Source organism: Planobispora rosea, assembly GCF_014648175.1.
In the GTDB taxonomy this organism is placed as follows: Bacteria; Actinomycetota; Actinomycetes; order Streptosporangiales; family Streptosporangiaceae; genus Planobispora; species Planobispora rosea.
The window spans coordinates 226956-284325 of record NZ_BMQP01000003.1; the positions used below are offsets into that span (position 1 = coordinate 226956).

49 protein-coding genes (2 of these 49 only partly in view) are annotated in these 57370 nt (G+C 73.1%); 32 read left to right on the top strand and 17 right to left on the bottom strand.

What is annotated here, in order from left to right:
• Positions 1-646: the final stretch of an FAD-binding oxidoreductase gene (locus IEZ08_RS04375; protein ID WP_068928969.1), read on the top strand. The gene continues 932 nt to the left of window position 1, outside the view; the window shows 646 of its 1578 coding nt (coding positions 933-1578); its start codon lies off the left edge, out of view; it ends in the stop codon at positions 644-646.
• Between the two features lie 21 nt (positions 647-667).
• Here IEZ08_RS04375 and IEZ08_RS04380 read toward each other — a convergent pair whose 3' ends face one another.
• From IEZ08_RS04380 to IEZ08_RS04390, 3 genes are all read right to left on the bottom strand, one after another.
• Positions 668-1147, bottom strand: a complete 480-nt coding sequence (locus tag IEZ08_RS04380; RefSeq protein ID WP_068924799.1) for an MSMEG_6728 family protein — start codon at positions 1145-1147, stop codon at positions 668-670.
• 215 nt (positions 1148-1362) lie between these two features.
• Complete coding sequence (locus IEZ08_RS04385) at positions 1363-2490, bottom strand: zinc-binding dehydrogenase (RefSeq protein WP_189241709.1); 1128 nt, start codon at positions 2488-2490, stop codon at positions 1363-1365.
• Entirely contained in the window at positions 2487-2897 is a 411-nt protein-coding gene (locus IEZ08_RS04390) for an acyl-CoA thioesterase (RefSeq protein WP_084780397.1), read from the bottom strand. Before IEZ08_RS04390 ends, IEZ08_RS04385 begins: the two co-directional genes overlap by 4 nt.
• A gap of 84 nt (positions 2898-2981) precedes the next feature.
• Here IEZ08_RS04390 and IEZ08_RS04395 point away from each other — a divergent pair, with 84 nt between their 5' ends.
• The 4 genes from IEZ08_RS04395 to IEZ08_RS04410 all read left to right on the top strand — a co-directional run bounded on the left by IEZ08_RS04395 (position 2982) and on the right by IEZ08_RS04410 (position 9325).
• The gene (locus IEZ08_RS04395; RefSeq protein ID WP_189241710.1) at positions 2982-4658 is read left to right on the top strand and encodes a serine/threonine-protein kinase; all 1677 of its coding nucleotides are present in this window, start codon (positions 2982-2984) and stop codon (positions 4656-4658) included.
• A 15-nt stretch (positions 4659-4673) separates the two neighbouring features.
• On the top strand, positions 4674-6059 hold the full coding sequence (locus IEZ08_RS04400; protein WP_189241744.1) for a protein kinase domain-containing protein: 1386 nt from the start codon (positions 4674-4676) through the stop codon (positions 6057-6059).
• A 117-nt stretch (positions 6060-6176) separates the two neighbouring features.
• Positions 6177-7685, top strand: a complete 1509-nt coding sequence (locus tag IEZ08_RS04405; RefSeq protein ID WP_068924790.1) for a metallophosphoesterase family protein — start codon at positions 6177-6179, stop codon at positions 7683-7685.
• A 35-nt stretch (positions 7686-7720) separates the two neighbouring features.
• Complete coding sequence (locus IEZ08_RS04410) at positions 7721-9325, top strand: bifunctional 3'-5' exonuclease/DNA polymerase (protein ID WP_068924788.1); 1605 nt, start codon at positions 7721-7723, stop codon at positions 9323-9325.
• On the opposite strand, the gene IEZ08_RS04415 is transcribed toward IEZ08_RS04410, so the two are convergent.
• From IEZ08_RS04415 to IEZ08_RS04435, 5 genes are all read right to left on the bottom strand, one after another.
• Complete coding sequence (locus IEZ08_RS04415; protein ID WP_068924786.1) at positions 9307-10632, bottom strand: MFS transporter; 1326 nt, start codon at positions 10630-10632, stop codon at positions 9307-9309. The two genes, IEZ08_RS04410 and IEZ08_RS04415, sit on opposite strands and share 19 nt — an antisense overlap.
• Positions 10633-10709: 77 nt before the next feature.
• Positions 10710-12860, bottom strand: coding sequence for a serine/threonine-protein kinase (locus IEZ08_RS40180; RefSeq protein ID WP_203863250.1), 2151 nt, complete (start codon positions 12858-12860; stop codon positions 10710-10712).
• A gap of 238 nt (positions 12861-13098) precedes the next feature.
• On the bottom strand, positions 13099-14493 hold the full coding sequence (locus IEZ08_RS04425) for a YlbE family protein (RefSeq protein ID WP_068924783.1): 1395 nt from the start codon (positions 14491-14493) through the stop codon (positions 13099-13101).
• Between the two features lie 100 nt (positions 14494-14593).
• Positions 14594-16150 (bottom strand): AllF/FdrA family protein, encoded by a 1557-nt coding sequence (locus IEZ08_RS04430; RefSeq protein ID WP_229802907.1) that lies wholly within the window; start codon positions 16148-16150, stop codon positions 14594-14596.
• Positions 16140-17006 carry an oxamate carbamoyltransferase subunit AllH family protein gene (locus IEZ08_RS04435; protein ID WP_229802908.1) on the bottom strand — a complete coding sequence of 289 codons (867 nt, stop codon included), beginning with the start codon at positions 17004-17006 and terminating at the stop codon, positions 16140-16142. Before IEZ08_RS04435 ends, IEZ08_RS04430 begins: the two co-directional genes overlap by 11 nt.
• A 166-nt stretch (positions 17007-17172) precedes the next feature.
• On the opposite strand from IEZ08_RS04435, the gene IEZ08_RS04440 reads away from it, so the two are divergent.
• Together IEZ08_RS04440 and IEZ08_RS04445 are read left to right on the top strand one after the other, a co-directional pair.
• On the top strand, positions 17173-18735 hold the full coding sequence (locus IEZ08_RS04440) for a PucR family transcriptional regulator (RefSeq protein ID WP_068924779.1): 1563 nt from the start codon (positions 17173-17175) through the stop codon (positions 18733-18735).
• A gap of 19 nt (positions 18736-18754) precedes the next feature.
• Entirely contained in the window at positions 18755-18979 is a 225-nt protein-coding gene (locus IEZ08_RS04445) for an RNA-binding S4 domain-containing protein (RefSeq protein ID WP_068924776.1), read from the top strand.
• A 63-nt stretch (positions 18980-19042) separates the two neighbouring features.
• Here IEZ08_RS04445 and IEZ08_RS04450 read toward each other — a convergent pair whose 3' ends face one another.
• Entirely contained in the window at positions 19043-22186 is a 3144-nt protein-coding gene (locus IEZ08_RS04450; protein WP_189241712.1) for an AfsR/SARP family transcriptional regulator, read from the bottom strand.
• Positions 22187-22309: 123 nt separating this feature from the next.
• Between IEZ08_RS04450 and IEZ08_RS04455 the strand changes: the two genes are divergently transcribed.
• The 6 genes from IEZ08_RS04455 (at position 22310) to IEZ08_RS04480 (ending at position 29524) form a co-directional block, all read left to right on the top strand.
• Entirely contained in the window at positions 22310-22924 is a 615-nt protein-coding gene (locus IEZ08_RS04455; protein WP_189241713.1) for a hypothetical protein, read from the top strand.
• A gap of 322 nt (positions 22925-23246) precedes the next feature.
• Entirely contained in the window at positions 23247-24668 is a 1422-nt protein-coding gene (locus IEZ08_RS04460) for a uracil-xanthine permease family protein (RefSeq protein WP_189241714.1), read from the top strand.
• A complete protein-coding gene (locus IEZ08_RS04465; RefSeq protein ID WP_068924768.1) occupies positions 24665-25534 on the top strand; it encodes an FAD binding domain-containing protein in 870 nt (289 codons plus the stop codon). Before IEZ08_RS04460 ends, IEZ08_RS04465 begins: the two co-directional genes overlap by 4 nt.
• A complete protein-coding gene (locus IEZ08_RS04470; protein ID WP_068924766.1) occupies positions 25527-26012 on the top strand; it encodes a (2Fe-2S)-binding protein in 486 nt (161 codons plus the stop codon). Before IEZ08_RS04465 ends, IEZ08_RS04470 begins: the two co-directional genes overlap by 8 nt.
• A 55-nt stretch (positions 26013-26067) precedes the next feature.
• Positions 26068-28455, top strand: a complete 2388-nt coding sequence (cutA, locus tag IEZ08_RS04475; RefSeq protein ID WP_189241715.1) for an aerobic carbon-monoxide dehydrogenase large subunit — start codon at positions 26068-26070, stop codon at positions 28453-28455.
• Between the two features lie 181 nt (positions 28456-28636).
• Positions 28637-29524 carry a hypothetical protein gene (locus IEZ08_RS04480; protein ID WP_068924762.1) on the top strand — a complete coding sequence of 296 codons (888 nt, stop codon included), beginning with the start codon at positions 28637-28639 and terminating at the stop codon, positions 29522-29524.
• A gap of 62 nt (positions 29525-29586) precedes the next feature.
• On the opposite strand, the gene IEZ08_RS04485 is transcribed toward IEZ08_RS04480, so the two are convergent.
• A complete protein-coding gene (locus IEZ08_RS04485; RefSeq protein ID WP_189241716.1) occupies positions 29587-31818 on the bottom strand; it encodes a molybdopterin-dependent oxidoreductase in 2232 nt (743 codons plus the stop codon).
• Between the two features lie 241 nt (positions 31819-32059).
• On the opposite strand from IEZ08_RS04485, the gene IEZ08_RS04490 reads away from it, so the two are divergent.
• Both IEZ08_RS04490 and IEZ08_RS04495 read left to right on the top strand, forming a co-directional pair.
• On the top strand, positions 32060-32608 hold the full coding sequence (locus tag IEZ08_RS04490) for a hypothetical protein (RefSeq protein WP_068924758.1): 549 nt from the start codon (positions 32060-32062) through the stop codon (positions 32606-32608).
• Between the two features lie 3 nt (positions 32609-32611).
• Positions 32612-33133, top strand: a complete 522-nt coding sequence (locus IEZ08_RS04495) for a hypothetical protein (protein WP_068924757.1) — start codon at positions 32612-32614, stop codon at positions 33131-33133.
• On the opposite strand, the gene IEZ08_RS04500 is transcribed toward IEZ08_RS04495, so the two are convergent.
• The 3 genes from IEZ08_RS04500 to IEZ08_RS04510 form a co-directional block, all read right to left on the bottom strand.
• The gene (locus IEZ08_RS04500; RefSeq protein ID WP_068924755.1) at positions 33064-34248 is read right to left on the bottom strand and encodes a sensor histidine kinase; all 1185 of its coding nucleotides are present in this window, start codon (positions 34246-34248) and stop codon (positions 33064-33066) included. The two genes, IEZ08_RS04495 and IEZ08_RS04500, sit on opposite strands and share 70 nt — an antisense overlap.
• 203 nt (positions 34249-34451) lie before the next feature.
• Positions 34452-35393 carry a cytochrome d ubiquinol oxidase subunit II gene (gene cydB, locus IEZ08_RS04505; protein WP_068924753.1) on the bottom strand — a complete coding sequence of 314 codons (942 nt, stop codon included), beginning with the start codon at positions 35391-35393 and terminating at the stop codon, positions 34452-34454.
• Positions 35394-35403: 10 nt separating this feature from the next.
• Positions 35404-36912, bottom strand: coding sequence for a cytochrome ubiquinol oxidase subunit I (locus IEZ08_RS04510; RefSeq protein WP_189241717.1), 1509 nt, complete (start codon positions 36910-36912; stop codon positions 35404-35406).
• A gap of 529 nt (positions 36913-37441) precedes the next feature.
• Between IEZ08_RS04510 and IEZ08_RS04515 the strand changes: the two genes are divergently transcribed.
• Together IEZ08_RS04515 and IEZ08_RS04520 are read left to right on the top strand one after the other, a co-directional pair.
• Positions 37442-37960 carry a hypothetical protein gene (locus IEZ08_RS04515; protein ID WP_068924749.1) on the top strand — a complete coding sequence of 173 codons (519 nt, stop codon included), beginning with the start codon at positions 37442-37444 and terminating at the stop codon, positions 37958-37960.
• 118 nt (positions 37961-38078) lie between these two features.
• The gene (locus tag IEZ08_RS04520; protein WP_141704145.1) at positions 38079-39197 is read left to right on the top strand and encodes a hypothetical protein; all 1119 of its coding nucleotides are present in this window, start codon (positions 38079-38081) and stop codon (positions 39195-39197) included.
• Here the strand turns inward: IEZ08_RS04520 and IEZ08_RS04525 are convergent.
• On the bottom strand, positions 39099-39968 hold the full coding sequence (locus IEZ08_RS04525; protein ID WP_068924745.1) for a polysaccharide deacetylase family protein: 870 nt from the start codon (positions 39966-39968) through the stop codon (positions 39099-39101). The two genes, IEZ08_RS04520 and IEZ08_RS04525, sit on opposite strands and share 99 nt — an antisense overlap.
• A 104-nt stretch (positions 39969-40072) precedes the next feature.
• Between IEZ08_RS04525 and IEZ08_RS04530 the strand changes: the two genes are divergently transcribed.
• From IEZ08_RS04530 to IEZ08_RS04555, 6 genes are all read left to right on the top strand, one after another.
• Complete coding sequence (locus IEZ08_RS04530; protein WP_189241718.1) at positions 40073-41134, top strand: sigma-70 family RNA polymerase sigma factor; 1062 nt, start codon at positions 40073-40075, stop codon at positions 41132-41134.
• A gap of 38 nt (positions 41135-41172) precedes the next feature.
• The gene (locus IEZ08_RS04535; RefSeq protein WP_189241719.1) at positions 41173-41616 is read left to right on the top strand and encodes a YybH family protein; all 444 of its coding nucleotides are present in this window, start codon (positions 41173-41175) and stop codon (positions 41614-41616) included.
• 117 nt (positions 41617-41733) lie between these two features.
• Complete coding sequence (locus IEZ08_RS04540) at positions 41734-42543, top strand: siderophore-interacting protein (protein ID WP_189241720.1); 810 nt, start codon at positions 41734-41736, stop codon at positions 42541-42543.
• Positions 42544-42601: 58 nt separating this feature from the next.
• Positions 42602-43396, top strand: coding sequence for a DUF2071 domain-containing protein (locus IEZ08_RS04545; RefSeq protein WP_189241721.1), 795 nt, complete (start codon positions 42602-42604; stop codon positions 43394-43396).
• Positions 43397-43468: 72 nt separating this feature from the next.
• The gene (locus IEZ08_RS04550) at positions 43469-44176 is read left to right on the top strand and encodes an SRPBCC family protein (protein ID WP_189241722.1); all 708 of its coding nucleotides are present in this window, start codon (positions 43469-43471) and stop codon (positions 44174-44176) included.
• An 81-nt stretch (positions 44177-44257) separates the two neighbouring features.
• Entirely contained in the window at positions 44258-45160 is a 903-nt protein-coding gene (locus IEZ08_RS04555; protein WP_068924733.1) for a hypothetical protein, read from the top strand.
• Between the two features lie 101 nt (positions 45161-45261).
• Here the strand turns inward: IEZ08_RS04555 and IEZ08_RS04560 are convergent, their stop codons facing one another.
• Complete coding sequence (locus IEZ08_RS04560; RefSeq protein ID WP_068924731.1) at positions 45262-46023, bottom strand: TetR/AcrR family transcriptional regulator; 762 nt, start codon at positions 46021-46023, stop codon at positions 45262-45264.
• Between the two features lie 137 nt (positions 46024-46160).
• Here IEZ08_RS04560 and IEZ08_RS04565 point away from each other — a divergent pair, with 137 nt between their 5' ends.
• The 3 genes from IEZ08_RS04565 to IEZ08_RS04575 all read left to right on the top strand — a co-directional run bounded on the left by IEZ08_RS04565 (position 46161) and on the right by IEZ08_RS04575 (position 48823).
• Positions 46161-47195 (top strand): ATP-binding cassette domain-containing protein, encoded by a 1035-nt coding sequence (locus IEZ08_RS04565; protein ID WP_229802909.1) that lies wholly within the window; start codon positions 46161-46163, stop codon positions 47193-47195.
• On the top strand, positions 47192-48022 hold the full coding sequence (locus IEZ08_RS04570; protein WP_189241724.1) for an ABC transporter permease: 831 nt from the start codon (positions 47192-47194) through the stop codon (positions 48020-48022). The genes IEZ08_RS04565 and IEZ08_RS04570 overlap by 4 nt, the downstream gene beginning before the upstream one ends.
• A gap of 126 nt (positions 48023-48148) precedes the next feature.
• Entirely contained in the window at positions 48149-48823 is a 675-nt protein-coding gene (locus IEZ08_RS04575) for a DUF998 domain-containing protein (RefSeq protein WP_176728554.1), read from the top strand.
• Here the strand turns inward: IEZ08_RS04575 and IEZ08_RS04580 are convergent.
• Complete coding sequence (locus IEZ08_RS04580; RefSeq protein WP_068924725.1) at positions 48793-49422, bottom strand: thymidine kinase; 630 nt, start codon at positions 49420-49422, stop codon at positions 48793-48795. The genes IEZ08_RS04575 and IEZ08_RS04580 overlap by 31 nt on opposite strands.
• A 149-nt stretch (positions 49423-49571) precedes the next feature.
• Between IEZ08_RS04580 and IEZ08_RS04585 the strand changes: the two genes are divergently transcribed.
• Complete coding sequence (locus tag IEZ08_RS04585; protein ID WP_068924723.1) at positions 49572-50042, top strand: hypothetical protein; 471 nt, start codon at positions 49572-49574, stop codon at positions 50040-50042.
• A 145-nt stretch (positions 50043-50187) separates the two neighbouring features.
• On the opposite strand, the gene IEZ08_RS04590 is transcribed toward IEZ08_RS04585, so the two are convergent.
• The gene (locus tag IEZ08_RS04590) at positions 50188-50856 is read right to left on the bottom strand and encodes an AIM24 family protein (RefSeq protein WP_068928965.1); all 669 of its coding nucleotides are present in this window, start codon (positions 50854-50856) and stop codon (positions 50188-50190) included.
• A gap of 196 nt (positions 50857-51052) precedes the next feature.
• On the opposite strand from IEZ08_RS04590, the gene IEZ08_RS04595 reads away from it, so the two are divergent.
• From IEZ08_RS04595 to IEZ08_RS04615, 5 genes are all read left to right on the top strand, one after another.
• Positions 51053-53101 carry a hydantoinase/oxoprolinase family protein gene (locus IEZ08_RS04595; protein ID WP_189241725.1) on the top strand — a complete coding sequence of 683 codons (2049 nt, stop codon included), beginning with the start codon at positions 51053-51055 and terminating at the stop codon, positions 53099-53101.
• Positions 53088-54944, top strand: coding sequence for a hydantoinase B/oxoprolinase family protein (locus tag IEZ08_RS04600; protein ID WP_068924719.1), 1857 nt, complete (start codon positions 53088-53090; stop codon positions 54942-54944). Before IEZ08_RS04595 ends, IEZ08_RS04600 begins: the two co-directional genes overlap by 14 nt.
• 45 nt (positions 54945-54989) lie before the next feature.
• Positions 54990-55559, top strand: a complete 570-nt coding sequence (locus IEZ08_RS04605) for a hypothetical protein (protein ID WP_189241726.1) — start codon at positions 54990-54992, stop codon at positions 55557-55559.
• 201 nt (positions 55560-55760) lie between these two features.
• A complete protein-coding gene (locus tag IEZ08_RS04610) occupies positions 55761-56408 on the top strand; it encodes a histidine phosphatase family protein (protein ID WP_068924715.1) in 648 nt (215 codons plus the stop codon).
• 93 nt (positions 56409-56501) lie between these two features.
• A protein-coding gene (locus tag IEZ08_RS04615; protein ID WP_189241727.1) for a hypothetical protein crosses the window boundary here: on the top strand, positions 56502-57370 show its 5' end (the start). It continues 1255 nt past the right edge of the window; 869 of the gene's 2124 nt are visible here — the first part of the coding sequence; the start codon lies at positions 56502-56504; its stop codon lies off the right edge, out of view.

Below are 57370 nucleotides of genomic sequence, written 5' to 3' on the forward strand. Positions count from 1 at the left end.
CGACGAGACCGAGACGATGGTCGGCCTGGCCAAGCCGGGCGAGCTCGCGGAGTCCGGCGGCCTGTCGTCCGGCGCGGGCTGCCTGGTGATCGCCGGTTACGAGGGCACCCCGGAGGAGGCGGCCGAGCGCCGGGACCGGGCCGCCGCGGTCCTGACCGGTCTCGGCGGAACCTGCCTGGGAACCGGGCCCGGCGACTCCTGGGCGCACGGCCGCTACTCGGCTCCCTACCTGCGCGACTCCCTGCTCGCCGCGGGCGCCACGGTGGAGACCCTGGAGACGGCCGGGTTCTGGTCCGGCCTGCCGCGCCTGTACGACGCCGTACGGCTCGCGCTGCACGGCGCGCTCGGCTCGCCTCTGGTGATGTGCCACATCTCCCACGTGTACGGCACCGGCGCCTCGCTCTACTTCACGGTCGTCACGGCCCAGAGCGGGGACCCGCTCGCGCAGTGGGAGGCCGCCAAGCGCTCGGCCAGCGAGGCGATCATCGCCGCGGGCGGCACGATCTCCCACCACCACGGCGTCGGCCGCGACCACCGCGACGCCTACGCCGCCGAGATCGGCGAGCTGGGCGTGGAGATCCTGCGCGGGATCAAGGAGCGCCTCGACCCCGAGGGCATCCTCAACCCCGGCGTGCTGATCCCCTGAGCCGCGCGCCCCGCCGCCCGGTCACCCCGGCGGCGGGGGAGTGCGGTCGGAGGCCGGCCAGACGTAGGGAAGGTCGTCCGGCTCGTCGCCGAAGATCGGACGGTAGTGGTCCGGGAGCTTGCGCAGCAGGGACGACCGGTGGCTGAGGTGGAAGGCGGGGTCCCCGAGCCAGGGCGGCAGCTCGCCCGCCGCCCCGAGCAGCTCCTGGGAGCGCGGGACGCCGACGCCGCGGCGCTCGGTCAGCTCCCGGGCCAGCGTCTCCGCGCAGGTGTCGGCCCGTCCCATGGAGCACCAGTGCCCGCATATCTCCAGGCCGTACCTGACCAGGGCCTCCTCGTAGCCGGTCCACATCCGCACCGCCGGATGGTTGCGCCAGCCGTACCCCGGCACGGTCAGCGCACGCAGCACCTGGATCGCCTCGACCCGCTGTTTGCCGAGCCGCAGCGGGTCGAGGACCCGCGCGGTGGCGGCGAAGTCGGGATAGGGGAGGAAGGTCTGCATCGCCGTCCTCGGGTCAGGGCTCGGGTACGGCATGCCCCGGGCGGGGCCCGTGCCGCGCCGGGGTCGGTCCGCCGGCCGTGCCAGGCGTGTACCCGCCCGGGCGCCGGCCACGCGGGCCGGTGGGGAAAGCGCCGCCGGGCGACGGGTCAAATGTCCCCCGCCCGGGGAACCCCGCCCCGGGGACTGCGCCCGGGAACTCCCGGAACCCGGGGCCCTCAGAAGACGATCACCTGGCGGACGGCCTCGCCGGTGTGCAGCCGGTCGAAGCCCTCGTTGACCTCGTCCAGGGTCAGCCGGTGCGACAGCAGCGCGTCCACCGGCAGGATCCCGGCCCGGTACATGTCGATGAAGCGGGGCACGTCCCGGCGGGGCACGCACGAGCCCAGGTAGCTGCCCCGGAGCGTGCGCTCCTCGGCGACCAGGCTGAGCGCGGGCAGGACCAGCTCGCGGGAGGGGTCGGGCAGGCCGACGGTCACCGTGGTGCCGCCCCGGGCCGTGGCCCGGTAGGCCTGTTCCAGGACCGGGACCACCCCGGTGGTGTCGACGACCTTCTCGGCCCCGCCGCGGGTGATCTCCCTGATCGTCTCGACGGCGTCCGGGCCGCCCGCGACGGTGTGCGTCGCGCCGAGCTCGCGCGCCAGCTCCAGCTTGGACTCCACCACGTCCACCGCGACCAGGGTCGCCGCCCCGGCGGCCTTGGCCGCCAGCAGCGCGGCCAGCCCGACCCCGCCCAGGCCGAACACCGCGACGCTGTCCCCGGGCGCGACCTCGGCGCTGTAGAAGGCGGCCCCCGCGCCGGTCAGGACGGCGCAGCCGAACAGGGCGGCGATCTCCGCGGGCAGCTCCGGGTCGACCTTGACCGCCGAGCGCGCCGACACGACCGTGTACTCCGAGAAGGCCGAGACGCCGAGGTGGTGCCGGGGGCGGCCGCCGTCGGCGTCGGTGAAGCGCAGCCCGCCGCCGAGCAGGGTCCCGCTCCCGTTGGCCGCCGCGCCCGGCTCGCACAGCGCGGGACGGCCCCCGGCGCAGCGCGGGCAGTGCCCGCAGGCCGGGACGAACGCCAGCACCACGTGGTCGCCGGGGGCGAACTCGGTGCCCTCGCCGACCGCCACGACCTCGCCCGCCGCCTCGTGCCCGAGGGCCATCGGCAGCGGCCGGAGCCGGGAACCGTTGATCACCGAGAGGTCGGAGTGGCACAGGCCCGCCGCGCCCACCCTGATCAGCAGCTCCCCGGGACCGGGCGGGTCGAGCGTCAGCGGCATGACCCGCAGCGGGCGCGAGTCCGCGTAGGGGGCCGGGCGGCCCGACTCCACCAGGACGGCCGTACGGGTGGGGGTGCTCATTCGTCGATCACCAGTTTCTCCATGGCGGCGCGCAGCGGCGCCGGGATCTCGGCGGGCCTGCGGGTCTCCCGGTCCACGAAGACGTGGACGAAGTGGCCCTCGGCAACGACGGTCTCGCCGTCCTCGCGGAACAGGCCGAGCTCGTAGCGGACGCTGGAGCGGCCCAGCTTCCCGATCCGGAGCCCGACCCGGACGGCCTCGGGGAAGGAGATCGAGGCCTTGTAGACGCAGTGCGACTCCACGCACAGGCCGATGGCGTCGCCTCCGTGGATGTCCAGGCCCGCGGTCCTGATCAGCCACGTGTTGATCACCGTGTCCATCAGCGAGTAATGGACGGCGTTGTTCATGTGGCCGTAGACGTCGTTGTCCTTCCACCGTGTGGGGACGGTCTCCCAGTGCGCGTACACGGACAGAACTATATTCCAGAGCTGGTCCGTGATTTTCCCCGGCTACGATGATCGATCTCTGATGGGGTGAAGAGGGTGCGGGGGATGAACCGGCAGAACGCAATCGGCCTTCCGGCGTCGCTGGGGCCTTACCGGGTCGTCGGGCAGCTGGGCCGCGGCGGGATGGGGACCGTCTATCTGGCCGAGGATCCCGCCGGGACGCGGGTCGCGGTCAAGGTGATCAACGCGGAGCTGGCCGGCGACCCGGTCTTCGCCGAGCGCTTCCGGGACGAGGTGACGGCCGCCAAGCGCGTGCGCAGGTTCTGCACCGCCCCGGTGCTGGACGCCGACCTCGACGGAGACCCGCTCTACGTCGTGACCGAGTTCGTCCCGGGGCCCACGCTGGCGGAGGCGGAGCGGCTGACGGGGTCCAACCTGGAGGCGCTGGCCGTGGGGGTGGCGACCGCGCTGACCGCGATCCACGGCGCGGGGGTGGTCCACCGCGACCTCAAGCCCGCCAACGTGCTGCTCTCGCCGCTCGGTCCGCGGGTGATCGACTTCGGCATCGCCCGCGCCCTGGACACCCTCTTCGAGCGGACGGCCACCGGCCGGATCGTGGGCACCCCCGATTACATGGCGCCCGAGGCGCTCCGCGGCGAACCGGTGACCCCGGCGTTCGACGTCTTCTCCTGGGGGTGCGTCGTGGCGTTCGCGGCCACCGGGCGTCCCCCCTTCGGCGGCCGGACGCTCACCGAGGTGCTCTACAGGGTCGCGCACGAGGCTCCCGTCCTCGACGGGCTGGACCCCGTCCTGCGGGAGGCCGTCGAGGTCGCGCTGGACAAGGATCCGGCCCGGCGGCCCACCGCCCAGCAGCTCCTGGACCACCTGGTGGGCAGGGGCAATGTGGACGGGGAGCGGATCGCCGGGACCCTCCGGCTCACCCTGCTGGACTCCGTTCCGTCGGCGCCGGCCGTACCCGTTCCGTCGGCGCCGGCCGTACCCGCTCCGGCCGTGCCCGAGGCGGGACGCCCCGGCGGGCGCAGGACCAGATCGGCCCCGGGGACCAGATCGGTTCCGGGGGGCCGCCGCCGCGCGCCGGCGCGCAGGGGGCCGCTGCGGTGGGCGGTCATCGGCGGGGTGACGGCCGTCCTGGCCGCGGCCGGGGCGTATCTCTGGCTCGGCGGCGACGGCCCGCCCGAGCGCGCCGAGCCGGTGTTCACCGACGGCTTCTCGAACCCGGCGGCGCAGTGGCCGCAGAGTTACGACGGCACGTACAGCAAGGGCAGGGACTACTACCAGCTCACCACGGAGCACGGCAACGCCGAACACTTCGCCGACGCGCCGATCAACGTCATCCCGCCCGCGGCCACGCTCCTGAGCGTCAGGATGAGGATGCCCGCCGGTGCCGCCGACGGGCAGGCGGGCCTGTACTGCCACGGCCGCGTCGCCGGGGGCGCCGACGACGGTTACGAGTTCCGCGTCAGGAGAGACGGGCGCGCCTCGATCGCCAAGCGGGTCAAGGGCGACGTGCGCGAGCTGACGCTGACCGAGCGGATCCCCGGATACCGGGCCGAGAAGCTCGCCACCCTGCACGCGGTCTGCCTGCGGGAGCCGAGGCGGGTCCTGCTGACGCTCTGGGTGAACGGCGAGCGGGTCGTGGACGCGACCGACGACGAGTCACCGCTGAAGGCGGGGACGGTCGGTCTCATGGCCCGCCAGGTGCCGGGTAACCGGGGATCGACCGTCGCCCACTTCGACGACTTCAGGCTGGACCGTTTCTGATCGTGCCCCGCCCGGCTGGAGGGCGAGCCGCTCTGGGTGGTCACCGAGTACGTCGCCGGGCCCGACCTCGCCCGCCTGCTGCGCGAGCAGGGTCCGCTGACCGGGTCCAACCTGGAGGCGCTGGCCGTCGGGGTGGCCGCCGCGCTGACCGCGATCCACGGCGCGGGGGTGGTCCACCGCGACCTCAAGCCCGCCAACGCGCTGCTCTCGCCGCTCGGTCCGCGGGTGATCGACTTCGGCATCGCCCGCGCCCTGGACGCGGGCCGGGGGCAGACCGTCACCGGCAAGATCCTCGGCACCCCGGAGTACATGGCCCCGGAACTGGTCTCCGACAGCCGGTCGGGCCCGCCCGCCGACGTCTTCGCCTGGGGCTGCGTGGTGGCCGCCGCCGCGACCGGCGCCTCGCCGTTCGCCTCCAGGACCGTTCCGGAGGCGCTCTACCGAGTGGTCCACGACACCCCGGAGCTGGAGGCTCTCGAACCGGAACTGCGCTCCCTGGTCGAGGCGGCGCTGAACAAGGACCCGCAGGCCCGGCCCTCGGCCATGGACCTGCTGCCCGGGCTGGTCGGGCAGAAGGAGGCCCAGGCCACCGCCCGGGTGGCGGGAACGGTCCGGCTCAACCTCTCGGGCCTGCTCACGCCGGTCGCCCGCGTGGAGGACGGAGCCCCGTCCCCGGCCACGTCGCCGCCCCCGTTCTGGCGGAGGCCGTACCTGGTGGGCGGGGCGGCGGCCGGGGCGCTGCTGCTCGGGACGGCCGGGGTGCTCGGTTTCCAGGCGCTGCCGCAGGGGCCGCCGGAGACCACCGACGTGCTCTACCGGGACGACTTCGCCGACGACAAGTCCGGCTGGCACAGCGACGAAACCCGCCTGGACGTGGGGCACGGGTACACCGGGGACGGCCGCTACACGACCGCCACCGACTCCTCGAACAACTCCCGGTACGCCGCCGCGCCGGTCAACGCCGAGCCCCCCGAGCACGCCCTGGTCAGCGCCAAGGCCGTGTTCACCGCCGGGACCCCGTACAGCGCGTGGGGCGGGGTCTTCTGCGAGTACAGGCTCGACGACAAGCAGTTCTCCTACTACAACGCGGAGATCCGCCCCGACGGGCACGCGCGTATCCGCAAGGCCGGCCACGCGACCTCCCTGAACCTGACGCCCGACATCCCGGTGCCGGGGTTCAAGAGGGCCGGGACGGTGCTGCGGGCCGAGTGCGAGCGGGACGGCGACCGGGTGCGGGTGGGCTTCTGGGTGGATGACGAGAAGGTGGCCGAGGTCGTGGACGAGAACGCGGCCGACGCCAGGGGAAAGCCCAAGTTCGGGCTCGGCGCCGCCAAGTGGCCCGGGGACCGGACGGACACCCGGGTCTACTTCGACGACTTCCGGATCGCCCGCCTCTCCTGAGGGACGTCCCGCGACGCTCCGCCGTGGCGGGGGGCGCCCGGGGACGCCCCGGGGTTTTCCCCGGACCTCTCCGCCGAACCGCCGCATGATCGCGAAATCGCGACCAGAATATCGACCATGGTGGATGTCGGGCAGGCAGCGGAACGCGGGCGTGAGGTCTCCTCCAGGATCTCCCGGGAGGGGGCGGGCTGGGACTGCGCCGAGATGGGCGCGTTCAAGGATCTCAGGCCGAACCGGGAGTCGTTCTCCTGGCTCAACCCGCTCACGCTCTGGAGGTCGCGCAACGAGATCCTCGCCGCGCTGTTCGGCGATCCCTCGGGACAGGTCCGGGCGCGCTGGATGGGATCGCAGCGGGACCGGGGCGTCGACCCGTCCCTGCGGATCCCGATGGACGTGGGGGAGGAGTTCTCCTTCCTGGTCCTCGGCGACACCGGGGAGGGCGACGCCTCGCAGTACGCCGTGGTCCCCGGCATGCTCAAGATCGGAGAGGGTACGGACTTCGCGGTCATCTGCAGCGACGTGATCTATCCCACCGGCTCCGGCAACGAGTACGAGGACAAGTTCTTCCGCCCCTACCAGGACTACCGGGCGCCGATCTACGCGATCCCCGGCAACCACGACTGGTACGACGGGCTCGGCGGCTTCATGCGGGTCTTCTGCGACGCTCAGGCGCTGAAGGCCCGGCGCGAGGGGTTCAGGCTCTCGCCGTCCGGCCTGCGCGGGCTGCTCTGGCGCAAGCCGGAGAAGATCGACGAGGCCGCGCTGGCCAAGGCGCGCGAACGCCGCTCGCTTCCCGAGCAGCAGGTCACGCAGCCGGGGCCGTACTGGGCGATGGAGACCCCCGGCCTGCTCATCGTGGGCGTGGACACCGGGATCCGCGGCGACCTCGACCGCGAGCAGGCCAACTGGCTCAGGGAGGTCTCGCGCGACCCCCGGCCCAAGGTGCTGATCACCGGTAAGCCCGTCTACACCCGCAACGAGTACAAGCCGTCGAAGCTGGAGGGCGGCGGCACGATCGACGACATCGTGCGCGACCCCCGGCACAACTACGTCGCCGCCATCGGCGGCGACGTGCACAACTACCAGCGCTTCCCGGTCAGGGTCGGCGACCGGACGATCCAGTACATCGTGGCGGGAGGTTCGGGGGCCTTCACCCACGCCACCCACACCACCCCCCGGGTCACCGTCGGCGGCGTGCACGAGGACGACTACAGGTGCTACCCGCTGCGCGGCGACTCGTTGTCGTTCTACAGCAAGCTCTACAGCGAGCGGCTGCGCATGCGATGGCTCTACCTCACGCCGGACGAGGCGCTGTGCCTGATGTCCCAACACATCGGCAACACCCCGCCGCGGCCGATCGACGGGGTGGAGATCACCCGGCGGATGCGCTGGGCGGCGCGGCTGCTCGGCGCCTGGCCGCTGCCGATCCGGCTCCCGGTGGACAAGGTCTTCCACCGCTACCTGTCGGAGCTGTCCGACTGGGACGACCCCCCGTTCTTCAAGAGCTTCCTGCACGTGGCGGTGACGCCGGAGACCCTGCGGATCCGCTGCTTCGCCGCGACGGGCTGCCGTCCCCAGGAGATCGAACCCCCGCTCGAAGACGAGGTCTGCATCCCGCTCGCCTGATCGAAACCGTCGGTGGCGCGTGGCACGCTGGAGGCATGAACGTCGTGGTCGTGCCGGGGAACGACGGGGGCGGCGCGCTGCGTTCCGAGGGGGGCGAGACCTCGGCCGTCCCGGACCTCGCGGCGGCCGTACGGGAGCGGGAGGCCGGGAGCGGCGGTCCTCCCCGCTGGGTCTGGGCCGACACGAGGGAGGTCTATCCCGCGCTGCTCGGCCGCGGCGTGCGGATCTCGCGCTGTCACGACCTCGTCCTGACCGAGGGCCTGCTCCTGGCCCGCGAGGGCCGGTACGGCGAGCCCCGCTCGGCCCGGGCCGCCCACGCCCGGCTGCACGGCCTGCCGGTCCCGGAGGACCACCACGCGCCCGAGGCGCGGCAGGCCACGCTGTTCGACGAGGAGCCGCCCCCGCTCGACGCGGAGCTGGTCGCCGAGGTCCACGCCGACCAGCTCCGGAGGATCGAGGCGCTGCCCGATCCGCACCGGTTCCGGCTGCTGGTCGCCGCCGAGTCGGCCGGGGCGCTGATCGCCGCGGAGATGGGCCACGACGGCATGCCCTGGCGGCGGTCCGAGCACGACGCGCTGCTGCTGGAGATGCTCGGCCCGCGCCCGGTGCCCGGCCTGCGACCGGTCAAGCTGCAGGCACTGGCCGACCAGGTGGCCGCCGTCTTCGGCACGTCGTTCAACCCCGACTCCTCGCAGCAGATCATCAAGGTGTTCAAGGCCGCCGGGGTGACCGTCTCCTCGGCCCGGGCCCACGAGCTCCGGAAGGTCGAGCACCCCGGTGTCGCGCCGCTGCTGGCCTACAAGGAACTGGCCAGGTTCCACAGCTTCCACGGCTGGGCCTGGGCCGACCAGTGGGTCCGCGACGACCGCTTCCGGCCGGAGTTCGTGGTGGCCGGGGTCGTGACCGGCCGGTGGGCCACCAGCGGGGGCGGCGCGCTGCAGATCCACAAGGCCATGCGCCGGGCCGTCGTGGCCGACGACGGCTGGACGCTGGTCGTCGCCGACGCCGCCCAGCTCGAACCCCGGGTGCTGGCCGCGATGGCCGGGGACGGCGGGCTGGCCCGGGCGGCCGGGCAGATCGACCTCTACCAGGCGCTCGCCCAGGCGTTCGGCGGCGAGCGCGACCACGCCAAGATCGCCATGCTCTCCGCGATGTACGGCGGGACCAGCGGGGACGCCCCCAAGCTCCTGGCCGTGATGCGGCAGCGCTTCCCGGAGGCCTACCGGTTCGTGGAGGACGCGGCCCGGGCCGGGGAGGAGGGCAAGCTGGTCCGCTCCTGGCTGGGCCGCACCTGCCCGCCGCCCTCGGCCCGCTGGCGGGAACTGGTCTCCGGCCCGGAGGGCGGCCGGGCGGCCCGCGACCGGGGCCGCTTCACCCGCAACTTCGTGGTCCAGGCGACCGCGGCCGAGTGGGCGCTCGTGCTGATGGCGGTGCTGCGCGGGCTGCTGCCCGACCCGGCCCGCCTGGTGTTCTTCCAGCACGACGAGGTGATGGTGCACTGCCCGGCCGAGCTGGCGGACGAGGTGGTCGCCGCGGTGGGCCGGGCCGCCGAGCAGGCGACCCGGCTGCTGTTCGGCGCGACCCCGGTGCGCTTCCCGATGCAGGCCGTCGCGGTGCGGTGCTACGCCGACGCCAAGTGAGACCGCCCCGTCCCGCGGTGTCCCAGGGCGAGCCAGACGCCGGTGGCCGTCACCATGACCGCCACGGCCGTGCCGAGCGTGCCGTACGAGAGGGTCTCCACGATCACTCCGGCGATCACCGTGCCGGTCGCGCCGCAGGTGTTCATCACCAGGTCCGACAGGCCCTGTACGGCGGGGCGCCGCTCCAGCGCAACGGCCTCGGTGAGCATGGCCGAGCCGGAGACCAGCCCGCAGGACCAGCCCAGGCCGAGCAGGATCAGCCCGGCGGTCACCTGCGCCACTGCGTGCTCGCCCGCCGTACCGGCCAGGACGGCGGAGACCAGCAGCAGCGCCATGCCGAGCACCAGGACGCGGACCCGGCCGATCCGGTCGGCGAGCCACCCCACCAGCGGGGACAACACGTACATGCCCGCGACGTGGAGGCTGATCACCAGACCGATGATCGAGAAGCTCGCGCCGTGCTGGTCGAGGTGGATCGGGGTCATCGACATGATCGAGACCATGGCGGTGTGGCTGACCGCGATCGCGACGAGCGCCCGCGTCGCGGCCGGGGACTCACGCAACGAGCGCCAGGCCGTGCGCAGGGCGCCGCCCTGGACCTTCGCGGCGGGCGGGGCGTCCGCCGTCCCGGGCTCCCGCGGGGTTCCCGCGGCCAGCGAGCGGGCCAGGGCCAGCGGGTCGGGGCGGAGGCCGATCATGATGATGACCGTCGCGACGGCGAAGGCCAGCAGGGCCAGCACGAACGGGCCGGTGTAGGCGGCCAGCCCGATCCGGCGCCCGAGGTCCTCGGCGGGCTGGGCGAGGTTGGGCCCGGCGACCGAGCCGACGGTGGCGGCCCACACCACCCACGACAGGTGTCGGGCGGCGTGCCCGGGGGGCGACAGGTCCGTGGCCGAGTAACGCGAGGCCAGGTTGCCCGCGCTGCCGCTGCCGAACAGCACCAGTCCGGCCAGCAGCAGCGGCCACGACTCCACGGTGATGGCGAGCGTCGCGATGAGGCAGCCGAGCATCGCGCAGGCGTAGGCCAGGGTCAGCCCGGTGCGCCTGCCTCCCCGGCCGGACGCCTTGGCCGTGGGCAGCGCGAACAGCGCGGCGCCGAGTACGGTCGCGGTGCCGGCGAGCCCGCCGATCGCCTTCGACCCGGACAGGTTGGTGACCACCACCGAGCTGAGGGTGAACCCCACGGCGACCCCCATCCCGCTGGTGACCTGGGCAGCGGTCAGAGTGCCCAGCGTCCGCCGCTGGACGGCGGCGACCCGAACGGAACTTTTTTGTGATTCATCAGGATTGGCGGGGATCGTAGTCACGAGTGAAGTCTGCCATCACTCGTGATGCGGCCCCAGGGGGTCTCCCGGATCCCGGCCGCCGCCCGGCAGGCCGGAGATCAGACTCCGGGATCGAAGGTCGCGAAGAACGTCTCGATCATTCCGGCGCTCTTCTCCCAGTCCAGGTCCTTCACCACGATCGCGATCTGGTAGGCGCTGTCACCGCTCACCGCCGCGTACCGGGTCAGGCCGTGCATCTGGACGATCCCGTTCGGCTGGACGAAGGTGTACTCCCAGTCGGCGGCCTTCCAGGAGCGGTAGGAGACCGGCGTCACGCCGACCTCGATGTACTCGTCGAGGCCCTTCTTGTCGGCCTTGCCCAGCGCGGTCACCGGGTCGGCCACGGGGACCTGGGCGACCACGACGCTCCGGCCGCTGCCCTTGGGCCCGGAGAAGGTGACGGTGCCGTCGTCGGAGGCCTTCGCCGTCCAGCCGTCGGGCAGCGCGGCGGAGACGCCGCCCTCGCTCAGCTTGGCGAACCCCTTGGGGATCTCGGTGCTCGCGCTGCTCGGCGACGCCGGGTCGGCGGGCGCGGAGACCCCCGATGACGGGCCGGAGGACTCGGTGCCGGGGGACTCCCCGGGCATCAGGATCAGCGCCACGGCGACCACCACTCCCAGCGCTCCGGCCCCGGTGGCCAGCATCAGGCGCGTCGTCGGCCGTCCGTCGCGCATCCAGTCGCCGTCGGCGGACGCCCTGCGGCGCGCGCTCCTGCGCCCCGGGGAACCCTCCGGCTCCCCGGATCCGGTGGAGCCCGGTGATCCCGCCGATCGCCGGGACCGTCTCCCCCCGGTGTCCAGCACCTGGTCGGCGGAGGCGTGGACGGGCAGGACCGGGGCGGGCCGGGGCCCGGTCCCGGAGGCGAACTCCCCGGAGGCGCTGCGCATCGCGTCGAACGGGTCCGCGCCGGGGAAACCGGCCTCCGGGGCGACCCGGGAGGCGGCCAGGCCCAGCTCGGCGGAGGTGCTGCGCAGCGCGTCGTAGCCGCGCTGGTGCCCGCCGGAAGGGCTGCCGAGCGAGGTGAACGGGTCGGCGGCCGCACCGGGGACGGCGCCGTGCGGCCCGGACGTGGACAGCAGGTCGGTCCGGTGGGCTCCGGAGGGGGAGGACAGCGCGTCGTAGTCCGCCGGGTAGCCGCCCGAGGTGCTGTTCTGCGGGTCGTACGGCACCCGCACCGGGCCCGAGGGGGTCTCGATGATCCGCGAGGGCATCGGGCCGGACGGCGGGTCCAGCGGCGGCATGAGGTGCATCGGCATGGAGTTGCCGGGGACCGGCATCACCGCGGGCACCTGGGAGGTGGGCCCCCGGTTCGGGGTGTTGGAGCCGTGGCTGCGCAACACCTGCTCCAGCAGGTCCGACACCTGCGCCGCGGACATCCGGTCGGCCGGGTTCTTGCGGAGCAGGCCCTCGATGATGCCGGCCAGCGCCCCGGCCCGCTGCGGCCGGGCGGGCTCCTGGGTGAGGATCGCGCCGAGGACGGCCATGGCGTCGGGCCCCTCGTACGGCGGGCGGCCCTCGACCGCCGCGTACAGGGTGGCGCCGAAGGACCACAGGTCGGCGGCCTGCGTGATCGGCTGGCCGGAGAGCCGCTCCGGCGGGATGTAGGCGGGCGACCCCATCAGCAGGCCGGTCTGGGTGATCGTGACGTCACCCTCGATGGCGGCGATGCCGAAGTCGGTGAGCACCACCCGGTCGGAGGTGAGCAGCACGTTGCCGGGCTTGATGTCGCGGTGCAGGATCCCGGCGGCGTGCGCGTGCCGCAGCGCGTCCAGGACCCGGATGCCGATCTCGGCGGCCTGGGCCACCGGGAGCGGCCCGCTCTGCCGTACGGCCTGCTCCAGGGACCAGGCGCGGACCAGTTCCATCACGATCCACGGACGCCCGTCCTCCTCGACGACGTCGTGGACGGTCACGATGCCCGGGTGGCTGATCCGGGCGGCCGAGCGAGCCTCGCGCATCATCCGCCGGTGCGCCACCTGCTTGCCCGCGTGGTCCAGCCCGTAGGGGAGGATCAGCTCCTTCACCGCGACGTCACGGTCGAGCAGCACGTCGTGCGCGTGCCAGACCATGCCCATGCCGCCCCGGCCGACCGGCGACATCAGGCGGTAGCGCCTGCCCACCAGTCTGCCCTGGCCCTGCGGTGCGGTCCCGGTGATGTTCGCACCCTCCGGTCCAGGGGGTACCTTGCCGATCAAACGATCCGCTGACATACCCCGCCCCCATGTTCAGCCCATTTGTGAGGTTGAACACGATATAGCGCTTACATTCGGTAATGGAAGTTGGGACGGGAAGAAAGGAACTTTTTGCTTTTGTGGCTGTATGATGCGCTGCTCGGCACTGACGGGGCGCATGGGGGGTGACATGCGCCGACTTCCCGCCGCCGTCCGGCCCCGTTCCCGCGTCGTTTTCGCGCTCCGCGGTCCCGGCCGACCCGTTGTAAACGATCATTTATCCGGCCGGTACGGCCTCCGCCAGGGCGGCCAGGGCGGCGGTGAACGCCGAGGCGGGCGGGCTGACCAGCCCGGCCCCCACCTGCCCGGTGCCCGCGACCCGGCCCGCGATGCCGGTGTTCACCGTGGGCAGCAGCCCGGTCCTGGCCACCAGCGTCACGTCCACGCCGACCGGCGTGCCCCGGAAGCCGAGACCGGGGATCTGGTAGGCCGGGTGCTCGGCCAGGGTGATCTCGTACATCGACCGGGTGGCCGCCACGGCGTCGGAGACGTCGCCGCCGACGAACCTGACGATCGCCGGGGCCGCCGCCATCGCGAAGCCGCCCAGGCCCGCCGTCTCGGTGATCGTCGAGTCGCCGATGTCGGGGTTGGCGTCCGCGGGACCGTACGCGCCGAGATAGAGCCCATCCGGCACGCCCGCCGGACCGGTGAACCAGCGGTCGCCCAGGCCGGAGACCTGGACGCCGAAGTCGGTGCCGTTGCGGGCCATGGCGACGACCAGGGTCGAGCCGGGGACGTCCCGGGCGGCGTCCGCGCTCACCTTGCACGCGGCCATGCCCGGATTGAGGAAGAAGTGGTCGTTGCCGCCCGCGAAGCGCAGCACCTCGGCCGCGTGCCGGGGAGCGGCCTCCACCATGGCCGGGGCCAGTTCGCGCACCAGCAGCGAGGTCGCGGCCCGGTTGCGGTTGTGCAGCTCGTCGCCCATCTGCAGGGCCTGGGCGATCAGCGCCCGCAGGTCCAGCGGCCCGGTCAGCTCCAGGGCGGCCCGGAGCACCGGGCCGAGCACCTCGCCCATCCAGCGCAGCCGCCCGATCACTTCGGGCCCGTACGCGCCGTAGCGCAGCACCTTGCCGAGCCCCTCGTTGAGTGAGCAGTAGGCGGTGCCGCCGTGCTCGGCGTCGCGCACCTCGAACATCCACATCGACCGGCTGACCACGCCCGCCATCGGCCCCACCGTCCGGTGCCGGTGGCAGGGCTCCAGCCGGACGGCCCCGGCGGCCAGCCTCGCGGCGGCCTCCTCCTCGTCACCGGCCAGGCCCTCCAGCAGCATCGCGCCGATCAGTGCGCCGCGCATCGGCCCCGACGCGCGCTCCCAGGTGATCGGCGGCCCGGCGTGCAGGAACGCGCCCGGCGGGAGGTCCAGCACCTCGTGCGCGGGCCGTACGGCGGCCAGCTGCGGGCGGGCGGAGGTCAGCCGGTCCACCGCCCGGGCGTTGGCGGCGGCCCTGCGCGGGTCGGCCAGCACCCGCGCCAGGTCGCCCGCGGTCCCGGGCAGCGGCGGCCGCCAGTCCACCGTCACGCGCGGTACGGCCTGCGCGTCCAGCGCCTCGCCGAGCACCTCCGTCCCGGCGGTGATCACGCGGGGTTCACCGGAGAGCATGGGCAACGTCATCGGGCACTCCTGGGAGATCGGGCGCCTCCGGCGGACGGCGGGCGGCGCACGGGCACGTTCCTCCGGGGCACCGGCGCGTTCCTCCGGGAGGGGCCGGGGGTCACCGGGCGCCCGCCAGGCGGGCCGCGTGCCGGGCGGCCCGCGCGTTGGAGGCGAACACGTCCGCCCCCGCCGCGCGCAGCGCCTGCGCCTGCGCGGCCAGGCCCTGCGGATCACCCTCGGAGCCGACCAGGGCGGCGACCACGGACACCCCCCGCGCGACGGCGGCGGCGACCGCGGGCGCGAGGCGCGCCGCGGGATCGGGATCGGCGCCGTGACCGAGCACCACGTCGAGCAGGACCACGTCACCGGACGGCACCGCGGCCAGGGCCTCCAGGCGGAGCGCCGGATCGATCATCGGATGGGCGCGGCCCCGGGTGTACCCGTCGTCGCCGTAGTCGGTGAACTCACCCGTCCCGGCGACCAGCCGGGCCTCGGCGCACAGCGTGCCGCCCGAGTAGATCCCGCGCAGCGTCCGCCTCCCGGCGGCGGCCCGGGACGAGCCGATCCCCGCCTCCGGAGCCTCGCCGGGGGCGGCTGCCCCGGTGCCCGGGCCCCCCTCTCCTCCGGAGGGCTCCTCCCCGGGGGAGACCGCGGGCCACGACGGCCAGGCGGGCGGCTCCGCTCCCAGCGCGCGCAGGGCGGACTCGGCCGCGGCGGTCAGGTCGTCCTCGCCGGGACCGAGGAAGGCGGTGACCACGGGCGTGGCCAGCTTCTCCACGGCCTCCCGTACGGCCCGCGCGACCTCCGGCGCCGGCGGCTTGGAGATCAGGACGATCAGCTCGGTCGCGGGGTCGGCGTCGAACGCCTCCAGGGCCCGGAGCGTGGACAGGCCACCCACCTCGGCGGACAGGTCGCGCCCGCCCACCCCCAGGATGTGGCCGACCCCCACGCCCGCCAGGTCCAGCAGGCACGCCACCTGCTGCGCGCCGGTTCCCGAGGCGGCCACGATCCCGACCGGGCCGGGACGGAGCACGTTGGCGAAGCCGAGACCGGCCCCGCCGATCACAGCGGTGCCGCAGTCCGGGCCCATGACCAGGGCGCCGGTCTCCTCGGCCCGCCGCTTGAGCAGGACCTCCTGCTCGACGGGGACGTTGTCACTGAAGATCATCACGGGGAGGCCCGCCTCGACCGCGTCCAGGGCCTCGGCGAACGCGTGCGGACCCGGGACCGAGACCAGCACCAGCGTCGCGTCCCCCTCCCCGGCGGCGCCGGCCGCGGTTCCGCCGTTCGCCGTGGTTCCGCCGTTCCCCGCGGTTCCGGCGGCCTCGCGCAGGGCGGCGCGGACGGTGCGCGGCGGGTGGCCGGCGGCGTCCCGGCCCGCCGTACGGACCGCGAGACCGGACAGGAGGCGGTCGAGTTCGGCGGCGGCCCGCGCGGCGGCGGTCCCGTCGTCCGCCCGGAGCGCGACCAGCAGGTCGGCCGGGCCGCAGGCGGGCAACGCGAAGCCCAGCTCGGCGGCGATGCCGCGGTTGAGCTCGGTGGCCATGGCGACCATCGCGGCCTCCACCCCGGGCAACCCGGACAGGGCCTGGCTGACCCGCATGAGGCTCACCGAGTCGTGGTACGTCCCGGTGCGGACCTGGACCATGTCCGCCGGACCTCCCTCACCGGTCACGCCGGTCACCCTCCCGCAGGTCGAGGACGGAGGACAGGCCGATGCGCAGGCCCCACGCCAGATCCGCGCCGGAGGTGTGACCGAGCTGGAGCAGCCGGTGCAGCGCGGATTCCAGGGACTGCCGTCCCGCCAGGCCGCGCAGGACGGCCAGGACCTCGCCACTGGCCTCGCCCCGGGCCGCGCAGTGCAGCAGCGTCGCGGAGATGGGGGTGGTCCTGCCGCGGGCGTCGAAGGTGACCGCGGCGGCCAGCCAGTCGGCCAGCCAGACCGCGCGGCCCACCCCGGCGGCCGTGCCGAGATGGCGCAGGGCCACCAGCAGCCCGGCGAGCATGTCGTCGCCGCTCGGGGTGAGCCCGGGGCCCAGCCCGACGAGCTGTTCGGCGGCCATGATGCCGCGCAGCAGCGAGGCCTCGGAGCAGCCCTCGGCCAGCAGCCCGGCGGCGCCGTTGCCCTCCAGGCCCGGCCGCTTCGGCGAGCGGTCGCACAGCTCGGTCATCACCGGCAGCGCCTGCGCCAGCCGTACCGGATCCACCGGGCCGAGGGGCGGGGCCGGATCCCACCAGCGGTGGGCGCGCAGACTGAGCGAGCCGATCTCGATCGCGCCGTCCCCGACGGAGGCGTCGGCCCCCACCGAGACCCGGGGTATCGGATCGCCGACGACCATCGCGTTGGGCAGCCGGGTGGCCTCCCCGGTGACCACCGCGATCACGTGCGGTTCGAGGTCCGAGCGGACCTCCAGGTAGACCCCGGAGGGAAAGGCCGCCAGCACCCGCGCGGGGCGGCGGGAGGACTCCAGCGTCCGGCGCAGGGCCGTGCTGGCCGCGCCGGTCGCGTGCGTCCGCGCCGGAGCCCGCATGGGACCCCGCTGTGTCCTCGGGCGCGTTCCAACCGTCACCGGAGCTCACCGTCCATGGCCTGACGGTAGAACGGCGTGAGATCACCGCCGTACGGAGAAAGCTGCCAACAGTCCACCCAAAGGTTGGCTCTTCCTGACAGTTGGTTCTATCAGTCAGAATCCCCTCATGGAACCTCCCGTACGCCTGGCCAGCACTGGAACGATCACTCATGGTGTCGCCGTGGGCGAGGTTCTCGGCGTCTCGACGCTGGCCGGCGCCCGGCTGATCGCGGGGGAGCGGGGACTGGACCGCATCGTGCAGCGGCTCAACGTGATGGAGGTCCCGGACATCCTCGCCTGGGTCAAGCCCCACGAGCTGCTGCTCACCACCGGATACCCGCTGCGCAACACGCCCCAGTCGCTCGACCGGCTCGTGGCCGACCTGGACGAGCGGGGCCTGGCCGCGCTCGCCATCAAGCTCGGCCGTTACCTGGACGAGCTGCCCGACGTGATGGTGGAGCAGGCCGACCGGCTGGGCTTCCCGCTGATCCAGCTCCCCGACGACGTCGGTTTCGACGACATCCTCAACCAGGTCCTCACCGACATCCTCAACCGGCAGGCCGGCGTGCTGGCCCGGGTGGAGGAGGCGCACCGGGCACTCGTGGCCGTCGTGCTGGCCGGAGGCGGGCTGCGCGAGGTGGCCGCCGAGGTGGCCGGGCTGCTCGACGTGGCGGTGGCCGTGCTCGACGGCACCGGGCAGACCCTGGCCGCGGCCGGGCCCGCCGACTACCTGACCGCGCTGCGCGGCGCCCCCGACTCCCACCGCACCTCCGTCCCCGTCGTCGCGGGCGGGCACCACCACGGCCGGATCGTCGCCTACGGCCCGGCCGGCTCGATCGACGACAACGACGTCGGCATCCTGGAACGTGCCGCCACGGTCGCCGCCCTCGTGGTCACCCGGCAGGAGGCGGTCAACGCGGTCGAGAGCAAGTACCGCGCCGACTTCCTGCGCGACGTGCTCACCGGCCGGGCGGGCGGCTCCGAGCGGGTGGTCTCCCGGGCCCGGGCCTTCGGCTGGGACCTGGAGCGTCCCGTCACCGTCCTGGTGGCCGAGCTCGACCCGGACGGCGACGAGCGGGCCGCCCAGGACCGCCTGGTCGCCTGCTGGACCGCGGCGCTGCGCCGGCACGACCCGCGCGGCGCGGTGGCGGGCTTCTCCCACGAGGTCGTCGCCGTCGTGGACGCCGCCGCCGACACCGCCCGCCTGGCCAGGGACGCCGCCGCGGCCTTCGCCGAGTGCCTGCCCGCGACCTTCTCCACCGGCGCCAGCCGTACGGCCACCGGGACGCAGCAGCTGGCCGAGGCGTACGGCCAGGCGCTGAAGGCCAGCAGGGTCGGCCGCCAGCTGCACGGCCCCGGCGCGGTCGCCCACTTCGACCAGCTCGGCGTCTACCGCCTGCTCTCCCTGGTCGGCGACACCGACGAGCTGCACGCCTTCGTCCGCGAGACCCTCGGCCGGCTCGCCTCCGACGACGACGCCGAGAACGCCGACCTGCGCCGGACCCTCCAGGTGCTGCTGGAGACCAACCTCAACGTCGCCGAGACCGCCCGGCGGCTGCACTTCCACTACAACACGCTGCGCTACCGGATCGGCAAGCTGGAACGCCTGCTCGGCAACTTCACCGAGGACGCCCACCTGCGGCTCAACCTCACCCTGGCCCTGCACGTCCTGCGCATGCGCGGCATCTGACCGGCTCTAAGCTGAACGGGTGAACGAGACCTTTGAGCTGGAAACCGACTACATCCCGCTGTGCGACCTGCTGAAGTACTGCGCCGTCACCGAGACCGGCGGCCAGGCCAAGCACTTCATCGCCGACGGGAACGTCATGGTCGACGGCCGGGTCGAGCTCCGCAAGACCTGCAAGATCCGCGCCGGTCAGGTCGTCACCGGCGACGGCTTCGAGATCCGCGTCATCGCCTCCCGGAGCCGCTGACGGAAGCGGAGGGGCGGCGGTAAGGCCGTCCGACCTCCGGGCCCTCCCGCCGGCCGTGAGCGGCTACCCCGAGAACGCCGCCTGATCGGCCAGCCAGTCGAGCGTCCGCTGCCTGGGCGGCTCCGCGCCGCGGCGGTAGGCCTCGCGGTAGCCGTCCGCGCCGAGGCGTCCGGCGAGGACGGCGACCAGGGCGCGCAGGTCCGGGTCGCCGCGGTCGAACGCGCCGCGGATCACCTCGCTCCGGCCCAGGGCGCCCGCCGCGCCGGCCGGGTCGTCCTCCAGCGCGAGCAGCCCGGCGAGCAGCTCGGCGCCCCAGGCCAGGCCGTTGGCGTGGCCCTGGGCGAACAGGGGAGGGATCACCGCGGGCAGCAGCGCGCGAGCCGGACCGGCCGCTCCCTCCGCGAGCCGGTTGGCCATCCGGAAGCCGCTGACCGCGTGGCTGGGAAGGCCTTCGAACGACGGCAACCGCCGCGCGAGGCTCTCCATCCGGTCCAGGGCCCACTCGGACTGCTCCACGTCGCCCGAGAGGCGGTGCGCGATCGCCAGGGAGGCGTGCATGTTGGCCTCGGTGCGCCGGTGACCCCGCTCCCTGGCCTGGCGCAGCGCGGCGTGGACGTCCCGGAGGGCGCCCTCCAGGTCGCCGATGTCCATCCTCGCCCGGGCCAGCCTGCTCCTGGCCCAGTACAGGTGCATCTCCGTGCCGAGCTCCGAGCTGATCGCCATCGCCCGCTCCGCCACCGCGACGGCCTGGTCGTACTCGGCCCGCAGGGAATGGTCGCGGCTGATGCGCAGCAGGGTCATCAGCAGGCCCCAGCGGTCACCGACCTCCTCGAAGCCGCGCAGCGCCTCCCGCCGCGCCCGGGTCCCCGTCAGCAGGTCGCCCTTCTCGACGCGTACGTGGTCCTGCGTCCACAGCGCGCTGGCCCGGACCCAGGGATCCGGGGAGGCCAGCGCCTGCTGGAGCTGGCGTTCCATGAGACCGGAAGCGTCGGCGGAGGACGCCAGCTGCGCCATGCGCAGCATCGGCACGGCGGGGTGGAAACCCAGCACCGCCGCCGTGTCCGCGTCCTTGACCGGCCCGTGGGAGAGCAGGGGGCCGGCCGCGGCCAGCACCAGGCTGAAGGCGGCGCGCACCTGGTCGGGCAGCGCGTCGCCCAGCTTGAGCACCTCGGTCACCGACGTCGCGTACCGCGAGCTCATCCCCTTGAGCCCCCAGTACCAGAACAGAGCTCTGACGAACCGGGACGCCACCGGGGCGTCCCCCGCGTCCAGGGCGGCCCGCAGTCCGGAGAGCAGGTTGTCGTGCTCGGCGTCGAAGACCGCGATCGCGCGCAGCTGGTCACCGGTCCGCAGCAGCGGTTCGTGCTCCTCGGCCAGGCCGAGGAAGTGGTCGGCGAAACGCGCCGAGACGTCGTCCCCCGACGCGGTGAGCCGGGTGGCCGCGTAGGCGCGGATGGTCTCCAGCATCCGGTAGCGGTCTCCTGCCTGCTGGACGATGGATTTCTCCACCAGCGAGCCGATCACGTACAGCACGTCCTCCGCCGGCAGCGATTCGTCCGAGCAGACCGCCTCCAGGGCGTTCAGGCACGCCCCGCCCGGGAACACCGACAGCCGGCGTGCCAGCGCCCGCTCAGGCTCGTTGAGCAGATCCCAGCTCCACTCCACCATCGCCAGCAGCGTGCGCTGGCGCGGTGACACGGCCCTGTTCCCGGAGGCCAGCAGCCGGAACCGGTCGTTCAGCCGGCGGGCGATCTGCTCCACGCTCATCGAACGCAGCTTCGCCGCGGCCAGCTCCAACGCCAGCGGCATTCCGTCCAGCCCCCGGCAGATCTCCACCACGTGGTCCACCGTGGACTCGTCGAGGGCGAACTCCGGCCGGACCCCGGTGGCCCGGTCGACGAACAGGCGGACCGCGGCCGCCGCGGCCGCTTCACGGAGCTCCGGCTGCTCCGCGGGCAGGTCGAGCGGGCCCAGATGGCACAGCGCCTCCCCGGTGATCGTCAGCGGTTCCCTGCTGGTGGCCAGGATCCTCAGGTGCGACAGCCCGGCCAGCAACCGGCCGGCGAGTTCCGCGACCGCTTCGACCAGGTGCTCGCAGTTGTCGAGCAGCAGGACGGCGTCACCGGCGTCGAGCAGCTCGACGAGCCGGTCGACGGGGTCGGCCGGCTGCGCCCGCCCGTTGCCGTACAGGCCTCCCAGGGCGCCGAGGACCGCGTCGGGCAGCTGATCCGGGTCCCCCACGCCGGCCAGCGGCACGAACCACACCCGGCCGCGCCCGCGGGCGCGGTCCCGGGCCGCCGCCTCCAGCGACAACCTGGTCTTGCCGGCGCCGCCGGGCCCGACGACGGTGACCAACCGGGAGACGCCCATCAGCCGGGAGAGCTGGCCCAGCTCGCGCTCCCTGCCGATGAAGCTGGTCAGCTGCGCCGGAAGCCGGCTCGGCGCGGCCTCCCGGTGCGCCGCGGGCCGGTCCAGCTCACCGCGGAGCAGGGCGAGGTGGACCTCCCGCAGCTCCGGCGACGGATCGACGCCGAGCTCCTCACCCAGCCGGGTCCTGATCTCCTGGTAGACGGCCAGCGCGTCCGACTGGCGCCCGGCCGCCGCCAGCGCCCGCATCCGCAGCCCGGCCAGCCGCTCGCTCAGCGGGCGCTCGGCGGCCTCGGCTCCCAGCGGGGCCAGCACCTGCGCGTGCCGGCCCAGGTGCAGTTCGGCCTCGAAGCGGTCCTCGGCGGCGGCGGTCCGCAGATCGTGCAGCCGGGTGGCGGTGTCACGGGCGAAGGCGGCCTCCCGCACATCCACCAGGGCCGCGCCGCGCCACAGGTCCAGGGCGGCTCCCAGGAGGGAGGCGGCCTGCTCGTACCGGTCCGCCGACAGCTCGCGCCTGCCCTGCCCGGCGAGTTCCTCGAAGCGGTGGACATCGACGTCCTCGGCGCGGAGGGACAACCGGTAGCCGCCCGCCACCAGTTCCACCGTCGCGGCCTCGCGCAGCGCCTTGCGCAGCCGCGACACCAGCCCCTGGAGCGCGCCGGCGGCCCCCGACGGCGGCTCCTCGCCCCACAGCTCATCGATCAGCGACTCCGCCGGCACCGGCCGGCCCGCCTCCAGCGCGAGCCGCGCCAGCAACGTGCGCAACCGGCTGCCGGCGATGTCGATCGGCGTTCCTCCGTCGGAGGAGACCTCAAGAGGACCAAGTAGGGCAACTCGCACTCGCGTAGCCTCCCACACCGCCCCCTCCGAATCCCGATCACTGATGTGCCGGCGTCAGGAGCCGCCGGGACGTCTCAGCGCCGTGAGAGCGCCGTATCAGCGGACGGCGCGATCGTTCCCTCCATGGAAACCACCACGACGCACACCGTCGCCCGCCCCGGCACCGTCGCCCGCCCCGGCACCGCCGCCCGCCCCCGTACCGCCGCCCGTCCTCGCTCCGTCACCTTCGCGGGCGTCCTCCAGCTGCTGTTCGCCCTGGCCTTCCTGATCGCGCCGGTCGCCGGGCTCGCCTACGGCGCCGACGTCCAGGCCGCCGCGGAGGCCGAGCTGGCCCGGCAGGGACTGCCGCCGTCAGTTCTGGCCGACAAGGGACTCCGTTTCGACGAAGGCGGCTACGCGCTGGTGCTTCCCGTCGGCACCGCCGTCATCGCGGTGATCCTCGCCCGGCTCAACCTGGCCGGCAGGCGCGCCGGGCGGATCCTGACGCTCATCGTCCAGCCGGTCTTCCTGGCGCTCGACCTCTTCATCCTCACCAGCCAGCTGTCCAGAGCGGAGTACCTTCAGTCCCTCCTCGGCGGCGGCGTGGACGCGCAGGCCGTCCTGGAGGCGAGCGACCGCGCCTATCCCGCCTGGCTGCTCGCCGTCACCGACGGCCGCCTCCTCCTCACGCCCCTGGTCTCGCTGGCCGTTCTCGTCCTGCTGCTGCTCCCGTCCGCCCGCGCCTACTTCCGCAGGTGAGGGAAGCCCGCAGGTGAGGGAAGGGCGTCCACCGGCCCGGCGACAGGCCGGGCCGGTGGACGCCCTTCCCGTCGCGGATGCGGGCGCGTCGGAGGCGCTGGGCGGTCGGCGCGTCCGGCGCGCGGACGTCCGGACGCGCCCTCACCGGGCGTTCCCCCGGCGGTGCGCAACGCGTTCCCTGGCCGGTGGGTTAGTTTTGGCAGATCATGACGGTGTGGGGCCGGGTGCGCTGGCCTAACGTGCCCGCAACGGCAGCAAGCGATCCGGCGGAGGGGAGCCTGCGGGGCGGCCACCGACCGACGGCCCGGGAAAGGTGGGCTTGATGGTTGCAGGTTGGACGAAACACGGAGACGGCCGGACCCTCGCGCCGGGTGAGGTCGTCAAACCCGGGGAACGCCTGTCCTGGCCGCGCATGGTCGGGTTCGGGGCGCAGCACGTCATCGCGATGTTCGGCGCGACCTTCGTCTTCCCGCTGGTCATGGGTCTGGACCCGAACGTCGCGATCATGTTCTCCGGGGTCGCGACGATCCTGTTCCTGCTCATCGTGCAGGGCAAGGTCCCCAGCTACCTCGGGACCAGCGCCTCGTTCGTGGGCGGCGTGCTGGCGATCAGAGCGATCTTCGGAGGCGACACGCCCGAGGCCGACGCGATCGTCACGGGCGCGATCCTCGTCGCGGGCCTGGTGCTGGCCCTGATCGGCGTGGCGATGCACGTCCTGGGCGTGCAGGTCATCAACAGGGTCTTCCCGCCCGTCGTCACGGGCGCGGTCGTCATGCTGATCGGCTTCGGCCTGGCCTACGTGGTCGCGGACGTCTACTGGCCCCAGGACCAGTGGATCGCGCTGATCACGATGACGGTCACGTTCCTGATCATCGTGCTGTTCCGCGGCTTCGTCGGCCGGATCGGCATCCTCCTCGGGCTGGTCATCGGTTTCGTCCTCTCCTGGCTGGCCGACCGGGTCTTCGGCGACATCACGGCCTTCAACGCGACCGCGGGGAAGGTCGACACGCATCCCCGGGTGAGCTTCGAGGCGGTCGCGCAGGCCGACTGGATCGGCCTGCCCGGCATGCACTGGCCCGCCTTCGAGTTCTCCGCCGTCCTGCTGGTCCTCCCGGCGGTCATCGCCCTCGTCGCCGAGAACGTCGGCCACGTCAAGGCCGTCGGCGAGATGACCGGGACGGACGTCAACCCCTCCATGGGCCGGGCGATCATCGGCGACGGCGTGGCCACCGCGGTCGCCAGCGCCGCGGGCGGCTCGCCGACCACCACCTACGCCGAGAACATCGGCGTGATGGCCGCCACCCGGGTCTACTCGACCGCCGCCTACTACATCGCGGCCGTCATCGCGATCCTGTTCGGCCTCTGCCCCAAGTTCGGCGCGCTCGTCGCGGCGACCCCGGGGGGCGTGCTCGGCGGCATCACGGTCATCCTCTACGGGATGATCGGCCTGCTCGGCGCGAAGATCTGGGTCGAGAACCGGGTGGACTTCGCCGACCCGGTCAACATGGTCCCCGTCGGGGCGGGCATCATCCTGGCCATCGGCCCGGTCGAGCAGGTGATCTCCGAGGACTTCAGGATCTCCGGGATCGCGCTCGGCACCATCGTGGTCCTGGGCGGCTACCACCTGCTCCGCGCGATCGCCGACCGGCGTGGCACCGGGGTGGGGGGCGACGGCGGCCCCGGGGGGACGACGACGGCGCATCCCAAACGGCCCGTCGATCCCGGTCGGGAGGCCGCCGGGTGAAGCCACCCCCCTTCGACTACCACCGTCCCCGCTCCCTCGGCGAGGCGCTCGACGTCCTCGCCGGGACGGGGGCGGACGGCAAGGTCCTCGCGGGCGGCCAGAGCCTGATCCCGCTGCTGAACATGCGGCTGGCCGCCCCCGCCCACCTGGTCGACATCAACGGGCTGACGGAGCTGGCCACCGTCGAGGAGGAGCCGGGCGGGCTCCGGATCGGGGCGCTGGCCCGGCACGCCCGGGTGGAGCGCTCGGCGCGGGCCGCCGCGCTCCAGCCGCTGCTGGGCCAGGCGCTCCGGCTGGTCGCCCACCCGGTGATCCGCAACCGGGGCACCGTCGTCGGCAGCCTCGTCCACGCCGACCCGGCGGCCGAACTGCCCGCCGTGCTGGCCCTGCTCGGCGGTTCGGTACGGCTGGCGCGGCGCGGCGGCACCCGGGACGTCCCGGCGGCGGAGTTCTTCACCGGGCCGCTGGAATCGGCGGCCGGCCCCGGGGAACTGGCCGTCTCCGCCTTCTTCCCCGCGCTGCCCCCGCGCTCGGGCACCGCCTTCCACGAGGTGGCCAGGAGACACGGGGACTACGCCCTGGCCGGGGTCGCGGCCCTGGTCGGCCTGGACGACGACCTGCGGGTCAGCACCGCCCGGGTGGCGTGCGTGAGCGTGGGGCCGGTCCCGGTGGCCGCCGACGTCACCGGCGCCTGCGGGCACCGGCCACCCGCCTCCGCGGACTGGGCCGCGGCGGCGCGGGCCGTACAGGACCGGATCGAACCGGAGACCGACATCCACGCGACCGCGGACTACCGGCGGCACCTGACCGGTGTCCTGGTCGAGCGGGCGCTCCGCGACGCGGCCGGGGAGGCGCTGCATGCCTGAACGGGTCCACGAGATCACCCTGACCGTCAACGGGACGGTACGGCGGGCCGCGGTGCCGGGGCGGCGGTTGTTGTCGGACTGCCTCCGGCACGACCTCGGCCTGACCGGCACGCACGTCGGGTGCGAGCACGGGGTGTGCGGGTGCTGCACGGTGCTGCTGGACGGCGAGCCGGTCCGCTCGTGCCTGACCTTCGCGGTCACCGTGGACGGGCACGAGATCACCACCGTCGAGGGGCTCGCGGACGGCGGGCGGATGTCACCGGTGCAGCGGGCCTTCGCCGAGTGCCACGGACTGCAGTGCGGGTTCTGCACCCCGGGGTTCCTGTGCACGGTCACCGCCCTGCTCCGGAAGAACCCGGCGCCGGCCGAGGAGGAGGTGCTGGAGGGGATCTCCGGCAACCTGTGCCGGTGCACGGGCTACCAGAACATCGTCAGGGCCGTGCACCGCGCGGCCGAGCTCACGGCGGAGGAATCATGATCGTCACCGGCCCGGACGCCCTCCGTGCCCCGCGGCCGGGCGAGGAGGCCGCGCGGTGACGACGAAGCTGTTCGGCGAGCCGGTCCAGCGGCGGGAGGACCCGCGGCTGCTCACCGGGCGCGGCCGCTACCTGGACGACCTCGGGCCGGACGCGCTGGCGGCGGCGTTCGTCCGGTCCCCGCACGCGCACGCCCTGATCCGCGACATCGACGTCTCGGACGCGCTCGACGTGGACGGGCTGGTGGCGATCTACACCTGGGAGGACCTGCCGGGCCGGCTCGCCGAGCCGCTCCCGCTGCTCATCCCGCACCCGGCGCTGACCCACGGCCGCACCGCCTTCCCGCTGGCCCGTGAGCGGGTCCGGCACGTCGGCGAGCCGGTCGTGATGGTCGTCGCCCGCGACCGCTACCTGGCCGAGGACGCCTGCGCGCTCATCCGGGTGGACTACGAGGTCCTCAAGCCCGTGGTGGGCGTGGAGGAGGCGGCGCAGGGCGCGCGGCTGGTCCACGACGACGTGCCGGGCAACGTCGGGGCGCACCTGGTCCAGCAGGCGCCCTCGGCCGACGGCCGCGACGCGCGCGAGCTCATCGAGGACGCGCCGCACACCCTGGCCTTCCGGCTGGACATCGAGCGCAGCGCGTCCATGCCGCTGGAGGGGCGCGGCGTCTACGCCCGCTGGGACGCCGACGACTCCTCCCTGCGGGTCTACTCCAGCACCCAGACCTCCACCAGCGTCCGGATGGCCGTGGCCGCCAAGCTCGGCCTGCCGCTGCCCAAGGTCGAGGTGATCGCGCCGGACGTGGGCGGCGGGTTCGGCGTGAAGATCATGCACCCGTGGCCGGAGGAGGTCCTCGTGCCCTGGGCGGCGATGCTGCTCGGCCGCGAGGTCAAGTGGGCCGAGGACCGGCGCGAGCACTTCGTCTCCTCGGCGCACGAGCGGGCTCAGGTGCAGTTCGTCCGGGTCGGCTTCGACGACGACGGGCGGGTGCTCGGCCTGGAGGTGACGATCCTGCACGACCACGGCGCCTACACGCCGTACGGGATCATCGTGCCGATCATCACCTCCACCCAGCTGCCGGGGCCGTACAAGCTGGGGGCCTACCGGGTCGAGTTCTCCTCCGTCTACACCAACACCGTGCAGGTCACGCCGTACCGGGGGGCGGGCCGTCCGCAGGCGGTGTTCTGCATGGAGCGCACGATGGACCGCATCGCGGCCCATCTCGGCCTGGACCGTACGGCGGTGCGCGCGGCCAACTTCATCCAGCCCGACGAGTTCCCCTACGACCAGGGGCTGACCTTCCAGGACGGACGGCCGCTGATCTACGACAGCGGGGACTACCCGCAGGCGCTGCGCCTGCTCAAGGAGCTGATCGGCTGGGACGGCTTCCCGGCGCGCAAGGCCGCGGCGGAGGCCGAGGGCAGGCGGATCGGGATCGGCATCGGCTGCTACGTCGAGGGCACCGGCGTCGGGCCGTACGAGGGGGGCCACGTCCAGATCACCTCCGACGGCAGGGTGCACGTCTCCACCGGGCTCACCTCGCAGGGGCAGGGGCACGAGACCGTCTTCGCGCAGATCGCCGCGGCCGAGCTGGGCGTGCCGCTGGAGCGGGTCTCGGTCGTCACCGGGGACACCCGCAGGTTCGGCTACGCGGTCGGCACCTTCGCCTCCCGCGCCGCGGTGATGAGCGGCAACGCGATCGCGCTGGCCTGCCGGAAGGTCCGCGAGAAGGCCCTGCGGATCGCCGCCGACGCGCTGGAGGCCGACCCGCGGGACCTGGAGATCACCGACGGCGTCGTGCACGTGGCGGGCTCCCCGAAGGCCGCGATCCCGCTGGCGACCGTGGCGGTGCTGTCCAACCCGCTGCGCTACGCCTTCGACGCGGAGGCGGTGCGCGCCACGCAGTTCGCGGGCACGTCGTCGCCGGACCGGCCGCCGGTGGACGCGGGCGACGAACCGGGCCTGGAGGGGCGCGACTACTACTCGCCGATCCGCTCGACCTTCGCCTCCGGCATGCACGCGGCGATCGTGGAGACCGACCCGCTCACCGCCGAGATCCGCATCCTGCGCTACGCCGTCGTCCACGACTGCGGCAACCTCATCAACCCGATGATCGTCGAGGGGCAGATCCACGGCGGCGTCGCCCAGGGCGTCGGCGGCGCGCTGTACGAGCGGATGGTCTACGACGGTCACGGCCAGCTGCTCAACGCCTCGTTCATGGACTTCCTGATGCCGTACGCGACGGAGGTCCCGAAGGTGGAGACCGCGCACCTGCAGACCCCGTCCCCGCTCAACCCCCTCGGCATCAAGGGCGCCGGGGAGGCGGGGGTCATCCCGGTCTCCGCGGTGATCGCCTCGGCAGTCGAGGACGCCGAGGGCATCCCGATCGCCAGGATGCCGCTGTCCCCGTCCGACCTGTTCGACCTGCGCCGCGCCGCCTCCTGAGCCCGCCGTACCGCGCGGGTTCCCGTTCCGCCGGGTTCCGCCGTCCGGGCGGTTGCGGCTCCGGGTGGCGGATCGTTGCGGGGAAGGTGCGGAAAACTCTCAGCTCGCGCTCTCCGCGTCCGATGGGTCCTCCTGCCGCCACGGACCGGCGGCACAGGAACCCAGGGAAGGGCAGGATGTGATGGGCAAAGGATCGAGTACGGCGGCGGTCAGGACCGGGTGGGCCGTCCTCGCCCTGGTGCTGTCGCTGGGCGTGGTCCTCCCCGCTCCCGCCTCGGCCGCCGGCGCGCTGAAGCCCGCGGCGGCCGGGACGCGGGCGACATGGTTGTGGAACCCCGCCGCCGCGCGGCCGGCCGACGTGCTGGCCTGGGCGAAGGGCCGGGGCGTCAAGGAGATCTTCGTCCACGTGGACGCGAGGCTGCCCTCCGACGCGGCCCTGCTGACCAAGCTGCGGGAGCTGAAGCGCGGTACGGACAGGGCCGGGATCCGCCTGACCGCGCTGGGCGGCGATCCGGCCTGGGCTCTGGACCACGCGGCGGCGCGTACCTGGCAGCGGGCCGTCCTCGGCACCAGGCTGTTCGTCGGCAGTCACGTCGACGTGGAGCCGTACGCCCTGCCCGCCTGGCAGACCGACCAGGCCACGGTGGCCGCGGGCCTGCTGCGGATGCTGCAGCTGCTGCAGGCCGACGACGCGCGCCCGCTGGAGGCCGACATCCCGTTCTGGTACCACACGATCCCCACCGGATCGGGCACCACGCTGGCCGACGGGGTGCTGGCGCGGGTGAACGCGGTCACCGTCATGAGCTACCGCGACACCGCCACCGGCCCCAACTCGATGATGGACGTCAGCGCCGACATCCTCACCCGCGGGACGCGGGCCGGCAAGCCGGTCCGGCTGGCCACCGAGACCGCCCCGCTGGCCGACTGCCTCCACTGCACCTTCCACGAGGAGGGCAGCGCGCGCATGACCTCGGTCCTGGCCGTCGTCGACGGGGCCGCCCGGGCCTACCCGGCCTTCGCCGGCGTCGCGATCCACCACTACGCGTCCTGGCGGGCGATGAGGCGCTGACCGGTCTCCCGCCACGAGGGACGGGTGCGGGAGGCCGGCGCGGCCACGCACGTGCCGGGGCGTCAGCCCAGCGCCTCGACCCGGGCCGGGACGTGCTTGTGCCAGGGGGTTCCCGCGTAGGGGTCGCGGTCCTCGACGGAGGTCAGCTCGTTGGGGGCGACGCCGGTCACGGTGCCCGCGTACTGCAGGCCGAGGCCGTTGGGGAGCGAGACGTGGCCGGGCTGGAGGCTGTCGGTCAGCTCCACCGTGACCTCGGCGCTGCCCCGGCGGGTGGTCAGCCGGGCGGGCCCGCCGTCGGCCAGGCCGAGGGCGGCGGCGTCGCCCGGGTTGACACGCAGCACGCCCGCGCCGTTGCGGCGGCGCCAGGCGGGGTCGCGCACGATGGTGTTGGCGGTGAACGCGCGGCGCTCCCCGGCGGAGAGCACGAACGGGAACGCGGGATCGGGGCCCGGGACCCCGCCGAGCCGGGAGATCTCCTCCAGCAGTTCGGGGATCTCAAGATGGATCCTCCCGTCCGGCGTGCCGACGCGGGCGAGCGCGTCACCCGGCTCGTCGACCGCGAACACCACGCCCGACCGGCCGCTCAGGATGGCGTCGAACAGGTTGTCGCCCAGTTCCAGCCCCTCGCCGGGGATCCCGGCCCGCCGTACGGCCTGGGGATGGGCGAAGGCGACCTTGTGCGCCAGCGCCCACAGGGACGCCGCCGCGGCGGCGCCGTCGGGCAGGGACGGGCCGAGGGCGCGGTACAGCGCCACCGGGGCGACCGTGGCGAGCGCGGGGTCGGCGGCCGCCGCGGCCAGGAACGCCTCGGCGAACGCGGCCCGGCCCCGGGACAGCGCCTCGCGCAGCGGGGTGAGGTCGGGGACCGCGCCGATCGCCTCGCAGAGCCGGGAGTGGATCTCGGGCTCGGGCAGCAGGTCCGAGCCCGGCGGCGGGTCCAGGACCGGGGCGCGCAGGTGGAAGTAGTTGGCCGGGGTCTCGAAGTTGAAGAACGTCGCCTCCCACTTCTCGAACTGGGTGGGCGCGGGGAGCACGTAGTCCGCCAGCCGGGCGGTCTCGGTCATCGCGACGTCGACGACCACCAGCAGGTCCAGCGCCTCCAGCGCCTCGCGCATCCGTGCCGAGTCCGCCAGCGAGTGCGCGGGGTTGGCGGTCTCCACGAACATCGCCCGGTAGCGGGCGGGGTGGTCGGTGAGGATCTCCTCGGCGATCACGTTGCACGGGACGAGTCCGGAGATGATGCGGGCCCCGGCCACCGGGCTGAAACGGTCGCGCCGGGGGCCCCAGTGGGAGAAGGTGATCATCGGGGCGAACGGGATGGGCGGGTTGTTCGTGCCGGGGCGTCCGAAGTTCCCGGTGAGCAGGTAGATCAGGTTGTCGAGGTAGCTGTTCAGGGTCGAGTGCGGGGACATCTGCACGCCCAGGTCCTCGTGGACGGCGACGCCGCGGGCGGAGGCGATCCGCCGGGCGGCGCCGCGGACCAGCCCTTCCGGGACGCCGCAGCCCGCCGCGTACTCCGCCACCGGGACCTTCGAAAGGACGGTCGTGACCTCGTCGAGTCCCACGGCGTGCCGGGCCAGCCACTCGGTGGCGATCAGATCCTCCTGGACCAGGACGGCCGCCAGCGCGGTCAGCAGCCAGGCGTCGGTCCCGGGCCGTGGCCGCAGGTGGATGTCCGCCAGCTCGGCGGTCTCGGTGCGGCGCGGGTCGATCACGATCAGGCAGCGGTCCGGGTCGCGGGCGATCTCGCGCAGCGTGGGGCGGGTCCGCGGGATGCCGTGCGACTGCCAGGGGTTCTTGCCGATGAACAGCGCCACCTCGCAGCGCTCGAAGTCGCCGAAGGTGACGTTGCCGAGCATCCGGTCCCCGACCCAGAACTGGCCGGTCTTCTCCTGGGCCAGGGCGTTGGAGCGGTAACGGGCGCCGAGGGCGCGCATGAACGAGCCCGCGTAGGAGCCGCCGAGGTGGTTGCCCTGCCCGCCGCCGCCGTAGTAGAAGATCGACTCTCCGCCGTGGGCGTCCCGTACGGCCGCGAACCGTTCGGCGACCTCGCCGATGGCGGTGTCCCAGTCCACCCGCTCGAACGTGCCGTCCGGGCGGCGGCGCAGCGGGTGGGTCAGGCGGTCGGCGCCGTTCTGGTAGTGGTCGAGCCGGAGCGGCTTCTCGCAGGTGTAGCCCTGGGAGGAGGGGTGGGCCTTGTCTCCCCGGACGCGGTCGAACCGCCGCCCGTCGAGGCGGATCTCAATGCCGCAGTTGCAGGCGCATAACACGCAGGCGGTGGGCTTCCAGTCCATTCCGGCTCCTCCGGCTCCCTGTGTTCGATTTTCGAACTCAGGTTAACCGAAGAAGGGTCCGTTGTCTGCGGCCGATTCCCCGGGGCGGTTCCGGTCTCCGGCGGCGGCCGGTGCGCGCACCCGCCTGAGCCGTGGCCCGTTCAGCGGGCTGCAAGCGGGTTGCCAGTGTGATCCGGGAGTGTCGTGTTTGTGCCGCGCACCACTGGTTCAGTACGACATGCAAGAAAAGTGAGATAAGAAAATGGCGACCACGGTCAGTCTCCCCCCGAAGATCAACCTTTCCGCTCTCAACGGCCGCCATCACAAGACCGCGCTCATGTTCTACCTGGCCATCGTGGTGGGCCACTGGGCCGAGCACGTGGTGCAGGCCGTGCAGGTCTACGTCTGGGGCTGGCCGCTGAGCGAGGCCCGGGGCGTGCTCGGCGTGCCCTTCCCGTGGCTGGTGACCTCGGAGTGGATGCACTACGGGTACGCGCTGATCATGCTCGTGGGCCTCGTCATGCTGCGCGGGGGTTTCGCCGGCAGGTCGCGCACGTGGTGGAACATCTCCCTGGGCATCCAGGCGTGGCACCACCTGGAGCACCTGCTGCTGCTCCTGCAGAAGCTCAGCGGCCTGCACCTGATGGGCAAGCCGGCTCCGACGAGCCTCCTGCAGCTGGTCCTGCCCAGGATGGAGCTGCACCTGTTCTACAACGCCCTCGTCTTCGTGCCCATGGTGGTCGCGATGCTGATCCACCGCAGTTCCGAGCACGAGGCCGGGGCCTCCTGCACCTGCGCCGTCACGCGCTAGATCATGACGGTCACCAGACGACGCCTGAGCGGGTTCGACCTGGCTCTGGTCATCGTGGGGGTGTTGATGCTGTTCGCGTCCGCCCCCGAGTTCGGCCCCGCCATCCGGGCCGCGCGCGCCGACGGGGTGGGCGGCGTGTTCACCGCCAGGGACCTGCGGTGCGTCCAGCATCCCGGGCACGAGTCCTGTGTCTGGGCCGGGGACTTCGCCTCCGCCGACGGGCGGGTCCTGCGATCCGGCGTCGAGCTGTACGGCAGCGACCGCGACACGCTCACCGCCGGACAGGCCACCCCGGCCGTGGACACCGGACGCGGGACCCGCGTCTACGGACCGGGCGGCTCGGGGGAGTGGATGTTCACCACCCTGCTCGCACTGGCCGGGCTGGCCGTGCTGACCACGGTCGCCAGACGCGTGCGGCGGACGGGTGACCGAGGGGGCGCCCGCGGTCGTGAGGGTCAGCCGGCCGCCGGTCCGCCCTCGGGGACGGTGACCGTGAAGCGGCTGCCGGGGTCGGCCGGGCTGTAGCGCACGTCCCCGCCGTGGGCGAGGGCGAGCTCCCGGGTGATCCACAGTCCCAGGCCGACCGACTCGGGGCTGGTGTCGGCGCTGCTGAACCGGGTGAACAACACCTTCTGCTTCTCCTCGGGCACGCCGGAGCCATGATCGCGCACGTGGATGGCGACCATGCCGGGACCGTCGGGCTCGGCGCTGATGACGATCGGCGGGGCACCGTGCCGGATGGCGTTGGCGGCGAGGTTGACCAGGATCTGCTCCAGCCGCTGCGGATCGGCCCGGACCGTCAGGTCGTCGCTCACCGACACGCCCACCGGAGCGGTCAGGTAGCCGACGGCCTCGTCGACCGCGGGGCGCAGCCGGATGGGGCGCAGGTCGAGCTGGAGGCCGCGGCTGTCGACCCGTTCGGCGTCCAGCAGGCTGGTGGCCAGCCGCCGGATCCGGTTGGTCTGCCGCAGCGCCATGGCGATGAGCTCGTGCCGCTGCTCCGGCGGCAGGTCGTCGCCGTCCTCGCCCAGGGTCTCCAGGGCGAACTGCACCGAGGTCAGCGGGGAGCGCACGTCGTGGGCGAGCGTGGCGGTCAGCGCCGCCCGCCATCGCTCCATCCGGCGGATCGTGTCGCGGTCCCGGCGCTGATGGCCGATCTGCCGGGCGATCAGCACGCCGACACTCGTCACCGCGGGGACGAACAGGATCGCGCCGCTGATCACCAGTGGGCCCCGGTCGTCGAGGACCAGCGGGACCACGTAGCACAGCCCGGCGATCGGGCCCAGGACCAGCACGGTCGTGACGGAGAAGTGCAGTCCCACCCAGGCGAACAGCAGTGTGAGGAACGGCGCGGTGCCGATCGACCCTCCCTGGAACGCTCCCGTGCAGTAGGAGAGCAGCGCCAGGACGGGCAGGCACAGGGCGAGGGGCGCCCGCGGACCGGAACGGGACCAGGGGAAGCGCCATGCCACCGCGGCCGTGAGCGCGGCGAGTCCGGAGACCACGAGGAGCTTGGCCTTGTCGCCGGGCGGCGCCGTCAGCAACCCCACCACCGCCATGACCGCGCCCAGCGTGAACACCATCGCCATCTGCCGCGCGGCGTGCTCCGGCCCCTCCCTCAGCACGGCCTTCTCCACCATATGAACCCCCCGTCATGAGCTTCCCCAACCCTTCACCATAACAACCGGCGACGATGAGGCGACCCGTGGTGACAGCCGCAGCTCACTGTGGGGGCCGGGCGGGAGCCCCGTCCGCGACGGGCGGCCCGCGCATCCCGCGCGGCGGCACCTCACGGCTCCTTCCGCGGTCCCCGGCGGACGGACCGGCCGGGATCCTGCCGGAGTCAGGACGGTTCGGCGACGAGGCGCCTGCGGAAGACCCAGTACGACCAGATCTGGTAGCCCACCACGAACGGCAGCGCGACCAGGCCGATCCAGGTGAGCGTCTGCAGCGTGTACGGTCCCGAGGCGGCCTCGGCGAGGGTGAGGCCGGGGAGCGGAGCCGGCCACAGGGCGCCGAACAGGGCGGTTCCGGTCAGGGCGATGGACGAGGCGGTGGCGGTGAAGGCCCAGCCGTCCCGGCCGCGCCAGGTCAGGGCCGCTCCGGCGGCCAGGGCCGCGGTCGCGGCCAGCGCGAGTGCCCAGATCCAGACGGGGGTGGCCGCCCCGGCGGCGGCCGTACCGGCCGAGGGGATGCCGGACAGCGCCGCGACTCCGGCCGGCAGCGCCACCGCGGAGGTGACCAGCGCGGTGCGGCGGGCCCGGGCGCGTACCGGCCCCAGGGTCTTCAGCGCCACGAAGACCGCCCCGTGCAGCAGGCACAACGACACCGAGAACACCCCGCCGACGAGCATGGCCGTCACGCTGTCGTGCAGCAGGTCGGCGAAGACCGCGCCCCACAGGAAGGCCGGGAGCGCGCTGCCGACGAGGATGCCCATGTCGCACCAGGCCCGGTCGGAGGCGTGGTGGACCTTGCCCCGCCACTCCAGGCCGACGCCGCGCACGATCAACCCGACCAGCACCAGCACGATCGGCAGGTAGAACTCGCTGAGCAGCCCGGCGTACCAGGCGGGGAACGCGGCGAACATCGCGCCCACCGCGGTGATCAGCCAGACCTCGTTGCCGTCCCAGACCGGGCCGATCGTGCCGAGGACCTGCCTGCGCTCGGCCTCGCCGCGTGACAGCACCGGGGCCAGCATGCCGACGCCGAAGTCGAAGCCCTCCAGGACGAAGAAACCGGTCCAGAGGAACGCGATGACCGTGAACCAGACGGTGGTGAGTTCCATCGTTTCCCCCTCAGTACATCAGGGTCGGCTGGAGCATGACGGCGGTCGTGTCGCCGTCCCCGCTGCCGGCGGCCGGCGCGGGCGGGGTGGGGGAGGCCTGCTCGGGACCCGCCTTGACGTACCGGACGAGCAGGACGGCCTCGGCCACCGCGAGCAGGCCGTACAGGATCGTGAAGACCGCCAGGGAGACGGCGACCTCGGTCAGGCTGACGCCGGGGGAGACGCTCGCCGCGGTGAGCAGTTCGCCCTGGACGGTCCACGGCTGGCGGCCGATCTCGCTGAGCAGCCAGCCCGCGATCATCGCGAGGGTCGGCAGCGGCAGCGCCAGCAGGCAGGCGCGGGCGAACCAGGACGGGATCTCGCGCGGCACCCCGGCGGCGCGGCGGCGCCGGCGGACCGGTCCGCGGGGCGCGGGGTGCCCGCCCGGCGCCAGAGGAGTACGGCGGCGCCGGGTCAGCCAGAGACCGAGGACCGACAGCCCCGCCGTCGCCATCCCGAAGGTGATCATCACGCGGAAGGAGGCGTAGACCACCGGCACGTTGGGCCGGTAGTCCCCGGGGCCGAACTTCTTGGCGAACTCGGCCTGCAGGTCCTCGGTGCCCCGGACGACCGCGTCCGGATCGTTGGTGGCCAGGAAGCTGAGCAGCATCGGCACCTCGATCCCCGGGACCGGGGAGAAGGCCGCGCCCGCGGTGTCGCGCTCAAGCCCTTCGGCGGCGGCCAGCTTCATCGGCTGCTGCTCGTACACGAGCTTGCCCGACAGGTCCCCGGTGCCCGCGGAGACCACCCCCGCGATCGCCGTCATGACCAGGGCGGCCCGCATCGGCGTGTGCCAGATGCTCGTGGTGGACCCGGGGCCCCGGCGCATCGGGACGGTCCGGTCGGGGTCGGCCCGGCGCTCCTTCAGGATGTTGTAGCCGCAGACCGCGAGCACGAACGCGCCCGCGACGATGAAGGCCCCCGCCACCACGTGGGGAACCTGGGCGAGCGCGGTGGAGTTGGTGAGCACGGCCCACAGGTCCGTCATCCGGGCCCTGCCGTCCACCACCTCGTAGCCGACCGGGTGCTTCATCCAGGCGTTGGCGGCCAGGATGAAGTAGGCCGACAGGTTGGAGCCGATGACCGCGGCCCAGATCGTGGCCAGGTGCACCCGCTTGGGGAGCTTGTCCCAGCCGAAGATCCACAACCCGATGAAGGTCGACTCCAGGAAGAACGCGAGCAGCGCCTCCAGCGCCAGCGGGGCGCCGAAGACGTCGCCGACGAAGACCGAGTACTCGCTCCAGTTCATCCCGAACTGGAACTCCTGCACGATGCCGGTGACCACGCCCATCGCGAAGTTGATCAGGAAGAGCTTCCCGAAGAACTTCGTCAGCCTCAGGTAGTGCTCCTTGCCCGTACGGTGCCAGGCGGTCTGCAGGCCGGCCACGAAGACGCCGAGCCCGATCGTCAGAGGTACGAACAGAAAGTGGTACACGGTGGTGACCCCGAACTGCCACCGCGCCAGGTCAAGCGCCTCCATGATGCTCCCCGTGGATCCGAAGCTCTACAAGCCGTAGTTCTACCTCTAGTAGTACTACGGCTTGTAGAGTGATGGCGGGGTTGGGCGCCGCGAGCTGCTGCGATCTTCGTCACACGGTCCGGGGAGACCGCACTTCTCCCCGGACCAGATCGTCCCTCCGGCTCGCGGCGCCGGTTCTCTCCCCTTGCCGGCGGGGACTCCTCCCCGCACGTCCCGGCCCGACGGAGCCGATGGCTCCGTCCCGCGCCGGGAGTGCTCCCGGGTCCGCCAGGCCCCCGGAAGCGATGGCCTCATCCTCGGGCAGGCGGCACGCGCGGCGCGTCCGCCGCTCGGGTGATTCCGGGGTACGCCGGGCGACGGACGTGATCGGGAGCATGATCCGTCTGCGTGCAAGTGCAACTAAGGAGTCGTGCAAGCACGGATAAAGCCGGGATAAGGGGAGCTGAAAGCGGGCGCCGTTATCAATGACTCACAAGCCCAGGGGGGAGCCGGCAGGGAGCCGGTCCGAGGAGGGCTGAAGGAGAACACGATGAAGCGACTGACCACGGGTCTGCTGGCCGCCACCGCGACCGCCGCCGCGCTCACGCTGGCCGTCCCGGCCGCCGCGCAGGCCGCCACGACCCCGGTCGCCGCGTCCACGGGGACCGCGTCGTCCGGCTACGACTACGACGACTACTGGGGGCCGGTCTTCTCGGAGAACCACAAGGCCAAGGCCAAGGGCTGGATCGGCGTCGAGTGGAACCACCACCAGACGTCCAACGAGGTGCACGTCCGCGGCAAGCTCTACGACCTCGACTACCGCACCTACAACCAGGGCGGCAAGTGCGCCTACGTCAAGATCCAGGCGCGTCACTTCGAGGACCACCACGGCTACTGGTTCAAGAGCAAGAACTACAAGTACTGCGGTGCGGGCGAGTACAAGAAGTTCCACCTCTACGGTGAGGACATCGCCGCCGTCCGCGTGAAGGTCTGCCAGATCGGCCTGCACAGCAGCCACCCGACCCGCTGCGGTGACTGGGAGTACCTCTACACCACCGAGAGCGAGTGATCACATAGCACCACGACGGCCCGTCCCCGGCCGGGGGCGGGCCGCCGCTTTCTCCCGGGTGCCGCTTTCTCCCGGGTGCCGCATGCGATGTCGGACCGGACCCCTACACTGCCTCGGCATGGCAGGAGTGAGCGAGGAGATACGGCGGCCGGCCGCCGCGGGTGACGTCGAGGCGCTGGCCGGCACGCTGGCGCGGCGCGGCCTCCCGGCTGGTGGTTTCTGGGGTGCGGAAGAGCGGCCGGGGACCGAGTTCCTCCTCGCCCGGGACGACGCGCTGCGGATCGGGCTCGCCCGGGCACTGCTGCGGTACGGGGACGCGGGCGAGCACGTCGCCACCTTGATGGAGATCGTGACCAGGGGCCTGCCGTTCACCGCGATGCCGGAGGTGGCCGAATTCCTCCTGGAGCGTGTTGAGGGAGAAACGACGTGCGCGGCGTCGGGCCTGCTCGTACGGCTGGCCGACCACCTGTTGGAGGTGGGGCGCGGACTCTCGCCCCACCTGGTCGCCGTCATCCGGCGGACGTCGATGACGGGCTGGTGGACCGGCGACCGGCTGCGCGAGCTGGCGGCCTCGCCGGGCCACCCGCCCGTCAACCCGGGCGAGGTCTGGGCCGACCGGGTGCTGGCCGACCTGCCGGGCCTCGGCGGACGGTGGGGCGGACTGCTGGTCCACGCGTCCACCGCCAGGGCCGCCAGACCCGGGGCGGCCTGGGAACGGCGGGCGGAGACGCTCCTGGAGGAGATCGGCCGGGAGGAGGCCCGCCGCAGGGTCACGAACTGGATCGGCCTGGCCGGGCGACCTCGCCCGCTCCCGCTGCGCGGCGGCCACCCGGAGGACTTCGACTCCTACAACGCCGTCACCCTGCGCGGGCTGATCTGGATGCTGGCCTTCTCGCCCCCGCACCCCGATACGGCCCGGCTCCTCGGCGAGCTGGTGGAGACGGCCCTGCGCGAGATCCCGGGCGCCGGGCCGCGCAGCCCGCTGATCGCCGGCGCGGCGGCGTACGCGCTGTCGCGGATGGACGGCGAGGCGGCGCTGTCCCAGCTGGTCCGGTTGCGCGGCCGCGTCACCCACACGCGCACGCTCAAGACTCTCGGCGCGGCGCTCGACGCGCGGGCCGGCACGCTGACCGGCGGGTCAGCGGGTGACGCCGGCGGCCTCGAGGTAGGCGTCGAGGTTGCCGATCTCGAAACCGCGACGCTTGATCTTGCTGACCAGGACGCGGAAGTCCCGTGACAGGTTCGGGCGGAAGTGCAGCAGCAGCACGTCGCCGGGGCGGAGTTTCTTGTCCGGCACCTGGTAGGCGATCTTCCCGCCGGGCTGGACGGTCGCGGTCCACAGCAGCAGGGCCTTGACGCCGCAGGCCTTGGCCGCACGCCGGGTCAGCGTGTTGTGGTTGCCGAACGGCGGGCGGAGCAGCCACGGACCGGTCCCGACCTGCCTGCGGATCAGCCGGGAGGCGCCGCAGATCTCGGCCCGCTGCCCCTCGTAACCGAGGGCGCGCAGGTCGGGATGGGTCAGCGTGTGGTTCTCGATCGTGACGCCCGCCTCACGCATCTCCCGGACGTAGTCCCACTTGCCGGCGCCCAGGTACCTGCCGCCCTGGGCGGTCGGGTCGGCTGCGCCGCGCGCCTCGACGGCGTCGCGGGTGACGAAGGCGGCGACGGGGATCCGCCCGTCGCGGACCTGCCGTACGAAGCCCGGATCCTGCTCCCAGCCGTCGTCGATGGTGAGGAAGACCACTTTCCGCCTGGTCGGGATGGAACTGATCACCGGCGGCAGCCCGTCGGAGGGCCGGGGGACGCGCCCCACCTCACCCGGCCTCGGCAGCGCGCCCGGCGGTCCCGGGGCGGTCGTGGGCGAGGGGGTGGAGCGGGCGGGGGCCGTACCGGTGGCCTTCGGGGACGACTCGGCGGAACCGGGGCGTCCCTCGGCTCCGCATCCTGTCGCGATCAGGGCGACCAGCGCACTTACAAATCCGACTTTCCATGATTTATCCCCCGGCATGGTCGATCATCTTGCCAGGGACACGACCTCCTCCGGAACGCGAACCCCTCCAGGAGGTCTGTCCGTCCTAGCCTGGTGTCCATCGGATCGGGACGGAGTGGCGGATGCGGATCGAGTCGGGCCGGACAGACGGGCGCACCGCGGCGGAACTGCTGGCGGCGGCCCGGGCCGGTGACGAGGCCGCGTTCGGACACCTGGTGGGGCCGCTGCAGGACGAGCTGCGCACGCACTGCTACCGGATGCTGGGGTCCGTCCACGACGCGGAGGACGCCGTACAGGAAACGCTGGACCGGGCGTGGCGCAGCCTGGAGCGGTTCGAGGACCGCGGGTCGATCCGGCCGTGGCTCTACAGGATCGCCACGAACAGGTCGCTGACCCTCATCGAACGGCGGGCGCGGCGCGAACTGCCCGCCGATCTCAGTCCGCACGGCGTGCCGCTGGCCGAGGCGACCTGGCTCGAGCCGTACCCCAACCGGTTACTGGGGTGGACGGAGGAGCTGGACCCGGAAGCCCGTGCGGTGGCGCAGGAGAGCGTGGAGCTGACGTTCGTCGCCGCGCTGCAGCACCTGTCGGGTCTGCAGCGGGCGGTCCTGCTGCTGCGCGACGTTCTCGGCTACACCGCCCGCGAGACCGCGGACACGCTGGGGACCACGACCGCGGCGGCCAACAGCGCCCTCCAGAGGGCGCGGAAGGCCATGGCGGCCCTGCTCCCGGAGACCACCCAGCGGCGGACGTTCGACGCGCTGGGCGAGGCGGCGCGGCGGGAGCTGGCCCGCAGGTACGCGGCGGCCTGGGAGGCCGGGGACGTCGACGCCATCGTGGCGATGCTGACGGAGGACGCCAAGTACTCGATGCCGCCGTCGGCGGTCTGGTACGAGGGCCATGCCGGCATCCGCGGGTTCCTGGTCGAGGGGCCGCTGAGGTGGCGCTGGCGTTTCCTGCCGACGTGGGCGAACGGGCAGCTCGCGTTCGGCACCTACCTGTGGGACGAACGGCGGGCCGTCTACGTCGCGGCGGGCCTGGACCTGCTCATCCTGCGCGGTGCGCGGATCGCCGAGGTGGTCGCGTTCATGGAGGCCGACTTCCCGGCGTTCGGCCTGCCGGCGGAGCTGACGGAGGACGATGCGGCGATCCGCGATGATTTCTCGGAGCCGCGCGGGTTGTAGTCCTGACGGAAGTACCGATCCGAAGGGACCGAACAGCCATGCCCGCTGACGAAGAGCAGATCCGCACCCTGATCGAGCGCTGGGCCGAGGCGGTCCGGAGCGGCGACCTGGACGGGGTCCTCGCCGATCACGCCGACGACATCGTGATGTTCGACGTGCCGCCGCCCCACGAGGGGGTGCGCGGCCTGGAGTCCTACCGCCGCACGTGGCCGTACTTCTTCCGGTGGCTGGCGCAGGGCGCCCTGTTCGAGATCGAGACGCTGGACGTCACCGCCGGCGAGGACGTCGCCTTCGCCCATGCCCTGCTGCGCTGCGGGACCCCGGAGCACCTCGCCGGGAACCCGGAGCACCGGCTGCGGCTGACGTTCGGCCTGCGCAGGCGGGACGGCCGGTGGGTCGTGGCCCACGAGCACCACTCGTTCCCGATCGACGAACCGGCCGAGGACGCCGAGAGCGACACCGGACAGTTGAGTCTCCGGTAACAGGTCACCGGGGCCCGGGAGGCGGCGGGGCGGAGGAACGGCCGGTTGACATTCGGTCGGGAAACAGGGACTTTAGGCAAGCCTTGCCTAACTTTCTTGGAGCGGTGATTTCCGATCATGCATGACATCAGTGTCGTCCGGTACGACCTCAAGCCCCGTCTGCTGGAGGTACGGCGCGCGGAGTGGATCACCCCCTCGACCGTGCGCGTGACCCTCGCCGGTGACGACCTGGCGGGCTTCCAGGAGCGGGCGCCCCAGGACCACGTGAAGCTGTTCTTCCCGGTGGACGGGGCCGGAGCGCCGGTCATGCCGGCCGTCGGCCCCGATGGCTGGGAGTTCCCGCCCGGAGCCCCCGATCCGGTCTTCCGCGACTACACCGTCCGGAGCCACCGCCCCGGCGCGGGCGAGCTCGACATCGACATGGTGGTCCACGGTCACGGCCCCGCCTCCGCCTGGGCGGCGCAGGCCGCGCCGGGACAGCGGATCGGCGTGCTCGGGCCGCGGGGCTCCGTGGTGGTCCCCTTCAACTTCGACTGGTACCTCCTGGGCGCCGACGAGACCGCCCTGCCCGCCCTGGCCCGCTGGCTGGAGGCGCTGCCCGCGGGCGCGCGGGTCATCGCCTTCGCCGAGGTCGCCGACGCCCGGGAGGAGCAGCACATCGAGACCGCCGCCGACGTCACCCTGACCTGGCTGCACCGGGACGGCGCCGCCCCGGGAGCCTCCGGCGTGCTGGAGAGGGCCGTACGAGAGCTGGAGCTTCCGCCGGGCGACGGGTTCGTCTGGATCGCCGGCGAGGCCGGCGCCCTCAAGCCGATCCGCCGTCACCTCCGCGAGGCGGGGCACCCCAAGGAGTGGACGGACATCGACGGTTACTGGAAGCGCGGCACCGCCAACCTCGACCACCACCGCGACCAGGACGAAGACTGATCACGGGGAAGGACCGAGCCCGGCTCGGGTGCGGCGGCGGCGCGCCTATCCTCTGCGCATGACGTTCAGCGGGACCCCGAGGCCGCGCCTGCGCTGGCACCATGCCGAGACCGAGCTCGACGACTTCGCGATCGTCAGCTACCGGGTGCCCGCCGAGGCCCTCGGCCGGCTGCTGCCCGCCGGGTTCGCGCCGATGCGGTTCGCCTTCGCCGAGGGGGAGGCGGCCATGGTCTCCGCGGTCGCCTTCCGCGACCGGGACTTCCACTTCCGCTTCTGCCCGCCGGCGGCGATCAGCTGCGGTCAGATCAACTACCGGGCCTACGTCACCGCGTACGGCGAGCCGGGCGTCTGGTTCTTCGGCACGAGCCTGGACCACCCGGTGGTCGCGGTGCCGCGGCTGCTGTGGGGCATGCCGTGGCGGCGCGACCGGATCGGGATCACCGCCGACTGGGACAGCGCCCCGGCGCGCTGGCGGCTGGACGCGGGCGAGGCGAGCTGTACGGCCACCGAGCCGGCCGCGCCGCCCGGGCGCCTGGACGGCTTCACCGGTGAGAGCCACTGGATGGCCATGCTCACCCATCCCACCATCGGCTGGTACCGCCGCCGCGACGGCCGGGTCGGCACCTACAGCATCTGGCACCCGCTGATGCGCCCCCGCCACCTGACCGCCGAGTCGGCCCGGTTCCGGGTCTTCGAGGAGCTCGGCCTGACCACGCCGGAGTCCGAGCCGCACTCGATCCTGGCCCAGGAGAACATCCACTTCGACATCCACACCCCGCCCCGGCGGCTGCGGGCCCAGCGTCCCACGAGCGCCGAGCCGGGGGAGCGGGCTGCTGCGCGCCCCGAGGGCTGACAATCCACGGCCGGGCCGCAGGGCAGATGTTGCTCTTAACCCCGGAGCCGGGGATTGCCTAGGGTGCTGCCTGTGAAGGTCGCAGGCAGCGCCGTGCTCGGCGCCGACAGGGATCGTGTGTGGTCCGCGCTCCAGGATCCGGACGTGCTGGTGCGCACGATCCCCGGGTGCGAGCGCCTGGAGGAGACGGGGCCCGACACCTACCGGATGACGGTCACCGCGGGGGTCGCCTCGATCAAGGGCGTCTACCAGGGTGAGGTCGCCCTGTCCGAGCCCGAGGCCCCGAGCCGCTTCGTGCTGCGCGCCCGGGGCCAGGGCGCCCCGGGCACGGTGGAGGCCACGGTGGAGGTACGGCTCAGCGAGGTCGACGGCGGCACCCGGGTCGACTACGACGCCGAGGCCGTGGTCGGCGGCATGATCGGCGGCGTCGGTCAGCGGATGCTCGGCACGGTGGCGAAGCGGACCGCGGGCGAGTTCTTCTCCGCGGTCGAGAATCACCTGGTCTCCGGCGTCTCCGGCGTCTCCGGCGCGGACGGACCGGTGCCCGGTACGGTCCCGGCCGCTCCCGCCCCCGCGGCAACATCCCCGGCGCGGCTCCCCGGCCCGGTGACCGCCGAGGCCCCGGGGCACCCGGCCCGGGTCTTCGAGCGGCCCGCCGCCGCCCCCCGGCAGGGCGTGCCGGCGTGGACGGTCATCACGGCGTTCGGGATGGGGGCGGGCGTCGCGCTCGGCAGCGCCGTGATCGGCTGGCTGCTGGGCCGCGCCGGCCGGAAGCGCTGATTCCGCCTGCCCTCCCCGCCAGAAAGGAGGATTGTGGGGCGGACCCTCGCGAATATGGATCTTCCGGCGTAACGTGACGGTATGCGCGAGGCACGTGCGGAGGACGCCCGGACCGAGGCCAGGCGGCTGATCCGGGATCTCCTCGGCGAGGACCGGCCGTCTGCCGGTGTCCTGCTGCGCGAGGCGCAGGCCGTGCTGGGCACGGACCGCGTCACGCGCTGCACCGAACTCATCCGGGGGGCCCCGCTGACCCGCAGGTCCGCCGAGCTCGCCTCGCTGGCCGGGCTGCTGGTGGGCACCCGCGAGCTGGGGACGGAGTGGTGGGAACGACCTCGCGCCGGAGGGGTCCCCGCGCCCGACGACGTGCTCCGGTCCGCCGGTGCCGTCGGCTCCTGGACCGACCTGACCGCGCTGGAGATGCTGGCCGCCCGGATCGCCGACGACGCCGCGGACCGGACGTGGGGACCGCCCGTCGCGGTCACCGACCTGAACTCCTGGCAGGCGGAGGACCGGATCACGCTCCCCCCCGACGCCGTCCCCGGCCAGCGGGTCGTGGTCTCCTTCGACGCGGGCGGGCGGCTCGACGCGGTGGTGGTCCGCCGCCCCGACGACGACCTGGGGTCGAACCTGGACTTCAGCTCGTTGCGCTACTCCCGCCCGGCCGAGGCCCAGTGGAGCTGGGGCGTCGCCGGGGGGCTGGGCCCGCACCACCTCGCCGGTGAGGATCCCGATCCCTATCAGGTGCCCGTGGACGGCACCGCCGCCCGGGTCCTGCGCGACTGGGCTCTGCGCCACGGCGCCACGGCCGAGCAGACGGGCCGGGAGTGGCGCGTCAAGGGCGACGTGGTGGCCGCGATCGAGCGGGTCGACTGGATGTGGCGCAGCGGCGAGTGGTTCGCCTGGTGGCGCGGGGTCGCCGCGCTCGTCGACGGGGATCCCGCGCAGCTGTCCGCCCGCCTGGAGGAGATCACCGCGGCCTCCTGACCCGGCCCGTTCCGAGGGGGCCGCCCGGCGCCTGGTCCCGCCCGCTTCGCGGTGGGGCGCCCGGCGCCCGATCGCGTCCACTTCTCCGGCGGGCCGCCCGGCTATCTTCCGGCGATCAGGTCGGCCACCCCGTCGAGGATCCGGGCCAGGCCGAAGGCGAGCGCGTGCGCGGGGTCGGAGGCTCCCTGGTGCTCCTGGCCGGCCGCCGTGCCGACCCGGGAGGCCACGGGGAAGCGGGAGGCGTCCATGACCTTGTCGAGGACGGGCGCGCTGGCCAGCCACCATTCGGTCTCGTTCATCCCGGTGGCCTGCTCGATCTGGTCCAGGCCGGCCCTGACCCGGGCCGTGCCCTCCACGTGGGTCAGGACCAGGGCGAGCACGGAGTCCATCTCGACGTCGGAGAGCCCGATGCCGTCCAGGGGGCGCAGCTCGGCCTCGTATTTGAGCGAGGCGTTGGGTCCCAGCACCGGGCGGGGGGTGACGAGCTGCAACATCCAGGGGTGCCGCCGGTAGAGGTCCCAGTTGCGCGCGGCGACGAACTCCAGCGCCCCGCGCCAGCCGTCGGGCTGGGCGGACGGCTCGTCCACGTCCCGGTAGAGCTCCCCGTAGGCGGCGTCGATCATGAGATCGGTCAGCTCGGTCTTGCCGGGCACATGGGTGTAGAGGGACATGGTGCCCACCCCGAGCCGCTCGGCGACGTGGCGCATGGACAGGGCGTCCAGGCCTTCGGCGTCGGCGATCCCGATCGCGGCCTCGACGATGGCGCGCACCGTCAGGCCTGAGCGCCCCGGCTTGGTGTGCGAGCCCCACAGCAGCGCCAGGCTGCGGGCCATGTCCATGTCGGGGACCTTCTTTCCGCTCACGGGAACAGACTCCAAATCCTCGTCGTTCTCTCCATCGTAGTGCTTCCGTACGTTGTACCGTACGTAATACGGTAATGTTTGCGGCGCCTCGCCGGCAGCGGCGGCGAGGCGGAGGAGCGAGCACGGAAGGGGACGGTGTGAGGGAAGCGGAGAGCGCCATCACCGCACAGGGGGTGCGCAAGAACTACGGAGGGCAGCCGAGCGGGGCGGGCCTGAACGGCTTCGACCTGCGGGTGCCCGCGGGTTCCGTCTGCGGGCTGCTGGGGCCGAACGGGGCCGGGAAGACGACGGCGGTCCGGATCCTGTCCACGCTGCTGAGCATGGACGCGGGCCGGGCGAGCGTGGCCGGGTTCGACGTCCGGACGCAGGGGCGGCAGGTCCGCGAGCGCATCGGGCTGGTCGGGCAGTACGCCGCGGTGGACGAGATCCTGACCGGGCGGCAGAACCTGGTGATGTTCGGCAGGCTGAACCACCTGTCCGCGGCGGCGGCCAGGAGGCGGGCCGATGAGCTGCTGGAGCGGTTCTCGCTCACCGAGGCGGCGGGGCGGCCGGTGAGCGGCTACTCGGGAGGCATGCGCCGCAGGCTCGACCTCGCGGCGAGCCTGATCGTGTCACCGCCGGTGCTGTTCGTCGACGAGCCGACGACGGGGCTCGACCCGGCGGCCCGCCGGGAGGTGTGGGCGGCCGTGCGCGAGCTGGTGGACGCCGGCACCACGGTGCTGCTGACCACGCAGTACCTGGAGGAGGCCGACCGGCTGGCGGACCGCATCTCCATGCTCGGGGCGGGCCGGGTCGTCGCGGAGGGAAGCCCCGACGAGCTCAAGTCCGCCATCGGCGGGGACTGGATCGACCTGGTGCTCTCCGAGCCGGTGGACGTCGAGGCGGCCCGGCCCATCGCCGCCCGGCTCGCCTCCGGAGAGCCGCTCGTCGACGGTCCCGCCCGCCGGATCGGCATCCCCGTGGCCGAGCGCACCCGGGCGCTGATCCAGGTCGCGACCGCGCTGAACGAGGCGGGGATCGAGCCGGAGGACATCATGCTCCGCCGTCCCACCCTCGACGAGGTCTTCCTGCACCTGACGGGTGAGGGCGCGGCGACCGTACCCGCAGGTCCGGCGAGAACCGGCGTGCGCGTGAACGCCGGATCCGGCAACACGACGGAGGAGTCCCGATGAGCATGCCCGCCCACCCCCTCTCCCCGGGCTCGCCGCTGTCCCGGCTCGGCTGGGCCCTGGCGGACGCCTGGACGGTCACCCTGCGCGACCTGAACCACTGGGTCCTGCGGCCGGGCACCGTCATCGTCGGATGGCTCTTCCCCGTCATGATCGTGCTGATGTTCGGCGGCCTGTTCGGCGGTGCGATCGACACCCCCGGCGGGAGCGGGTACTTCGAGTTCCTGATGCCCGGCATGTTCGCCCTGACCATGCTCTTCGGCCTGGAGTCCACCATGATGGCCGTCACCACGGACGCGGCCAAGGGGGTGACCGACCGGTTCCGCTCGTTGCCGATGAGCTCCTCGGCCGTCGTGCTGGGCCGGTGCGTCGCCGACATGCTCAACTCGGTCGTCGGCCTGGCCGTCATGGTCGGAGCCGGCCTGGCGCTGGGCTGGAGGTGGCACGGCGGGATCGGCGCCGCCCTCGCCGCCGTCGGCCTGCTCCTCCTGCTGCGCTTCGCCCTGCTCTGGGTGGGAATCTTCATCGGCCTGGTCGCGGGCGGACCGGAGGTGGTGACGGCGGTCCAGATCCTGGTCTGGCCCGTGGGCTTCCTGTCGAACGTCTTCGTCGATCCGGCGACGATGTCCGCCTGGCTCGGCGCGATCGCCGCGTGGAACCCCCTGTCGGTGACCGCCTCGGCCGTCCGTGAGCTCTTCGGCAACCCCGGGTACGGGGGAGAGTCGTGGATCGCGCAGAACGCGGCTCTCATGTCGGTCGCCTGGCCGCTTCTGATCACCGCCGTCTTCCTGCCTCTCTCCGTGCGCACGTTCAGGAAGCTGAAGGGCTGATCCTCGGCCGGTTCTTCCGCGCCCACCCCACCGGAGGTACGGGTTCCGCGGGTACGGGCGGCCCCGCGGAATCCCGGGCGGGACGTTGCCGTTGGGATGAGGAAAAGGACCGGCGGAAGGACGATCGTGCAGCGAGCCGCACGCGCGGGGCTGGCAGCGGTGGGCACCGGGGCGATGATCGTCCTCGGCCTGGACCTGGCCTACCTGGCCGAGGTCGACCCGTTCCGGCGGACGATCAGCGAGCACGGGATCGGGGAGCACGGCTGGCTCTTCTCGCTGGGGCTGGGCCTGCTCGCCGCCGGCTCGCTGGCCATCGGGGCGGTCCTGGTCAGACGGGGGCTGACCACCGTCCGGTCGCTCGGCGTGCTCGCGCTGCTCGCGTGGAGCGCCGGGCTGCTGGTGACCGCCTGGTTCCCCAAACACGACTGGTCCGTCGGCCCGAGCCTCAGCGGGAGCATCCACCGGGTGGGCGGCATCGTCGCCTTCCTCAGCCTGCCCCTCGCCGCCCTGATCATCTCCCGGCCGTGGCGGCGCCATCCCGAGTGGCGCGGCTCCGCACTGGTGGTGTCCGTGCTGGGGCTGGGATCGTTGCTGTGGGTGCTGGGCATCGCCGGGGCCGTGGTGGCCGCCGAGCGCAGCGGACTGCCCTGGTGGCGGGTGATGCCGCTCGGCCTGGTCGAGCGGGGCATGGCCGTCACCGAGGTCGCGGCACTGGCCGCGCTGGGGTTCTGGGCGGCCCGCCGGGAGACGGTACGGCCGGCCGTACCGGATCAGCCGGTCCCGAGGTCCCCGGTGCGGTAGTGGCGGCGGCACAGGACCTGGTAGCGGACCGGGTCGTCGCCGGTGTCGCCGATCACGATCTGCTCACCGGTGCGGACGAGCTTGCCCTCGACCACCCGGGCGTTCAACCGGCCGGGGCGGCCGCACCAGCACAGGACCTCGACCTGCAGGCGGCTGATCTCGTCGGCCAGCTCGAACAGGCGCTGGGCGGCGGGGAACATCTGGGAGCGGAAGTCGGAGGCCAGGCCGAAGGCGTAGACGTCGATGCCGTGCTCGTCGGCGAGGTCGGCGAGCTGCTCGATCTGCTCCACCGTGTAGAAGCAGGCCTCGTCGCAGATCACGTAGTCGATCGGCCCGCGCGTCAGGACCAGCGTCACCAGATCGAGACGGTCCTCGACCTCGATGGCCTCGCTGCCCAGGCCGATCCGGCTGGTGACCCGCGGCCCGCCCGAACGGTCGTGCTTGGTCAGCACGAGACCACGTCTGCCCTGCCGGCCGTGGTTGTAGTTCATCTGCAGGGCCAGGGTGGACTTGCCGCAGTCCATCGGGCCGAAGTAGAAGCGCAGCACCCCGTCCCGGGATCCGGCGGGGACGGAGGAGAGCGCAGACAATTCGGTCACGGCGGGCCAGCTTAGCGGGTTCGCAGGGAGCGTTTGGGCAGGCATGCTCTTGGTAGGAATGTCAGATCCCGCGCTGGTCAAGGTCCGACTTGGCCGGTTTCCGTAAAGCGTGGGAGATTCTTTTGGCCGACCGAGACATGGGAGAACATGTGACGACAGCCAAAACGCCCACCCTGCCCGCCGCCCGGCCGGCGCCGGGCCCGGACGCCCCGGCACCCGCCGCCTCCGGCGCCGTTCCCGCCGCCGCCCCCACCGGGGAGATCCCTCCCGCCCTCGCCGCGATGATGACCGAGGACGAGAGGGTCGCGGCCCAGTCGGAGGCGGCCCGCTGGAGGTACGGGTTCTTCAGCGTCCTGACCGGCCTGATCGTCATCCTGGTCGGCTTCGTGGTGATCGCGCTGACCGGCGACGGGGACGACGCCTCGTTCGCCGGGCTCGTCGGGGTCGCCGGGGCGATCGTCGGCGCCTACTTCGGGTTCCAGATCGGCCAGTCGGGCAAGGCCCGGATCGAGTCCGAACTGCGCCGGACGAACGAGCTGGCGATCCGGCTCGCCGCCAAGATCCACGCGCATGACGCCGACGCCGTGATCAACTCCACGATGGGCGTCCGCCGCCGCTAGCCGGTGATCGGGTGCCCGCGCGCACCGTACGGCGGCGCCGATGACCGCCGTACCTCCTCGCCACACCGGCGCCGGGAAGGGAACCCGGCAGGCCGGAGTGGTGAGGACGGTTCCGGCGTGAGGACGGGTTCCGTCGTGTTCTCCGTCAGCCGGTGGACTGCGGGACGATCGGGCCCTCGCTGGCCTGGACCAGGACGAAGCCCTGCCCCCGGAAGGCGAGCTGCATGGCCTCGCCGCTCCCGCGACCGATCATCGCGCCCGCCTTGAAGGTGTGGTTGACGCCCACGTGCAGGCCGGCGCTCCAGCACACCGCGGACTGGCCGTCGGCGAAGGTCGGCGCCTGGGAGGCGTCGAGCAGCACCGGCGCGCCGTGCGCGGTGACCGCCACCCAGCCGGTGCCCGTCAGCGTGGTGTTGAACAGGCCGCCGGCGGCGATCCCGGCACCCTGCACCCGCTGGATGTCCCAGGTGAGCTGCGGATCGAAGGCCAGCAGGTTCCTGCCGTTGACGGTCAGCGCCTCGTTCTCCAGATAGAACAGGTGCACGTCCTGCGCCTTGTCGGCGAGGAAGAGCAGGCCCTGCCCGCGTACGCGCATCAGCGGCGCGCCCTCCCCGGTCATCATCTTCTTCAGGAACTTGCCGACCCCGCCCGATCCCTCGTAGTTGAAGTCCATGTTCCCCTGGAAGGCGACCATCGAGCCCTGCCGCGCCAGCACCTCCCCGTTGAGCTGTACCCGCAGCATCTTGTTGTTCTGCAGGACGAAGTGCCCGGGCGCCTGACCCTCGTTCAGGTTGCCGAAGAACGCACTGCGCACGAAAACCGCCTTCTCGTCGGTCGGGGTCTGCATCGGATCCGCACCATGAGTGACGAACGGCACGGGGTGCGAGTTCCACGGGTCCGCAGGTGAGCCCGGGCAGGAGGGCGGGCCGACGAGATTGCCAAGGATCCGGGACGGTTTCGGCAGGGTCCGCCGATTTGCGGGCTCGGGGTGACTGGGTAGACACGGGGGCATGCGCAGCGTCCGTATCGGTGTCGACACCGGGGGCACGTTCACCGACGTGGTCGCGGTGGACGAGCAGACCGGTGAGATCATCACCACCAAGACCCCCTCCACCCCCGCCGACCCCGCCGACGGTTTCATGACGGGCGTGCGGAAGGTGCTCGGCGAGTACGGCGCCACGGTCTCGTCAGCTGAACACGACACCGAAGTCTCGTCGGTGGTGCACGGGACCACGGTCGCCACCAACCAGCTCCTCGAGGACCGCATCGCCGACCTCGGCTTCGTCACCACCGAGGGATTCGAGTTCATCCTGGAGATCGCCCGGCAGAGCGTGCCGGACGGCTACGGCAACTCCTACTTCTGGGTCAAGCCGCCCCGCATCGTCCCGGTGCACCGGATCAGGACCGTCGGCGGGCGGCTGGACCACACCGGCGCGGAGGTCCGGCCCTTCGACGAGGCGCGGGCCGCCGAGGTCGCCCGGTGGTTCCGGGACCGGGGGATCACCGCGATCGGCGTGTGCTTCCTGCACTCCTATGCCAACCCCGGACACGAGCTGCGCATGCGCGAGGTCCTGGCCCGCGAGCATCCCGGCGCGACCGTCTCGATCTCCAGCGACGTGCTGCGCGAGTACCGCGAGTACGAGCGGTCGGTCACCACGCTGGTCGACGCCGCGGTCAAGCCGACCATGCGCCGCTACATCGCCAGCCTGTCCGGACGGCTCGGCATGCCGTTCTCGGTGATGAAGAGCAACGGCGGCGTGTTGTCGGCGGCCGAGGTCGTGAACCAGCCGATCACCACCGTGCTCTCCGGACCGGCCGCGGGCGCGCTGGGCGCGGCGCTGATCGCCTCCACCGCCGGGCACCCCTCGGTGATCACGCTGGACGGCGGGGGGACCTCCACCGACGTCGCGGTCGTGGTCGACGGGGAGCCGTCACTGACCACCGAGGGCGGCATCGGCCGCTACCCGTGCAAGATCCCGATGATCGACATCGTGACCGTGGGCGCGGGGGGCGGGTCCATCGCGTGGATCTCACCCGAGGGCACGCTCAAGGTCGGCCCGCAGTCCGCCGGGGCCGACCCCGGCCCGCTCTGCTACGGCCGGGGCGGCACCGAGGTCACCGTCACCGACGCGCACGTCTTCCTCGGCCGGGTCCCGCCCCACCTGCTCGGCGGGGAGATCCCGCTCGACGCCGGGGCCGCGCGGCAGGGCATCGAGGCGCTGGCCGCCGAACTCGGGCTGAGCCCGGAGCGGACCGCGACCGGCATCCTGGAGATCAGCGCGTTCAACCAGTCCAACGCGATCCGGCAGATCACCGTGAAGCGCGGCCTGGACGTGCGGGACTTCCCGATGGTCGCCTTCGGCGGCTCCGGCCCGCTGCTGGTCTGCAGGCTGATCGACATCCTCGGCCTGCCCGCGGTGCTCGTCCCGCCCGACCCGGGCAACGTCTCGGCGTTCGGCCTGCTCACCGTGGACGTCAAGAACGACTACGTGCGCACCTTCGTCACCCGCGACCTCTCCCTCGACGCCGCCGCGGAGATCTTCGGCGAGCTGGAGGGGCAGGCGGCCGAGGCCCTCGACCGCGAGGGGTTCACCGACCACGTCTTCGCGCGCAGCGCCGACCTGCGCTACTACGGCCAGGCCTACGAGGTCCGCGTCCCCGCCCCGGCCGGGCCGCTGGACGAGGCCTGGCGCGAGGAGGTGCTGGACCGCTTCCACCGCGAGCACGGCAAGCTCTACGGGTACGGCTACCGCGACGACCCCCGGCACGGCGTCGAGTGGGTCAACCTCCGCGTCTCCGGCATCGGCCCGATCACCCGCCCGGCGATCGGGCGCAGGCCGTACGGCACCGCGGATCCGCAACCGGCGGGCATCCGCGAGGTCTGCTACGACGAGTGGGCCCCGGCCTCTCTCTACCGCCGCGCCGACCTGGGCGCGGGCGCGGTGGTCCGGGGACCCGCGGTCATCGAGGAGTACGGCTCCACGCTCCCGGTGCACCCCGGCTTCACCGCGGCGATGGACGAGTTCGGCAATCTGGAGGTACGCCGTGAGGGACACTGACGAGGCCGTACGGGCCGCCGACCCGGTGCTGGTGGAGATCGTCGAGGGCACGCTCGCCTCGGTGGAGAAGGAGGTCGAGACCGCGATCGCGCGCACGGCCCGCTCGCCGATGATCCGCGACGCCCACGATTTCCGCGCGGGCATCCACGACGTGCGGCTGCGCAAGCTGACCGGCCGGTCCTACTCGGCGCTGGTGCAGCCGGTCGTCCGGGACTTCCCGATCGGGGAGATGAACCCCGGCGACGTGTTCTTCCACAACGACGTCTACCTGTCCGAGGGGGGCATCGGCCACCTGCCCGACCTGTGCGTCACCGTGCCGGTCTTCCACGACGGCGCGGTGGTGGCGTTCGTGCAGGCGTTCGGCCACCACGACGACATCGGCGGGGCGGTCCCCGGGTCGATGCCCTCGCACGCGCGCAGCGTGTTCGAGGAGGGGCTGATGGTCCCGCCGATCAAGCTCTGGGACCGGGGCGTGCCCAACCGCGCCGCACTGACGATCATGACGCGGAACTCCCGGATGCCCGACTCCCTCGCCGGGGACCTGGACGCCGAGTGCTCGGCCTGCCTGATGGGCGCGCGGCGGCTGGGCGAGCTGTTCGCCCGCTACGGGCGCGAGGCCGTGGAGGCGTGCTTCGACGCGATCATCTCCAAGACCACCGAGACGTTCCGCCGGGAGCTGCTGGCCAAGATCCCCGAGGGCACGCACGTGTGGGAGGACTACGCCGAGCACGACGGCGTGGATCCGCCCCGCCTGCACGCCCAGCGCATCACCCTCACCGTCGACCACACGGCCACCCCTCCTCTCGTCATCGACTTCACCGGTACGTCGCCGCAGGCCAAGGGGCCGATCAACCACGCCGGCGACTACGCGGACGGGGTGTTCCTGAAGAAGTGGCTCGCCCCGATCCTGCGCAACCTCGCCGACACCCCCGAGCGGATGGCCGAGCTCGACGTCAACGAGGGCGTCGTCCCGCTGATCGGGATGCGCTTCCCGGAGAAGGGCACGCTGCTCACCCCGGTCTTCCCGGCGCCCACCAACGCCCGCACGTTCGTGATCCTGCGGCTGCTGGGCGTGCTGGCGGGGGTGCTGGCCAAGGCCACCGGCGGCCGGATGCCCGCCGACCAGGAGACGATCCGCTACACCGGCGTCTACGGCGAGGACGCCTCCGGAGCGCCGTACCTGATGCGGGAGGTCCTGGGCGGCGGCTCGGGCGGGCGATGGTACGCCGACGGGGAGGACACGATCCACGTCGTGCCCGACTCGCGCAACATCCCGGTCGAGTTCGCCGAGTCCCGCTGGCCGTTCCGCGTCGAACGCCTCGGCCTGGCCGCCGACTCCGGCGGGCCGGGCCTGTACCGGGGCGGCCTCGGCTACGACAAGCACATCCGGATGCTCCGTGACGCCTCGTTCATGTCCATCGCCGACCGCTCGATCCTGTCGTGCTGGGGCGTGAACGGCGGCCGGGCCGGGCGGCCGTTCCGCGTCGAGATCGAGGGACGGGAGATGGAGGGCCTGGTCGACGACTCGCCGGTCCGCGCGGGCGAGGTCATCCGGGTCCGCACCACCGGGGGCGGCGGCTGGGGCTGCCCGCTGGACCGCCCGGCCGAGACGGTGGCCGCCGACGTGCGCGACGGCAAGGTCTCGGCGGAGGGCGCCCGCGACGACTACGGGGTCGTCCTGTACGGGCCCCGCGACGATCCGAAGGTGGACGCCGGGGCAACCGAGGCCCGCCGCGCGGAACTGCGCGCCCTGCTCCCTCCGGACGAGCGGTTCTTCGACCGGGGCCCGGGCTTCCCGCTGTTGTCCGGTGGCCAGCCGTACTCAGATGTTGACGCGATGTGATGAATAGATAAAGATGGGTGATTTGGAGGGCTAGCATGATCTGCCGTGAACCCCCCTCACTCCGCCTACGTCGACGAATCCATGCGCGTGTCGGCGGGGCTGTGCCTGATGGCGGCCGTGCTCGTTCCTCCGGTGCTCGCGGAGGTCTATCGCGACGTCCTGCGCGGACTGCTCCTGAGTAACCAGCGGCGGCTCCACTGGCGGGATGAGAAGGACAGGCGCCGCGTCCAGTTGATCGACGCCATTGGAGCACTCCGGCCCTGTGGCATCGTTATCGTCGGCACCGGCCTCGACGCCGCCCGTCAGGAGCGGGCCCGCCGCAAGTGCGTGGAACGCCTGCTCTGGGAGCTCGGCCAGCATCACGTCACCGATGTCGTCTTTGAGCGACGGGGCGTGGGCCTAGACGAAGGCGATCGCGCGATGGTTGTGACGCTTCGAGGTCGCCACGCTATGACGCCGAGACTCCAGGTGTCCTGGGAAAGCCCTGAAAACGAGCCGCTTCTCTGGATTCCCGACATCGTCGCGGGCGCGGCGTCGCTTGCGGAGGCGGGTCAAGAGTCGTACTGGAAGGGGCTCGGGGATGAGCTGTCCGTCCAGAGGCTCGACGTGGATTGAGGGGAGAAATCGCAAAGCCCGGGCTCCCGTCGTCCGGCGGTCTACCCGGGCTCACTTCCACTCCCCCCGCAGGAGGCGGCACATTTAATGTACCCGCACCGTCGCTGTCTGTCACATGAATGGTGCGAGTTCTCAAGCGTGAAGGCCGGGCTCGGGGAGACGGGACTTGATGGGACGGGGCTGCGGGGGTTGGCTGGAGGCATGCCTCTGACGATCACCGCTGTGCGCCACGGAGAGAGCGAGTCGAACGTGGCGTTCGCGCGGGCCGAGGCGGAGGGCAGGGCCGTGGTCCTGGGACAGCCCGACGGGGGAGTGGGGCTGAGCGAGCTGGGCCGCCGCCAGGCGACGGCGCTGGGCCGGAGGCTGGCCCAGGGCGATCCGCAGGAGGTGGTGTGGTGCTCGCCGTACCGGCGGGCGGTGCAGACGTGGGAGCTGATCGCCGCCGAGCTGCCGGAGGCCCCCGCGGTCCGGTTCGACTCCCGGCTCGGGGACCGGAGGATGGGGCGGCTGTCGGGGATGAACCTGGCCGCGATCGAGCAGTACTACCCGGAGGAGGTGGAGGTCCTCCTGCGGCGGGACCATCACCACCGTCCCCCGGCGGGGGAGAGCTTCGCCGACGTCGCGGCCCGGGTCGCGGAGGCGGTCCGGGACATGCGGGCCGAGTGCGCGGGGAGGCGGGTCCTGGTGGTGGCGCACGACGCCGTGGTGCTGATGCTGCGGCACGTGCTGGCCGAGGCGGCCAGGGCGATCGAGCACGTCCCGATCGGCAACACATCGGTGTCCGTCTGGCGGAGCGGCGAGCTGGTGATCTTCAACGACGTCACCCACCTGGGGGAGATGCCGGCTTAGAACACGATTCTGCATGATTTGTTGACGAGGCTGTCAATTCCGGGGTCTGCTGTGGGAATCTTCGTCGGGGGGTGAGGTCCGAGGAGGAGTCGCATGCGTCTGCGCATGATCGTGGCGAGTCTCACGCTGGCCGTTGCATCCGTGTCGGCCGCCCCCGCCTCGGCCGCCCCCGCCTCGGCCGTCCCCGCCCCGGTCTCGGCCGCCCCCGAGCCCGCCGTCTCCGCCTCGCCGCTCCCGCCCGCCTCGCCGGTCCTGGGACCCGCCTCGCCCGCTGTCCGGGAGCCCGCCACCGCCACCGCCACCGCCACGCCGGCCGTGCCGGGCTGCGACCCGATCGCCGGGACCGCGTGCCTGCTCCCGTTCCCCAACGACTGGTTCACCACGGCCGCGCGCACCCGCACCGGCCTGAAGGTGAACCTCGCCGCCGAGGCCATGCCGCGGAACGCGGCGGGCACGCCGATCGACCCGGCGCAGTGGAACGCCGCCGACGGGTTCTCCCCGGGCTCGATGCTCCTGGCCCACGTCCCCGGTCTCGACCTCGGCAGGAGCGGCGCCGCGCCCGTCACCGACATCGGCTGGTCGCTGCGGCGCGACGCCCCCATTGTGATCGTCGACACCCGGACCGGGGAGCGCTGGCCGTACTGGGCCGAACTCGACGCCAACGCCACCGACCCGGCCCGGCGGGCGTTGATCGTCAGGCCCGCGAAGAACTTCAGGGAGGGTCACCGCTACGCCGTCGCCCTGCGGAACCTGAAGAACGCCGCGGGCGAGAAGCTCCCGGTCCCCGGGACCTTCGCCCGGCTCCTGGGCGAGCGGCTCCCCTCCGGCGACCCGCTCGCCGCCCGCCAGCGGGCACTCCGCCGGACCCTCGGCGACCTGTCCCGGGCCGGGGTGGACACGCGCGGGCTCCACCTGGCCTGGGAGTTCACCGTCGCCAGCGAGCAGGGCATCGCCGGGCCGGT

What these genes read in the sequence shown, in the direction of transcription:
- IEZ08_RS04455 (WP_189241713.1), top strand. Translation starts at nt 22,310, where the DNA reads ATGGAAACCACCACGACGCACACCGTCGCCCGCCCCGGCACCGTCGCC.
- IEZ08_RS04470 (WP_068924766.1), top strand. Translation starts at nt 25,527, where the DNA reads ATGCCTGAACGGGTCCACGAGATCACCCTGACCGTCAACGGGACGGTA.
- IEZ08_RS04490 (WP_068924758.1), top strand. Translation starts at nt 32,060, where the DNA reads ATGGCGACCACGGTCAGTCTCCCCCCGAAGATCAACCTTTCCGCTCTC.
- IEZ08_RS04395 (WP_189241710.1), top strand. Translation starts at nt 2,982, where the DNA reads ATGAACCGGCAGAACGCAATCGGCCTTCCGGCGTCGCTGGGGCCTTAC.
- IEZ08_RS04425 (WP_068924783.1), bottom strand. Translation starts at nt 14,493, where the DNA reads ATGACGTTGCCCATGCTCTCCGGTGAACCCCGCGTGATCACCGCCGGG.
- IEZ08_RS04595 (WP_189241725.1), top strand. Translation starts at nt 51,053, where the DNA reads ATGCGCAGCGTCCGTATCGGTGTCGACACCGGGGGCACGTTCACCGAC.
- IEZ08_RS04555 (WP_068924733.1), top strand. Translation starts at nt 44,258, where the DNA reads ATGCGCGAGGCACGTGCGGAGGACGCCCGGACCGAGGCCAGGCGGCTG.
- IEZ08_RS04495 (WP_068924757.1), top strand. Translation starts at nt 32,612, where the DNA reads ATGACGGTCACCAGACGACGCCTGAGCGGGTTCGACCTGGCTCTGGTC.
- IEZ08_RS04405 (WP_068924790.1), top strand. Translation starts at nt 6,177, where the DNA reads ATGGTGGATGTCGGGCAGGCAGCGGAACGCGGGCGTGAGGTCTCCTCC.
- IEZ08_RS04530 (WP_189241718.1), top strand. Translation starts at nt 40,073, where the DNA reads ATGCGGATCGAGTCGGGCCGGACAGACGGGCGCACCGCGGCGGAACTG.
- IEZ08_RS40180 (WP_203863250.1), bottom strand. Translation starts at nt 12,860, where the DNA reads ATGTCAGCGGATCGTTTGATCGGCAAGGTACCCCCTGGACCGGAGGGT.
- IEZ08_RS04610 (WP_068924715.1), top strand. Translation starts at nt 55,761, where the DNA reads ATGCCTCTGACGATCACCGCTGTGCGCCACGGAGAGAGCGAGTCGAAC.
- IEZ08_RS04535 (WP_189241719.1), top strand. Translation starts at nt 41,173, where the DNA reads ATGCCCGCTGACGAAGAGCAGATCCGCACCCTGATCGAGCGCTGGGCC.
- IEZ08_RS04525 (WP_068924745.1), bottom strand. Translation starts at nt 39,968, where the DNA reads ATGCCGGGGGATAAATCATGGAAAGTCGGATTTGTAAGTGCGCTGGTC.
- IEZ08_RS04540 (WP_189241720.1), top strand. Translation starts at nt 41,734, where the DNA reads ATGCATGACATCAGTGTCGTCCGGTACGACCTCAAGCCCCGTCTGCTG.
- IEZ08_RS04520 (WP_141704145.1), top strand. Translation starts at nt 38,079, where the DNA reads ATGGCAGGAGTGAGCGAGGAGATACGGCGGCCGGCCGCCGCGGGTGAC.
- IEZ08_RS04440 (WP_068924779.1), top strand. Translation starts at nt 17,173, where the DNA reads ATGGAACCTCCCGTACGCCTGGCCAGCACTGGAACGATCACTCATGGT.
- IEZ08_RS04435 (WP_229802908.1), bottom strand. Translation starts at nt 17,006, where the DNA reads ATGCGGGCTCCGGCGCGGACGCACGCGACCGGCGCGGCCAGCACGGCC.
- IEZ08_RS04545 (WP_189241721.1), top strand. Translation starts at nt 42,602, where the DNA reads ATGACGTTCAGCGGGACCCCGAGGCCGCGCCTGCGCTGGCACCATGCC.
- IEZ08_RS04515 (WP_068924749.1), top strand. Translation starts at nt 37,442, where the DNA reads ATGAAGCGACTGACCACGGGTCTGCTGGCCGCCACCGCGACCGCCGCC.
- IEZ08_RS04460 (WP_189241714.1), top strand. Translation starts at nt 23,247, where the DNA reads ATGGTTGCAGGTTGGACGAAACACGGAGACGGCCGGACCCTCGCGCCG.
- IEZ08_RS04570 (WP_189241724.1), top strand. Translation starts at nt 47,192, where the DNA reads ATGAGCATGCCCGCCCACCCCCTCTCCCCGGGCTCGCCGCTGTCCCGG.
- IEZ08_RS04385 (WP_189241709.1), bottom strand. Translation starts at nt 2,490, where the DNA reads ATGAGCACCCCCACCCGTACGGCCGTCCTGGTGGAGTCGGGCCGCCCG.
- IEZ08_RS04480 (WP_068924762.1), top strand. Translation starts at nt 28,637, where the DNA reads ATGGGCAAAGGATCGAGTACGGCGGCGGTCAGGACCGGGTGGGCCGTC.
- IEZ08_RS04510 (WP_189241717.1), bottom strand. Translation starts at nt 36,912, where the DNA reads ATGGAGGCGCTTGACCTGGCGCGGTGGCAGTTCGGGGTCACCACCGTG.
- IEZ08_RS04500 (WP_068924755.1), bottom strand. Translation starts at nt 34,248, where the DNA reads ATGGTGGAGAAGGCCGTGCTGAGGGAGGGGCCGGAGCACGCCGCGCGG.
- IEZ08_RS04380 (WP_068924799.1), bottom strand. Translation starts at nt 1,147, where the DNA reads ATGCAGACCTTCCTCCCCTATCCCGACTTCGCCGCCACCGCGCGGGTC.
- IEZ08_RS04410 (WP_068924788.1), top strand. Translation starts at nt 7,721, where the DNA reads ATGAACGTCGTGGTCGTGCCGGGGAACGACGGGGGCGGCGCGCTGCGT.
- IEZ08_RS04485 (WP_189241716.1), bottom strand. Translation starts at nt 31,818, where the DNA reads ATGGACTGGAAGCCCACCGCCTGCGTGTTATGCGCCTGCAACTGCGGC.
- cydB (WP_068924753.1), bottom strand. Translation starts at nt 35,393, where the DNA reads ATGGAACTCACCACCGTCTGGTTCACGGTCATCGCGTTCCTCTGGACC.